A 57671-nucleotide genomic window follows, 5' to 3' on the forward strand; every position below is an offset into this window, starting at 1 on the left:
GTTCTTGGCGATACCAATTCATGTTTATGCGCCATCCCGGCTAAAAAAAGACATATTCCCATTTTTCACATGGAAGCAGGAAACCGATGCTTTGATCAGCGGGTTCCGGAAGAAACGAATCGAAAAATTGTAGATCACATTTCTGACATCAACCTGACCTACAGTGATATCGCCAGAGAATATTTATTAAGAGAGGGTTTGCCTGCAGATCGCATTATCAAAACCGGCTCGCCCATGTTTGAAGTACTGAATAAATATCTGCCAAGTATTGAGGCTTCTGACATTTTGAAAAGGTTAAATCTTGAAAAACATAAATACTTTGTTGTTTCTTCACATCGTGAGGAAAATATCAATAGCGAAAAGAATTTTATGGGTTTGATGGAAAGCCTGAACCAGATCGCAGAAAAATTTGGTTTCCCAATTATAGTAAGCACTCATCCGCGTACGCGAAAAATGATCGAATCGAAAAATATTGAGATGCGCCCCGAAATTCAATTTTTAAAACCAATGGGATTTAACGATTACAATGCATTACAAATGAGATCTTACGCGGTGCTTTCAGACAGCGGAACAATCTCTGAGGAATCGTCCATTTTAAATTTTCCTGCCCTGAATATCCGTGATGCGCATGAGAGGCCTGAAGCAATGGAAGAAGCGTCTGTAATGATGGTTGGAATGAATCCGGAGCGTATTATGCAGGGTTTACTACAACTCTCAAACCTAAACCGGGATGAAAGAGCTTTTAGAAAAGTAAATGATTACAGCATGCCAAATGTATCGGGTAAAATGCTGCGCATTATTATCAGTTATGTTGATTATGTGAAAAGAGTAGTGTGGTCTGAAAACAGGTAATTATGACGCAAAAGCTTTGGGTGCTATCAGAACTCTTCTACCCTGATCAAACCTCCACGGGCTATATCATGACTGAGATTGCAGGCAGTCTGGCATCGGATAGACCAGTTCATGTCATTTGCGGGCCCGAAGGTTATGTAAGTGCTAATATTGATTCGGAAACCCGATTATCTGAAAATATTTTTATTGAAAGAGTAAGTATTGGTAACTGGGATAAGAATAAAGTATTTTCCAGAATCGTCAGAATGATTTTACTCACCCTGAAAATGTCTTTAAAGATTTATCGGCAAGCTAAACCGGGAGATAAAGTTTTGATGGTAACTAATCCGGCTCCTTTGCTTTTGCTGGTATCCGGAATCTGTAAATGGAAAAAAGTTAAATTGATCATCATCGTTCATGATGTTTTTCCGGAAAATTTACGTGCCGCAAAAATGGTTAACGACAGTAGTTTGATATATAAATTACTGCAGAGGCTATTTAATTCTGCCTACAAATCGGCGAATCTCCTAATTGTATTAGGGCGTGATATGCAAAAAATAATGATTGAAAAAACCGCTTTGCCTGCTCAAAGCATTCGTGTTATTGAGAACTGGGCGGATACAGAAAAAGTGTACCCCTTAATAGCAGAATCTGCTGGTCCACTTAAACTTCAGTTTGCAGGTAATTTTGGTCGTGTTCAGGGATTAATTCCTTTGTTAGAAGCACTTAATGAGGCTCAAAATGACCAGATAAAAATGGATTTTATAGGTGATGGTGCGATGCTGGAAAGCATGCAGGACTATTTACTACATCATAAATTGATGAATGTGAGTATTCTTCCTCCCTTTAATCGATCTGAGCAATTATCGGTATTAAATAACTGCGATATCAGTGTAGTTTCTTTAGCTGACGGAATGGTTGGTCTTGGTGTTCCTTCAAAAGCTTACAATATTTTAGCGGCAGGTAAGCCTATTTTGTTCATTGGTGACTCTAATTCAGAAATTGGGATAATGGTTCGGGAGCATCATATTGGTTGGGTTTTTCCGGAGTTTGGTGCAGATCTTATCTCATTCTTAAAAACATTGCGACCTGAGTTTCGGCCTGATATAAAACATATGGGAATAGCGGCCAGAAAACTCGCGGAAGTAAAATACAACAAATCTATTATTTTATATTCCTATAAAAACGCTATAGAAGCCGCATGAACTATTTGCTTACAGGGGCCAGAGGCTTTTTAGGGAAAATTATTTTAAATACCTTACCCGATATTGAATTTATAACTTTAGGAAGAACTGCATGCGATGTTATTGCAGATCTTTCTGTTGAAATTCCCGTACTTCCTTATTGTGAGCATGTATTACATGCTGCAGGGAAAGCCCACTCATTACCCCAAACCGAAGCTGAAAGAGAAGAATTTTTTAATGTTAATGTTAAGGGAACTTCCAATTTGTTGAAAGGACTTGAAAATGCCGGAATTCCCAAATCATTCATTTTTATAAGCTCTGTTTCTGTTTATGGCAGAGAAAGCGGAATCTTAATAAATGAAAATGAAAGTCTGTCGGCTAAAGATCCTTATGGCTTAAGTAAAATCGAGGCAGAGGAAATGATTCAGGCATGGTGTAAAAAGCATAAAGTTATCTGCTCCATTTTAAGATTGCCGCTGATTGCAGGACCTAATCCGCCAGGTAATCTTGGACAAATGATAAAAGCTATTAAAAAGGGATATTACTTTAACATCGGCGGAGGCAGAGCAAGAAAAAGTATCGTGCTTGCCGAAGATGTAGCACGAATTATTCCAATGGCTTCAGAAACTGAGGGGATTTACAATTTAACCGATGGTTATCATCCATCTTTTAAAGAACTGAGCGTAGTCATGGCCGAACAGCTTAATAAAAAAAATCCTCTGAATATTCCTGTTTTTTTAGCAAAAGCGATGGCTATGGCCGGAGATATTATTGGAAACCGTGCTCCGATTAATTCCAGCAAACTAAAAAAAATTACATCAGATCTTACTTTTGATGATTCAAAAGCCCGCAAATTATTAAGCTGGAGACCAAAGCCTGTTTTACAAAGTTTTAGAACATAAAATCGAAACTCAGAAATTAAATCAAGAAGCAGTTCTATTGTAATTGCTTAAAATATTTAGCAAGCTATAAAAAAGCAATTACCTTTATCCGTCCACACAGAATTTTAATAACCCGAAGTCTTAAGAATGCATGATTATTTAATATATTTTATTTTTGCTTTAATTCTGCTTGGAGTGGCTTTGCTTTATTTCCGCATTGCAGATAATTATAATATTATTGATCATCCCAATGAGCGGAGTTCGCATTCAGAAGTTACCCTTCGCGGCGGCGGAATTCTTTTCCCGATAGCAGCCCTTTTATTTTTTGTCAGTTTTGGGTTTCAGTATCCATATTTCCTGCTCGGACTCGTACTAATAGCCCTGATAAGTTTCTTAGATGACCTGCTTACCTTAAATAATAAGATTCGATTGCTGATTCATTTTATTGCTGTGATATTATTATTTTATCAATGGGATTTGTTTGCTCTTCCTTTTTACTGGCTTATTGCGGCGGCAATATTTGTAATTGGTACAATCAATGCCTATAATTTTATGGATGGCATTAATGGTATTACAGGATTATACAGTTTAGGAACTATTGCTACTATGATCTTTCTGAATTCTGATTCCGAATTTATCGATCAGAATTTTCTGATTATAACACTTATCTCTCTTCTGATATTTTTATATTTTAATTTCCGAATAAAAGCCCGGTGCTTTGCCGGGGACGTAGGCAGCATATCCATAGCTTTTATCATTCTGTTTGCTTTAGGCAGTTTAATATTACAAAGCCAGCATGTTATCTATATTCTGTTTCTTGCCGTATACGGAACCGACACGGTATTAACTATTGCAGTTCGATTATATAACAGAGAAAATATTTTTCAGCCTCATCGCAGTCATGTTTATCAATTATTGAGTAATGAAAGTGGATTTTCTCAAAGATTGGTTGCGTTTTTGTATACGATGCTACAGATTTTTTTAAATGGTTTAATTATATGGTCGGCTGACCAGAGTACTCAGGTAAAGGTGATTGTGACTACGTTAATAGTAGTGATATTAATTTCAAGCTATTTTATTATCAGAAACCGTATTGGTGAAAAAATAAATTATTTAAAAGTTTAGAATTCCGTAATTAAAGGAGAATAGTTATAAATTTATATAAGATTTTTTGAATGTTTTCAAGATTAAACATAGTACCCCGCTGGATCATTTTTACTTTAGATATACTCTGCTGTATCTTATCGCTTTGTTACGCGTACTTTATTAAGTATAATTTTGATATCACTCAAATTGATATTCCGCAGCTAAGCCGTAATCTGTTAATATTTATAGTAATTAATTCTATAGTTTTTTACAGCATAAAAACGTATTCGGGTATCATCAGATATACCAGTGCACAGGATTCATTCCGGATTTTATTCGCAATTATTTTAAGTAATTCTGTATTCTTTCTGGCTAATTTGTTTTTATTCTCCTTTGAGCAGCAACCTGTTATTTCAAATTCAATATTAATTATTAATGGCTTAAGCAGTTTTCTCTTTCTGATTACGTACAGGGTTCTGGTTAAATACTTCTTTCTCTATATTAAAAATCTGAATATTGATAAAAGAAGGATCATAATTTACGGTGCAGGAGAGGTAGGAATCGCCGCAAAGCGGACTCTTGACCATGATCCGAAAGTAAATATGAGCCTGGTTGCTTTTATTGACGATGATTTACGGAAAGCCAACAAGGTAATTGACGGGATTAAAATTTATCCTACAAGCGAACTTTCTTCTTTGATTGTGCAGTATGAAATTGATGATTTATTAATTGCCAGTCAAAATATACCTCCAGACAGGAAAAATCAGGTTGTTGATTTTTGTCTCGAAAACGATATAAAGGTCCTTACTTTACCTCCGGTAGAAACCTGGATAAACGGGCAGATAAGCAGTAAGCAAATTCAGAATATAAAAATTGAAGATTTGCTGGAACGTGAACCTATTGTCATTCATAATGATGAAATAAATGAACAGCTGTCGGGCAAGCGTGTGCTGATTACAGGAGCAGCAGGATCAATCGGCAGTGAGATTGTGCGCCAGGTTTCAAAATTCTCTCCTCAAATGATCATTTTAAGTGATCAGTCTGAAACCCCTTTATATGATATCCAGCTGGAGCTTCAGGAAAATGACCTCAATAATAATTTTCATGCATTTATTGGTGATGTACGGGATAGTTGCCGGATGGAATTGCTGTTTCAAACCTTTAAACCACATTATGTGTATCATGCGGCAGCTTACAAGCATGTGCCCTTAATTGAACATAATCCTGCCGAAGGGGTTCGAACCAATGTAATGGGTACCAAAATAATTGCAGATTTATCGGTTAAATATGGTGTTCAGAAATTTGTTATGATTTCAACGGATAAGGCCGTGAACCCAACCAATGTAATGGGTGCATCTAAAAGAATTGCCGAAATTTATGTACAATCTTTATTTGCGTATAATCAGCAAAAAGAAACTTCTCAAAACGGTGAAGCCAGGGTGATGACTAAATTTATTACCACCAGATTTGGAAACGTATTGGGTTCTAACGGTTCGGTAATTCCAAGATTTAAAGCTCAAATTCAGAAGGGAGGACCTATTACAGTTACTCATCCCGAAATCACACGCTACTTTATGACCATCCCCGAAGCCTGTCGTTTGGTCCTTGAAGCGGGCTGTATGGGTAAAGGAGGTGAGATTTTCATCTTTGATATGGGCAAAAGCGTGAAAATTGTAGAACTTGCTAAAAAAATGATTCGTCTTTCGGGATTAATTCCAAACGAGGATATAGCTATTGAATACAGCGGTTTAAGGCCGGGTGAGAAATTATACGAAGAACTATTAAATGATCTTGAAAATACAATCCCCACTCACCATGAAAAAATTATGGTTGCCAAGGTTCGTGAATACAATTTTCAAACAATTAATAATCATATTGAAGAATTGATTGGTTTAAGTTGTGAATATAAAGACCGTCAGGTGGTTGTTAAAATGAAGCAAATCGTTCCGGAATTTAAAAGCAATAATTCCATATACGAAGAGCTGGATGCGAAAATTGCCGAGAAGCTTTAAATACAATCTTTCTTAGGCTTTACAGCCCGCTGATTCATTTAATGATTTGGCTTTTTTAATGAATCATTTTATCCCTTAGCAATTAATGTATCGATATATATTTTATGAAAAAAATTCTACTCCTTCTCTCCATTTCCTTTTTCGGTATATTTTCAGCATTTTCTCAATCACAAACCTTCCCGTATTCCTATCAATATTATCAGCGGATAAACCATATTCTCTATAATACCGATACCCGAATTCATACTTCCATCCGGCCTATTCAGTTTAATGATTCCCTTTCTTACAGAGGATTGGATTCTTTATCAAATTTGAATATCGACAGTTCAAAAAGATCATGGATTATGCGGAAAATTTTTTCAGAACATCTTGTGGAGATAGAGAAAGAAGATTTTAACGTGTATATAGATTTTCTTCCGGACTTTCAGATAGGCAGGGATATCAATAAAGGAACCACATGGCTAAATACACGCGGTTACCAGGTGCAGGGAAACATTGGTAAAAAATTTAGTTTTTACACAAGCGGATATGAAAATCAAAGTGTATTTCCGCAATATCTCACCCAATTCATAGATTCCAATAAGATCATACCCGGTTTTGTAAATGATAAATTTGGCTCTTCCCGAAATACAAAGGACTGGGCATATGCGTCTGCTATTTTAAATTATAAAGCCAGTAAGCATTTCTCGTTTACCCTTGGACAGGACAAAAATTTTATTGGTGATGGTTATCGCTCCATGCTCATGAGTGATGGAGCTGCAAACTACCCTTTTTTTAAAATTGAAACCACATTGGGAAATGTAAAGTATTTAAATATCTGGGCTCAATTTCAGGATCTGAAATCACCTCCTCTATCTTATAATAATGGATTTAGAAAGAAATGGGGCGTATTCCATTATCTTGACTGGAATGTAAATAAGCGTTTATCATTAGGCTTTTTCGATGCCGTGATCTGGCAGGGAGGAGATGAAACCGGCAGGAGAGGTTTTGACGTAACGTATCTAAACCCCATTATTTTTCTAAGAACTATTGAAGGCTCTAATGGCTCTCCTGATAATGCGCTGATAGGCTTTAACGGGAAATACAAAGCCGCAAAAAACCTCACTGTATACGGACAGTTTTTACTGGATGAATTTACAGCCAAAGAATTTTTTGCGGGAGATGGATATTGGGCTAATAAATTTGGTATCCAGGCTGGTATAAAAGGATTTAATGCATTTAAAGTTCAGAATTTAAATTTTCTCGCAGAATTTAATACCGCAAGACCTTATACCTATAGTCAGCGGCAATCTCTTCTTAACTTCGGACATTATAACCAGCCTTTGGCGCATCCGTTCGGAGCCAATTTTCGTGAGTTTTTAAGCATCTGGGATTATTCATTTAAGAAATGGCAGATCTATGCACAGGGAAATGTAGCTCAATATGGCCTTGATGAAGCTAATGTAAGTTCCGGAAAAGATATATTCAGATCATATGATGATCGAGGTTCCAATTACGGGAACAATACTACTCAGGGAATTCTTACAGATTTTCTTTATCTGGACGGTAGAATTTCTTATATGATCAATCCTAAAATAAATTTGCGGATGGAAGCAGGAGCCGTGCATCGCAAGGAGAGCAACAGACTGGGAATTAATTCTACTAACTGGTTAACTTTCGGCTTAAGAAGTTCATTACGAAATATTTATCAGGATTTTTAAAGCAGATCAGGATTTTGTAGCTAACTTCGCCGCGTCTAATTTTTCACATTTTCTGCCGCTGCCGAATGATCAGAATACTTTTTGTTTTATTATTTTTTTCTCCGTTTTGTTTAATTGCTCAATCTCTTCCTGTTGGAACTCCGGCATTGGAAGATGCTTATAGAAGAGCTCAGTTATTGGGGCAAATAGATTCTTCTATTTCATTTGTTTCAAAGCCTTTTTATCCTGTCCAGTCTTTAGGTGTAAGAAATGCTTTTGATCCCGATAGTAGCCTCGCGGCAAGTCGCAATAATTCGGGAGGGATTCTTCGCTTCGCGAAGGGGCTGGGAAAATTTCAAGTACTGCCGATAAACTGGCAGCAGCAAATCAATACGCATCATCCGGAAGGTATCAATGATGGTGCGATGATTCCATCAAAGGGTTATCAGACCCTATTCAGCGCAGGGGTATTTGCATCTTACGGCCCTTTAAGCATTCAGCTACAGCCTGAAGCAGTTTATGCTGCAAATAAAACTTATGATGGTTTTCCAACCGAATTCAGCGATAAAAGGTGGGCGGATTATTATAATATAGTACTAAATAAAATTGATCTGCCGGAGCAATTTGGTCCGGATTCATATAAAAAAGTATTTTGGGGTCAAAGCAGTGTGCGGATAAATTTTGGCGCTTTATCCGCAGGCGTATCTTCCGAAAATTTATGGTGGGGTCCCGGGATGCGTAATTCTCTCCTGATGAGCAATAATGCTCCGGGATTCAAACATCTTACGTTCAATACCCGGAAACCTGTAAAAACTTTTATAGGTTCCTTTGAAGGGCAGATCATAGCCGGAAAGCTTGATGGATCCGGATTTAATCCTCCTTCATCAGAAAGAACATATTTGGGCACCAATATATATAAACCCAAATCAGAGAGCTGGAGATATTTAAACGGTATGGTATTAAGTTATCAGCCTAAATGGGTTCCGGGATTATTTCTTGGCCTGACCCGCAGTTTCCAGGTTTATCGTGAAGACATGGGGAATGGATTTACGGATTACTTTCCCTTACTCTCTGCATTTGAAAAGAAAAATACGGGCGAAGTTTTAGAAGACAGTAAAAAGAGAGATCAGCTTGCCTCAGTTTTTATGCGCTGGGTTTGGCCGGAAGCTCATGGAGAAATATATTTTGAATATGGGCGCAATGATCATTCTTATGATCTCCGGGATGTATTCCTGGAACCTGAACATTCCAGAGCGTATATCCTTGGTCTAAGAAAGCTTTTTCCTTTAACCCTGGCAAAAGATCATTCTGTGATGGTTAATTTGGAAATGACACAACTGGAGTTGACAAATACTTCACAAACAAGGCCTGTAGAATTGTGGTATGCTCATTATCAAGTACGCCACGGCTATACCCATAAGGGACAGGTTTTGGGTGCGGGAATCGGGCCAGGGAGTAATCTTCAAAGTTTACAGGTGAGTTATGTGAATCAGTTAAATTCACTTGGATTTACTATAGAGCGTTACGTTCATAATAATGATTTTCATTATGGTGCAGTAAAGGATCTCCGCAGTCATTGGGTGGATTTGAAGGCCGGCTTACAGGGAACCTGGAACCTCGGAAATTTTATGCTGAATGCACGGACAGATTTAGTACGGTCTTTCAACTACCAGCACCAATATGATCCCATACCCTCCAACCCTCCGGCCTACTGGGATCCGGGAAAAACTGTCTTTAACTTTTCAGGGGCGGCGGGCTTTATTTACCGCTTTTGATTTTAGATATTAACGAAACCTTCTCATTTACAATTCGTAAGGTAAGATGATTGGATTCGTATTCTGTTCAGATTTTTATACTTTTGCAGAATTATTGTATAAGTAAAAATAATTGAGAATTCTGATAGGGGAATCAGAATTTAGAAAAATTAATTAACTCATCACCTATGCCCTCATTTCATAACCGGATCGATACCCTAATTTTATGGGCCGACCTGTTTATTGTCAGTATTTGTTTCTTTCTAACCGTATTAGTATTTAAACTTGCTGGTTCGCCTGTTTATTTAGCTCTTGATATTTTGCTATGGGGCTTCCTGCTGGTGGGCTGGTTCTTCACTGCGAAGAATTATGATCTTTACGTAGAAGCTTCCCGCAGAGGCCTTATAAATGATCTGTTTAAAATCGGTAAAAATATTGCTTTTCAGGGAGTATTTATTTCTCTATTCCTTTTCCTTGCTAAACAACCCGGATACAGCAGACGATTTGTTGCGGTGTATATATTGTTATTATGCGTTCTTATACCTCTTCAAAAGATTTTTTATAAAAAAGTCCTTGTTTTTTTAATAGATAAACGGATTAAAAAAAGAAGGGTCCTAATCATTGGAGCTGGTAACGTAGGGATGAATTTCCGGAAAGCTTTAAATGAAAATCCTCAGTTAGGATATCATGTAGTGGGATTTCTGGATGATACACATAAGGCCTCATTAAATGGTCAGTATTTAGGGAAAATTGAGGATGTTGAGGAGGTGTTAAATAGGTATGAGGATATAGATGAAATAGTTGTGGCTTTGCCTAACAGTGCTTCAAAAGGATTAAAAACTATTATTAATGCAGCACAGCAGGAAGCTGTCAGATTACGTATTATACCTGATTATTTTCATTATTTCTCTTCAAAATACGGTATCAGTATGTTCGAGGGATTGCCTATGATCACCTTGCGTCGTGAACCGCTTGAAGAATTTCACTGGAGAGTAGTTAAACGCTTATTTGATACGGTTTTCAGCATTCTGGTGCTGGTTTTTATCTGTTCATGGCTGTTTCCCATTATTGCAATTTTAATTAAACTGGAGTCAAAGGGTCCCGTGTTTTTTACGCAGTTACGTACCGGAAGAAATAAAATTCCCTTTAAATGCATTAAATTCAGGAGCATGCAGGTAAACGATGATGCAAATTCTAAACAGGCACAGAAAAATGATTCGAGATTAACACGTGTAGGAAAATTCTTAAGAAAAAGTAATCTGGATGAATTTCCCCAGTTTATAAATGTACTGTTTGGAGAAATGTCCATAGTAGGCCCGAGGCCGCATATGATCAAACACACTGAAGAATATGCTCAATTGGTTGACCGTTATCTGGTAAGACATCTGCTAAAAGCCGGAATCACCGGCTGGGCGCAGGTAAATGGACACAGAGGCGAAACCCGTCATCCCCGTGAGATGCTGGCCCGTGTTGAACACGATGTTTGGTATTTGGAAAACTGGTCCTTAATTTTTGATATAAAGATTATATTTCTTACAGTATGGAATACTATTAAAGGAGAGCAGAAGGCATATTAAGGTTTGGGCGTAGTGTCCACTGACTCAGGTAAAGATTGCTTGGTTCCTCGTACTGACGGGGGTAAATTTTCACCAATAAAAAAACCCTCCTGATTTTTTCAGGAGGGTTTTAAATTTTAGGTGAATCTTAATTCACTCCAATTGATTTTACTTTAAATCCAATTGCACGTAATTTTTCGGCATCTAAAATATTCCGGCCATCGAATATCTTGGCTGGTTTAAGCATATTATCATAGATGCGTTGCCAGTCATATTCTTTAAATTCATCCCACTCGGTCAAAATGGCAATCGCATGAGTGTCTTTGCAAGCTTCATAGGGATCGTTGAAAACAGTTAAAACTTCTCTGTTTACCTGAGGTTCCCGAGTTTTCAAATAGTCAAGATCAGCATAAATCTGCTTATCTTTTACTTTAGGATCATATACATTAATATTAGCCTGCTCATTTAACAGTTCATCAGCAACATAAATGCCTGCAGATTCACGGGTATCATTGGTGTCTTTCTTAAAGGCCCAGCCAAGAAAAGCTATTTTTTTACCCGAAACCGTATTGTACAGGTCGCGGACAATATTAGTAGCAAATCTCTTTTTCTGATGATCGTTCATGATAATGACCTGTTCCCAGTAATCTGCAACTTCATTCAGGCCAAAAGAACGGGAAATATAAACAAGGTTTAAAATATCTTTCTGAAAGCAGGAGCCTCCAAATCCAACAGAGGCTTTTAAAAACTTAGATCCAATGCGGCTGTCGGTACCAATTGCTCTGGCAACTTCATTTACATCGGCTTCCGTTTTTTCACAAAGCTCAGAAATTGCGTTAATAGATGATATTCTTTGGGCAAGAAATGCATTAGCTACTAATTTTGATAGTTCTGAGGACCATACATTGGTAGTAAGTATCCGCTCACGGGGAATCCACTGGGCGTAAATATTGACCAGTGCTTCTACAGCTTCCTTACCATCTTCTGTTGAATCTCCGCCAATTAATACACGATCCGGATTTAACAGATCTGATACAGCAGTTCCCTCTGCTAAAAACTCCGGATTAGAAAGAATCTGGAATTTAACGCCGTTGCCGGTATTGTGTAAAATATCACGCAGTGCTTCGGCGGTCCGTACCGGTAGGGTTGATTTCTCAACAATAATTTTATCTGATTTGGCAACCCTTGATATCTGACGGGCACAAAGTTCTATAAATTTTAAATCCGCGGCCATGCCTTTACCGGCGCCATAAGTTTTTGTAGGTGTATTTACAGATATGAAAATGATATCCGCCTCATCAATTGCTTTATCTACATCCGTAGAAAAAAACAAATTTCTTCCCCTCGCTTCTGCAACTACTTCGCTTAACCCCGGTTCGTAAATCGGAATATTGTTGCTGTCTTCATCATTCCAGGCGGTAATACGGGCTTCGTTTAAATCGACCACAGTAACTTTAATACCCGGACATTGTTTGGCAATAACCGCCATAGTTGGACCGCCTACGTAGCCGGCTCCGATACAACATATGTTGCGAATGTTCTTCATGTAATAAGATGTTTAATTTGATCATGAATCCGGATTACTCAGATTCTGATTATTTACTTTCCATTATTTGCTGAAGATAGATTTTTTCTAAATTCATATGCAGAGTCAATTAAAATTGTGCCAAACATAATGAATTTTTTCTTTCTCAATATTTAGTCCGTCTGCTCTTAATTCATAAATTCTGAAATGGATTTTAATTTTCCAGGTATAACTATATAAAAGTCCTTTTCCCTTTAAGAATAAGCATATCTAAAGATTTTTTTAATAGAAGAATTGATAATAATTAATAATTTGCCAGTCCAAAAAAAATCTGAATTAAAGATTTCTTAAAATAAGCCACTCGACAGGTAATTACAATACTTAAATATGAAAAAAGCACTTATAACAGGAATTACCGGTCAGGATGGCGCTTATCTCGCAGATCTGCTCTTAAAAAAAGGATACGAAGTACACGGCATTAAACGCCGTAGTTCTCTATTCAATACAGACCGCATCGATCACCTCTATCAGGATCCTCATGAGGAAAATGTTCGTTTTCATTTACATTATGGGGATCTTAGTGATTCCACTAATATTATCCGGATTGTACAACAGATTCAGCCGGATGAGATTTACAATTTGGGGGCCATGAGTCATGTTCAGGTAAGCTTTGAAACTCCTGAGTATACAGCCAATGCCGATGGTATCGGAACATTACGTATCCTGGAAGCTGTCCGTATTTTAGGTTTAACCAAAAAAACAAAAATATACCAGGCTTCAACTTCCGAATTATATGGTTTGGTGCAGGCTGTGCCGCAATCAGAAACGACACCTTTCTACCCGCGTTCACCTTATGCAGTTGCTAAAATGTATGCATATTGGATTACGGTCAATTATCGCGAAGCTTATAATATGTATGCTTGTAATGGGATTCTGTTCAATCATGAGAGTCCGCTGCGGGGCGAAACCTTTGTAACCCGTAAGATAACCCGGGGAGCTTCAAAAATTGCCTTGGGATTACAGGATAAACTTTTCCTGGGAAATCTGGATGCCCGCCGCGACTGGGGACATGCTAAAGATTATGTGGAGGCTATGTACCTGATTTTACAGCAGGATACGCCAACAGATTATGTAATTGCTACCGGGGTTACTACCACTGTTCGTGACTTTATTCGTATGGCTTTCGCCGAAGCAGGTATTACACTTGAATTTAACGGTGAAGGCGCTGAAGAGCGGGCTACTGTGGTTTCCTGCTCCAACCCTGATTACCAGCTTGAAGCGGGTAAAGAAGTAGTGGCAGTTGATCCGCGTTATTTCCGACCTACTGAAGTAGATCTCCTGATAGGCGATCCTACAAAATCAAACACCCTTCTTGGCTGGAAACCAAAATATGATCTTGCTGCTCTAATTAAAGAAATGATGCATGCGGATATGGAACATTTTGTGAAAGAAAAAATACTGCATGATGCAGGTTATAAGGTGAAGAATCAATACGAATAATCCTTGAGAATTATATTTTAGAAGTCCCGGTCTTGACCGGGACTTCTTATTTTACTTCTTTAATTACTTACTGAGATAAGTAGATAGAATAAAAAAACAGATTTATGTTAGTGTAGGAGAATTAAGAAATAATTTTTGCGTCCTTAATAAATAAATATACTAAATGCTCAACAATTTTGGCAGCTGTTTTACCATCCCAGAATTTAGGTATAGCACCCTTTTTCCATTCTCCATTAAACAGAATTTCCATATATGGTTTTAATGCTTTTGGATCTGTACCTAATAATTCATTCGTCCCAGTGGTAATAGTTTCAGGTCGTTCAGTATTGTTTCTTAGGGTCATACATGGAACGCCCATTACTGTGGTCTCTTCGGTGATACCCCCTGAATCAGTAATAACTGCTTTAGCATATTTTACCAAATAATTAAATTCCAGATAGCTGAGAGGTTCGATCATATGCAGGTTGGGTGCTTCGATACCTATATTAGATAACATTTGCGCTGTTCGGGGATGTACTGGAAAGATGATGGGTAATTCACGGCTTAAAGCAACAATCTCGTCAATGAGCGTTTTTAAATCCTGTTCCTGGTCTACATTTGCGGGACGGTGGAGAGTAATTACCAGGTATTCTTTGTCCTTCAGATCTGCCTGATCCCAAACCGGTGGTTTTTTAAAGTTCGGCATCTGTTTCAAAAGAGTGTCAATCATCGTATTTCCTACATAAAATATGCTGCCTTCATCTACACCATTTTTCCGAAGGTTGGTATTGGCTATTTCAGAGGTTGTGAAAAAATAATCAGTTATGGCATCGGTTACCATACGGTTAATTTCTTCAGGCATACTTAAATCACCTGACCGGATTCCGGCTTCTACATGGGCTACTTTGGTATTTAATTTTTTGGCTACAATGGAACAGGCCATGGTCGAAGTCACATCGCCAACTACTAAGACCAGATCTGCCGGATTTTTGATCAACTCTTTTTCAAAGCCAACCATAATATTTGCAGTTTGTTCGGCCTGAGTTCCGCCACCGGCTCCCAGATTGGCATCCGGCTCAGGTATGCCCAACTGCTCAAAAAAATCATGGCTCATTTTTTTATCGTAGTGCTGACCGGTATGTACCAGACGGTAATTGATGTCTGACCCTTTTTTTGCCTCTTTCTGAATGGCTTCGATTATTGGGGCAATCTTCATGAAGTTTGGACGGGCCCCGGCAATAATGGTAATTTTCATATGTATATTTACTTGTCGGATAAATCCGCTGATTGTTTAATGTATTATTTACTAGGAAACCTTTTTAAATTTCTCTTTCATCACCAGGTAAATAAATCCGGTATTGGTATACAAATATCGTTTCCACATTCTGCCAGGTTCCTGCATGGTTCTGTAAAGCCACTCTAAGCCGGCTTTCTGCATCCATTTTGGTGCCCGTTTAACCATACCTGAAACTACGTCAAAACTTCCACCCACACCCATAATAAAGGAGGTTTTAATCAAATGTTTGTATGTATCCAGGAAAATCTCTTTTTTAGGCGAACTCATAGCAACAAAAAGAATGTCTGCATGGGAATCAGCAATTTGTTTTGCAATTTGAATTTCTTCATCCTTATTAAAGTACCCATTTCGGTAACCTGCGATGATACCAGAACCAAAGCTACTGGTATATTTTTCAACTACTTTCTTTACCACTTCCTCTTTAGCCCCGAGGAAAAATATCTTATACCCTTTTGCAGCTGCAGAAATTACTAAATTATCCATCAAATCTATGCCGGCTACACGCTCGGGCAGGGGCGTATTTAAGAAACGGGATGCCCAAACAACAGCCTGTCCATCCGCATTGATAATATCGCAATTAACAATAGAATCCCTTAATTCACTATCTTTTTGTGCATTCACCATTTTAGCAGCATTTACAACCACATGATGAACAGGTTTTTTTCCGGCAATGGACTGGTGAATCAGGTCCAAGGTTTGCTGCATTGTTAATGCATCAACAGGGATGTTACAAATATTTATTCTGTTCATGGGTATTGCTGTTTAATAAATAAGTGGATAATGCGTAAAACATCCAGGCCTGGGCCCAGCGCATGTACGGAACTTTAGAAGAAAAATATTTATTTATCTGGTAGTAAAAATAACCTTCTTTTGACTGCATATTTTGGATAGTCCAGTTCAGTACTTTATCCAGAAGATTTTTATCAACTTGAAATTTGTTGAGCTTTGCGAGTGTGATAACTAATTGAGCGGGGGCATGAATATCAATGGGATAAACGGAATTATTATAATACTTCGGAATTCCATCTTCAGTAAAGAACGTTTTTATATAATAGTCAAAACCTTTACTAACCCGATGTTCAAAGGACCGGTCTCCAGAATACTTCATGTAATCTGCTATGCATTCTAAATTATAGGCGGTATGAAAATTATCCACCCATTGATGAAAATCATAAGTTCCATAACCCCAGGACCCATCTGTTCGCTGATGATCACAACAGAACTTAACTGATTTCCTTGCGGCTTCAATTAGCTCAGTTTCCTGTGTAAAACTATATACTCTTGATAAAATACGACTGCCAAGTAATGAAGCATTAAATACAACGCTTTGATCCAGGGGAGAATATGAAAAGGAAAAATTCTCCTGATCGTCATAAGTGCGGTTGAGATCTTTTAAGATAAAATCGCAGGTGCTTCGGGCCGTCTCAAGGAGCTTTTTTTTGCCGGTTATTTCATATGCATCTAGTAACGCATTCGCAATAAAGGTGGAAGCAACTACTGTTGGTGTGTTTTTAGGCTGAAAAAAAGCTCGTGCCTGCCAGTCAAAATTATATCCCCAGCATGAACCACTCCAATCTTTATTCTGCAGTTCTAAAAGTTTAGCAACAAAGAATTCGATCTTATTAAGATATTCAGGATCCGGGGACTTCTTATATAGGTTGCAATAGCCAGAAAGAAATAAACCTAAGGCTTTTGGATTGTAATCTTCTTTAATTCCTGTAAGGCCTCGCATATTCAAGGGCGATCGCTTAAATGCCTGAATCCAGATTAACCTAGCTATGCGATTTTTGGAAATAAAGGGGAGGGACTGGAATAAACTACTGTTTAAGCCATCGTAAGGATCATACCCTTTAAACTCTTTCTTGATACAGTAATCTTCAAGTTTGTTAAATGAACGTTGAATTTCTTTATACATCTAAGCTAATCTCCTGAGGCAGTCCTGTATATAAACTATCCAATATTTTAAAAGTAGTAATAGTAGTCAAACAAATTGATCTGAAGTTGATAGGACTTTCTTTACCGTCCCGAACTGCATCTATAAATGCCTTCACTTCTTCTTTATGTCCCTTGCCTGAAGATTTGAGTTTGGTTGTTTTACCATCTTTATAAAATATACCATCTCTGAAGTCATTTATTACACCTATTTTTCCGGCGCAAAATACTTCAATGTTTTCTTTAGGCATAGCTTTGTCACCGTTAGATAGGTAAGTAAGATTTCCAACTGAACCATCACTGAATTTAATAATAATGGCTATGTTGTCTTCAGGGGAGATCTTATCATTTCCCGTACTTATAGATTCAGCATAAACCTTTACCGGCTCCGCTTCGGTAAAATATTGCATCAAATCAATAAAATGGCACATTTCTCCGATTATCCGACCACCGCCTACTTCCGGCTGTTGAGTCCAGTGATCTTTGGGTATGAAGCCTGCATTTACCCGTATGTTTATTACAAATGGCTCTGTTGCATTCTTAAATTCTTTCTTTATAAACTCACAGATAGGTGCAAACCGCCTGTTAAAGCCAACCAGTAAAGGCAGGTTAAATTTGCTTTTGGCTTCAATAACCGATTGAAGCTGCTCAGGGTTCATGGCTAAAGGTTTTTCAACGAATACTGATTTACCAGCCTCTAAAGACTTAATAACCAAATCGGCATGCGAAGAATGAGGTGTGGCAATAAAAACAGTATTAATTGTTTTATTGTCAACAATATCCTTTGAATCAGATGAACAAAAGTTGAATTTAAATTTATCCGCTACATTTTTTGAGGTTATTCCCTTAGAAGTTACCACACCATCTAATGAAGCCCCGCAGGCTTTGACATTCGGTATTAAATAACTTTGGGCAAAGCTGCCAGCTCCTATAAAACCTATATTGATATTAGCTAATGGCGAGTTTTTAACCTGCACCATAGTATTTCGATTGTTGGTTATGTTGCTATACTTTAGTAGAATCCCAATGTGAGGTTCAATGGTTTTACCCAATACAATGTCGTATGCCTTTTCAGCATCGGTGATATCAAAAACATGGGTAATTAAAGGTTTAATATCAATTGCTTTACGTGAAAGAAGATCAAGAAAAGCCTCCATATTTCTTTGTTCTGTCCATCTGACGTAAGCATAAGGATAATCATGTCCGTTGTCTTCATAATCTGTATCATATCTTCCCGGTCCGTATGAACAGGACATCCGGAGATCTAACTCTTTCCGGAAGAAATGAGGGTCACGGGGAATATCCATTTTTACTGCCCCAACCACTATGATTTTTCCTTTCTTCCGGGATATTTCAGCAGAAAGTTCTATTGGGTCATTGGATGGTGCTGCGGCGGTAATAATAATTGCATCAAATCCATGACCATTTGTGAAATTATCGCATGCGGCTATCAGGTTGGGATCGTTCCGGTTTAATGCCTGGTTTGCTGATCCTTCATTGGCCAGCTTTACCAGTCCTTCATTCAGGTCGATTCCAAAAACAGCGCAGCCGTTGGCTTTCAAAAGTTGTGCAGTGATCTGACCCAGTAAACCCAAACCAATGACACATATTTTTTCTCCTAGCCGTGGTTCAGCCTGACGGACACCCTGCATGGCGATTGCACCCAAGGTAGTAAATGCTGCCTCTTCAGAACTAACATTTTCAGGTATTTTAACAACCAGGTTTTGAGGTATTGAAACGACTTCCGCATGTGAGGCGTAGTCCTGGCCAGCACAGGCGACCCTGTCACCTGGTTTGAACAGACTATTGCTGTCCAAAGAAGATATAACAGTTCCCGAAGTACTGTAACCTAAGGCTTTTAGTGAATCCAGTTTGGTTCTAACTTTATCAATTGTAGCTGATAAACCTTCCTTTTTTATGTTTTGCATTACTTGAGCAACCAGATCCGGGCGCTGTTTTGCTTTACCTAATAAACTTGCCTGGGCTACTTTAACAGTACCTCGTTCTGTTCCGGCACTTATGAGAGAGAATTCATTTTCAACCAGAACCATCCCTTTTGAGATAGAAGGCATGGGAATTTCGTCAACGTATAAATCGCCGGTTTTAAAATTTTGAATCAGTTGCTTCATGTTTTTTATTTTACTAAAAGTGGGATTTTACCCAAAGGAGTTTTAAATGGTTCTTTTATCTGAACGAATGATATATCTATATTGACATTGGCTGAATCGAATAGATCAGATGGGTTTAATAAAGTGTCAGAGCCCGAGTAAAATAATATCATTTCACCTTTTTTTTCCTGTTTAACCTGAATAAAGTCAACTACATCAAACAGTGGATGATGCCTTCCGAATATTAGTCCGGTAAGAGAGATACGAATATTTTCTTTGTCGGTTACAAATTCTCCTAATCTTCCTTCTTTAATCTCAAAGCTATCCATAAATCCCGCATTATTGAAATTAGGATTTATCAAATCTTCTGTATCATACCTTATGAACGGTGTTGCTTTGTTCCTAAAAGATGTTCCTACTAAATGATACATATCATCAACTTTTACGGCTTCTGCATAACCATAAGAAAGTAAGGGAGTATATTCGTATTTTTGATTTAACTCTCCAGCTAATATTACAGCTTCAGTATGCCCATACCAGGAAATTGTGTTTGTAGTTAGCAAATCTTCAATATAATTCCTGTACTGAGGTGAAGGATATTCTGAACCGAACATAATTCCCTTAATATTTTTCTTTAAAAAGTCAATTAGAAAGGGAGCTTTTTCAGATGCATCTTTCAGGAAATTATAAATGGAACTTGGATAACCATGAATAAATTCAGTGTTGTATTTTTTAAAAACTTTTAATACTTCCTTGTAGTCATTTTCATTGAATGCATGATAAGAATTTATTAAAAATTCATTTTGGTTGAAATTGTATTTATATAATTGACTTAAATTTTTTCCCCGGATTGTAATTTTAGTTTTTCCAGGATGGTATCCAATTTTCCCCCACATAAAGTGCATATGAGCCCATTCTCGTGAAAAAACCCCTTTTTCTAAATAGAATGATAAAGGACTACCGGAGGTGCCACCCGTATTATATAATTTTAAAGCAAATTCCTTATTAGTTCTGTCAAAAATTGGTGATTCCTTTAATAAATTTTTATTAAGAATGGGAACCTTTTTAAGATCATCAATTGAAGTAATAGTATCCGATTCGAATGAGCGGCCAGGTAAAAAGTTTTTATAAAAATTATTTGTTGTTTTGAAGTGCTTGAAAACCTGATTAAAATTTTTTATTATAAATTCTTCTTTAACTTCAGTGGTTGAAACCAAGAGTTTTTTGCATAATTCAAAATTTTCTATATAACCAGTTCCCAATCTGTATTTAAACGGGATAGTATTTAACAAAATTCCTGCTTCCGGCGGAATTCTCTCGGCCAAAGATTTCAATTTGCTTGTTATGTTCATCTTCTGGAATCTAAATCTAAGACTTGTTCGAATACAGATGTGAGTTGGTTGGAGAAATTATCTAAAGAAAACTTCTGAGTTAATTTGAGATAACCTTTTTCGCCCATTGATTTTCTTCTCTCAGGATCTACAATTAGAATTTCCAATTTCTCTGATATAACATTAGCATCTTCAGGGTTAGTAATAAATCCATTTACCCCGTCATCAATAATTTCGGGTATCGAACCAATGTTTGTTGCTATAACAGGTAATTTATAATTGAAAGCTTCTAAAACTACCAAACCAAACGATTCCCAAACTGTGGGAAATACAAATACGTCTGATGTCTTAAATAATTCATTTTTCTCGTCCCCCCAAATTGCTCCTGTAAAATTTACATTCTTCTCAATTCCATTTTTATTGCAATATTCTATAAGAGTATTATAATACTTCTGATTACTAATCTGCCCGGCAATCTGACAATGAACATTAGAATAGCCTTTATCCTTTAAAAGTTTAACCGCTTTTAACAAAACTAACTGTCTTTTTAGTGGAGTAATTGTCGAAAGACATAAAATATTAAATGCTTCGTGATTCTTTTGGACTTGGTGATTCAAATTTATCTCAATACCATTATTTACTACATAAACCTTCTTAACAACTTTTTTAATTTTCTCAATATCCCAACAAATAGATTTAGATAGGGTAATTACATTTACATGTTTAAAAACAAGCTTGTAAAATTGCAATTTTAATTTGCTATTTATTTCCCTATTTATTCCGATTCCATGTATATGAAGTATTATTTTCAATCTAAAAACTTTTGAAATAAAAACAAAAATTGAGTCTCTATAAAAACCTTTACCGCAAGGTGTGATTGAAAAATAAATTGCTTTAGGTCTTTCTATTAGTATTTTAGAAATAAAATTATAAACCAGAGAAAAGAATGAAATTAATTTTGTGAAAGAAAAGGACCCAATTTGGGTAATTTCAGTTGAATAGTTTATCGGCAAAAGGTGTAGTTGAAAAATTTCGCTTTTAGTATTCTTAATCACTAAACTATTAACATAACTCACTCCGTGCAATGGTGGTGGCATGTGCAGAAGGCATAATATTTTTTCTTTTTGCATAAATTTTCTTTTTAATCTGGAGACTTTGATAAAACATTCCGGTAACTACCCAAAAAATTCCACCGTAAACCGGAGATTCCATTATTACATTGAACAACATTGCAACGCCAATAAAGAGAAACATGTTAAAACAAACGTTTTGCAATCCAAAGTTTTTATTCCAGAAATAATCTTTTAATAGCTTTCCAAATAGGATTAATATTGGTAAAAGTCCTACAATTCCTAATCTTACCAGGATAAATATGAGTGAATTATGAGTTCCTAAAGTATATGGAGTCATTCTGGATCCATCATCTGAAGTGATAAATAGAGGTATTCTACTTAAATCGAAAAGCGGAGTTCCAAATCCTATTCCGAATATTGGATTATTATATATATTGATTTTAAATTCATACACCCAGAACATAAATCTCCAGATTGTATTGTTATCTACGATATTCTGAAATACTTCGTAATTACTATTTACAAGAAAAGTACCATAAGTCTTTTGCACATACCAAACAAGAGCAGTAAATCCTGCCAGAATAACTGTTATCGTAAACTTGGAGGTTAAAAACCTCATAAATTTTTTATTTTTTATAATTGAGACGACTAGCAGAACTGCTAAACTTACATAGGAGGTTGCCCCCCCTTTATACACAAAAAACAGGGTTGAGATTAGTAAGAAATATTTTGCGGTTTTAGAATTAACTAAAGATATAGGTAATAAAATCTGGTTGGTTAATCGGCCTGGAGCTATAAATGTTAAGGCAATCAAAAAAATGTTAGCTCTTAAGCCTCCAAACCATTTTTTAAAATCAATTCTATTGATAAATTCAATACCCAGGAAGAAAGCGAAAGATGAATACCATATGGGTAAGGTCCTTATAAATTCATAATTTGTACTTACTTTGAGAAATAAAAAGGAGATCAGAGAATATATCAAGCCATAAAGAATATAGAAAAGTATTGCATTTAAAGCTATTTCAGTTTTTTTATAATATGTCTTGTAATTTCTTACCAGAAGCATAAGGCCCATTAATACAAATATTTCATTAATAAAAACTATTCTCTCGATATTAGGATAGAGAATAAATATTATTAATATTCCGAAAAGTATATTATATGCCTTTTTCATTGCAGTTGATATATAACAGAAGTCAATCCTTAACTTATTGTATTGCTGTAATTATTCAGATTAAGGAAAAATTTATCATAGGTATCTTTTTTTAAACATTTACTTTGTTGAAGTATTTTTAAATATTCCTTATTAGCATGCTCGTTATTCAAAAGCTCACGAATAGTTGTAATAACTTGCTCACTATTTATTTCGTTAATATCAAAAAGATAGGTTGCTAATCCAAGATCCTGAATTAACGCGGATACCTTTTTTTGCCAGGATAAAGCTACTACCGGCACATTATACGATAGGCTAAAAATAGCTGAGTGCATTCGGGTACTTGTTATTAATCGGCACGATTGTGTTACCTCTATCAATTCATTAATAGTTTTAGGTAGGCGAAAATCTACATTTGACTGATCGATTTTTGAATAGATTGTGGCAAGAGTACTTCCGTCAGCTTTTTCATCGGTTGTAAAAAGCAGAACGGATTTATTGATAGATAGCTGATTTACAAAGTCGACAAAATTGTTTATAAATAATTGATAGTTATGTTCACTTCCTTCTGGAAATATTTTTGGGTCTAAATATGCCAGGACCGAAATTCCAATGTCATATGTTGGTTTAACTTCAATAGTATCCTTAAGTTTTAAGTCAGAAAGAAATAGGACAGGATCACAAATGATTTCTGAATTATTAAATTCTTTACTTTGTTTAAAAGTTAAAGAATCCCTGAATATCACTTTATGGCTTAATTTTATAGAACGGTCAATTAAGGCCTTAGATAACTTATTATTAAACGGACCATATCCAACAAAGATAATTTGTACTTTTTTACCTAATAAACGGCTCAGAACAGTATATATAAATATCTGAATTGGAAATACCAGATCTAATCCCATTAACAGGTTCCCTCCACCAATTAATACACAATCAACTTTCTTGACTTTTGTGAGAAAGGCTAAAATGGATTTGTAATTTTTTAAAGGGATGAAGAACAAATCATAAAGCGCTTTTATAAATCGGGTTCTTTTTAGAAAGGAATAAACCGGTGCTGTTTTAAACGATGAACTGAACTTTGTGCCTGAGTCACAAAAATTAAAAGAGTGCGTTAAAAACTCAACTCCGTAATTTTTTAGATTTTCTCTTATACAGAATGTTATTGCCTCATCTCCAATATTCGAAGTGTTTTCAATTCCTATGTGTAAATACTTCATTTTAATGTTGAAAATATTGCGTTAATAAACTTGTATAAAGGCTTGTATTTGAATTCCTCTTTTTCGAAAAAAAGACTAAAAATTTTTTCGCTGGTTTGTTTTTTTTCTGCTTTTGACTTACTTCCAAAAATATTTGTTTCATGTATTCGGTAATAAGACAAAACTTCATTTTGATATCTAACAGGACCCATTAATCCCAGTTTAAAAAATAAGAATGACTCACCGAAGTTGCGCATATGTTCAGAATATCCACCTGCTTTAACAACAGCATCCAATTTGAATATGGCCGAATTAGAGTTATACCATACTCTGCAGCAATACAAAAAAAATGAGTTGTTAAATGAATTAAATAGAAATGATTTTAAAGTTTCTTTGTTAATTATTTTACGATTAGTTTTCTCGTTGTTAATAATATAATAAGAATTGCCAAATGATCCCAAGGCATCAGGATTTTGCTCCATGAAATGAACTTGTTTTTCAATCCTGTCATTTATCATCATATCATCCTGACCTAAAACTATAACGAAATCGCCAGTGCAATGGGAAAAACAATTATTTACAGATTTTATAAGACCAAGGTTAACTTTATTTGAAACGAATTTGACGAAATTTAAATAGTTTGCCTGAATAATTTCACGAGTATTATCTTTCGAATCATCATCAACAACAATAACTTCAATATTTTTATAAGTTTGATTCAAAACACTATTTAAACAATCCTGAATATAAACTTCGCCATTATAGGTTGGAATAATCACAGATACTTTTTTATTCATCGTCTTTGGTGTTAATATATACTGTTATTACAAATAAAAGATATATAAAACAGTTGATTGCATAAGCTATAGTAACACCTTCAACTGAAAATATTGAAATTAAATAATAAGATAGTATTGCAAATATTGCATTGCTTACTACAGCAGAAATTACAACCAGTTTAGTCATTGTACGTGCTAACATATGATAACCGAAAACCCAACTCGTTATTTGAAAGAAATCACCCAGAAGTTGGTAGGTAAAAAAATTTGCGGCTGGCAAAAACTCTTTGGAGAATAATATTTGAATGATATAATCTTTTAAAAAATAGGTAGAACTAATTGCGACTAATGATACCGGAATAACAGCTTTAAGTACTGATAAGAGTTCCTTGTTGTATGCATCCTTATTTTTTAGATTACTGCTTAACCGAGGGAATAAATAAACTTTTAAAAACATGGTTATAAAACCGAGGTAAACTTCAGAAATCCGCCATACAGCCTGCCAGTAACCGGTATATTCTTCTCCAACCTGTTTTATTAAATAAGATCTGATAAAGATCATCGTGACAGCAACAGAAATCGCGTTCGCAAGGGTTATAAAAAAGAAAGAGAACAAGACTTTAGTTATCTTTTTGTCAAGAATGAGCTTAAAGTCTTTGAAATTAAAGATCTTCTTTTTGCTGATAACAAAATAATTAACAGCTAATTGAATTACTTGCCCTGCCACTACTACCAATAATGCGCCATCCAATTTAAAAAAGTACATAAAAATAACAGACAATACCAATACGTCTATGCTTTGCAGCATATTGACTTTTGTGTAAGATTTTATATCTGCATATCCATTAAAAAAAGCGTAGAAATATTCATTCAGGCTGAAGAAAATTACACTTAAAGATGTCAACCTCAATAGCCAAACATAATCCCTCGTATCAAATAAATATTGATTTAAATATTTAGCGAATATTAAAATCAGAAGAGATATACTTATTGAGATAATTATTCCAAGAGTTATAGTCGAATTTTTTATTCTTCCGGCATACTCTTCATCTTCTTTTTTTTCTGATAGTAATCTCACTACTCCATTACCTGTACCTAGAGTAGAAAGCGGTTTTAAAAGATTAATAAAGTTTTGAAATTGTCCCAGAATAGCTACTCCGTTAGGCCCGGTATAAATTGCTATCAATTTGCTAACCAGCAGACCTGCCAGCATGCGTACACCATAAGCACCGGCAATATTTACAGAAGCCTTTTTTATAGACATTTTATAAATTTACATGGATTGCCGGCAGCAATAACATCTGATTCGATGTTAGAAGTTACAACAGAATTACTTCCAATAACTGAATTGTTACCTATAGTAACGCCTTTAAGAATACTGACGTTGTTTCCAATAAAAACATTGTTTCCGATTGTGACATCTTTGTTTTGCAGCTCTTCTGATTTATTTTTCCTGTTCAACACATGAAAATCCGAATCCACCACACTAAAGCTATGTCCTATTAAACAGTTTTTCCCAAATACAATCGAAGCCCCATTTGAAATTATTGTAGCGTTATTATTAAAATGGCAATTGTCACCAATTTCTACACAACTTGTAACATTTCTAACGTTTATATATGAATAGCCACTGTAATAAAATGGAGAATATATTACACCAAATTTAACTTTAGTTCCAAATTTTATTTTCCCAAGTCCATCAATTAATAAGGGTTGATAAACATTTGCACCACGGCTTGAAATATTAGAAACAACCTTATAGAATGCTATTCTTAAAAGCTGAAAAGAATATCCAATTATTTTTTCAATTATTTTTAGATGTAGTTTTTTTGCTGATATCATTAATATTCATTGATCATTTCAATCACTTTGCCAACTTCTTCATTGCTCATAACCGGACTGATCGGTAAACTCAGAACTTCGTTGTGAATTTTTTCAGTAATAGGAAATGAAAGATGATTTAAGTCCTTGTATGCTTCTTGTTTATGAGGTGGTATTGGGTAGTGTATTAAGGTTTGGATACCTTTATTTAATAAATATTCCTGCAATTTTGAACGATCATCAGTCCTGATTACAAATAAATGCCATACGTGCCCGTCTTGGTCATTTACAGAAGGGATTATAATCTTTGAATTTTTAATTTCTTTGAGGTATCTATTGGCTATTTGTTTTCTGAAATTTGTATACTCTTTTAAATATTTCAATTTTACTGATAAAACAGCTGCCTGCAATTCGTCAAGCCTGCTATTTAAACCCACAAAATTATTTACATACTTAACGTTAGAGCCATAATTTGCTAAAGCTCTAATTACTGCTGACAGTTCAGTATCATTAGTAGTAACTGCACCCGCATCTCCAAATGCTCCCAGATTTTTTCCAGGGTAAAAACTCGTGCCGGATGCATCGCCTAATGAGCCAGTAGGTTTACCATTAAACGTAGCTCCCTGCGCCTGGGCATTATCTTCAATTAACTTTAAGCTATACTTATTGCAAATCTGCTGAATATCTTCATTGTAGGCGCACTGCCCATATAAATGAACAATCATAATTGCTTTTGTCCTGGGAGTTATCGCTTCTTCAATTTTAGCAGAATCAATATTATATGTAGTTAAGTCCGGTTCTACCAAAACGGGGATTAGCCTATTGTCAGTTATTGCCAGTATTGAAGCTATATAGGTATTAGCCGGGACAATCACTTCATCACCTTCCTGCATGATTCCCATTTCTATATAAGCACGAAAAATCAGTCGCAGTGCATCTAAGCCGTTTGCAACACCTATTGTGTGATCTACCTTGGAAAAGGATGAATAATTTTTCTCGAATTCCTTAACTTCACTACCAAGTAAATACCAGCCTGAATCAATTACCCTATTAACAGCAGCTTTAATTTCATCTGCATTTTTCTGGGTTATTTTTTGAAGGTCTAAAAATTTTATCATTTAATTACCAATAAGTTATTTTCAAATACATATTCATCTCCCTTTTTGCTCCTTAAAGATTTGTCGAGCAAAATACCTTCTGCTGTTATATAACCTCTGTGTTTTGCGGGATTTCCATAATAAACGGAATAGGGAGGAATATCTTTAGTAACTACACTTCCGGCACCAATCAATGAATATTCTCCGATGGTGATTCCGGCAATAATTGTTGAATTAGCCCCTATAGAACTTCCTTTTTTAAGATATGTCTTTTCAAAGTTCTGAGGATACACTTTAGAACGGGGTAAAAGATCATTTGTAAAGGTAACATTGGGACCTATAAATACATTATCTTCAATCCGAAGTCCGTCCCATAATTGCACGCCGGATTTAATAGTAACATTATCCCCAACAAGCACATCATTTTCAATAAATACATTAAAATTTATATTGCAATTTTTGCCGATAATTGCACCGGAAAGAATAACACAATATTGCCAAATGGTTGTGCTTTCACCAATATTCTGGCTTTGTACATCAGAGGTCGGGTGGATGTTCATTTTTTATCTCTCTGAGAATTCTTCGTAATTTCTTATATAATCATCCTCATTGTAACCATGTGAAGTCATTACGAGGCATATCGAACCCGAAGAAAAATTGATTTCGGAGGCCCATATTCCCGGAGGAATATGCAAACCATAATAAGGACGATTGAGTTGAACTATCCTCTGAGTCTTACCGTCATCCAGCAAAACTTCAAAACTTCCACTGGCTGCAATTAAGAATTGGTGACATTCTTTATGCGCATGAGCTCCACGTGACTCTCCGCCCGGAATATCGTATAAATAAAAAACCCGTTTAATATGAAAAGGCAATTCTATATTCGAGGTTATAGGCGTAATATTGCCTGCCCTGTTTTTAATCTGGGGAAGCTTTATGATACTGCAATCGTAAACTGTCATGATTTTTTTACTCCCTCTTTCTTTAATTGACTGAAATTCTCAAAATCACGTAAGTAATCTTTTTCATCATAAATGGTTGATGAAAGAACCAGTGCCAGGGAATTAGTCGAAAAATTTTCGACACTTCTCCATAACATATTGGGGACATATAAACCGTAATATGACCTGTTTAGAGAGTACTTCTGTTCATTGATACCGTCATGCAGTACAACGTCGAAACTTCCTGATAAGGCAATAATAAATTCGCAGTTTTCCTTGTAAGCGTGTCCACCTCTTATTTCCCCACCCGGAACATCATAGATCCAGTAAGTACGTTCAATATTAAAGGGAACATGTTTATTCTCTTCAATAAATGACAGGTTTCCCCTGGGGTCAAGGATTTTGGGGAGATCTATAATTTTAACATCCTGAAGGGTCATATTATTTTATTTTCTCTTTTTTAAATCCATTAAGAGTACTTGTCAGCAGGTTGGGACTTTCCTTTTCCTGCTCATAATAACCGTATCCATACCCATATCCGTACCCATATTTTCCACCCTCTTTAACGGCATTAAATACCAAGCTGAGGTTTTTAAATTTATTTTCACGGTACAGGTTATCAACCATTTTCAATCGTTCTTTCGGGGTATAGTCATGGCGCAATACAAATAGGGTTGCATCTGCCTGTTGTTCCAGAATCTGGGCATCAGTTACTATACCTACAGGAGGTGCATCAATAATGATATAATCAAAAGCTGCCCGCAGCTCGCTGAAAAGTTCCTGTAACCGACCATTTAATAAAAGTTCAGCCGGGTTAGGAGGGATCGGGCCGCAGGTGATGATGAAATAATTCTCCTGCCCCGGAACCGGACGGATGATATCTTTTAATTCCGAACTACCCACCAGGTAATTACTTAATCCCGCAGGATTGGACATTCCCAATGAACTGTGCAATTTAGGTTTGCGCATATCCAGTTCCAGAATAACGGTTTTTTTATCCGTCATGGCCAGACTGGCGCCCAGATTCAGTGAAATAAATGACTTCCCTTCACCGCTCATGCTGGATGTAAACAAAATGCTTTGAACCCCTTTACCGGGATTTAAAAAGGAAATATTGGTTCTTAAAGCACGAATTTGTTCGGCCATTACGGTACGTCCCAACTTACTCACTACCAATGCTTCCTCATGGTCAGCATAAGAGATATCTGCAAGAATAGGTGCATTAGTGGCTTTTTCTATTTCTTTTCTATTTTTTATTTTATCATTCAGAAGGTCGATTAAATAAATAATTGCGAATGGAATAGCTAAGCCTATTAGTGCAAATAATAAGTAAATATTACGTTTAACAGGTTTCACCGGCGTATTGCTACCACGGGCTTTATCTACTGTACGACTGTCGGAAACAGCTGAGGCATAAGAAAGCGCTGTTTCTTCGCGTTTTTGCAGAAGAAACACGTAAAGATTATTTTTAATTCCCTGCTGGCGGGTAATATCTACCAGTGCCCGTTCTTTTCCGGGTACTGTTCTGATCATGCCTTCCATCTGCTGGTTGCGGCTTTCCAGTTGCCGACGGGTTATAGCCAGACTATTCCTCAGACTTTGCAGGTTTTCTCCTAAATTACTTTTAATACTGCTAATCTGATCATCTAAAGCGGTCACAATTGGGTTATCTGCTTTTACAATAGTTATTGCCTGTGCTCGTTTGGATTCTAATTCAGAAAGAGAATTTATTAAGCCCAATAAGGTAGGGTCGCTGATGCCAAGAGTAGCAGGTACCGTACCGCTGGTATTGCCTTTGTTGCGTACATACTGATCGATATTATTCAACACACTTTGCTGAATTTTGATTTGGCTCAACTGGTTGTCATTCTCCTGTACACTCTCCAGGAATAAACCAGATTCAGCGCTTATATCGGTTATACCTTCCCTTGATTTAAAATCTTCTACCGATTTCTCTACATCGGTCAGATCTTTGGAAATCAAAACCAGGCGGTCTTCAATAAAACGCAGGGTATTGGCAGCTACCTCATTTTTATCTTCCAGTCCGGCCATGTTATACACTTCAACCAGTTTGTTCAGTACATCTTTCGCACGGTTGGGTTTGGTGTCTTCTATACTCAATAAAAGTACGGATGACATTTTGCTGCTTGGTTGTATCTGAATGCGTGCGATCAGGTTGTCGGTTACTGCCTCCGCGGGCGATATATAAATAAAAAGCTCTTTCACACCAATATTTATACCTGTTAGTTGTATGGAAAGCGTTCCCCAGGGAGTTTTCACCTCTCTGTTTAAAGGGATTTTTTGACCATTAAGTTCTCCAATCTTGCTGTTGATTAGCTTAAATTTTAAAGGTTCTTCAAAAGCCAGATCATTTATTTCTTTAAATTGAATTTTTACAGGACTCCGAGCATACAACTCTTCGTCCTTAAAATTTTGTTTGGCAAAGTAGCTTACCTGTAAATTCAGGGCAGTTACTACTTTTTCCATTAAAGTAAAAGATTTCAGAATTTCAATTTCATTATCCACTACCTTATTAGCCGAAAACATATCCAGCTGCTTTAGCATATCATCCTGTCCGAGACCTTTCTTTTCATCCTTGATAAGGATGCTGGTTTGTACATTATAAACGGGGGTTTGATATTTTAAATAGATAAATGCGGCAAGAAGTGCTATTACCAGTGAGACCACAAACCATTTCCAGTAAGCCAGGTATTTAAAAAGGAGTTCCTTGAGGTTAAAATCAGTTTCTTCTTCCTGCTGAAAGAAAAATGGATCGGATGGTGTTTGTGACATTTAAAAATTAGTATTTAGTATTTAGTACTTAGTACTTAGTAATTAGTATTTTTATTAGTGTGGTTCATGCTGTTTACCAACTTGAAACCTTTTATTTAATAAGACTTTATTGTTCTTGCGGACCTTTTTCTCTGGCATTGCAGGTTTTCTTTTCTGTCATTGCGAACCTTCTTTTTTCTGTCATTGCGGGCTCGACCCGCAATCTCTCGTTAGAATGCTCATCGTCCTGTATTTGAGATCCCGGATTGAGTTCGGGATAACAAGATGTATCGGGATGACAATGATGTTAGATGACATGCCTTTACCTAATCACATTTAAAATGATGAGAGTAATAAAACTTAAACCACTTAGAACGATCGGAGCAAGTTGCACAGCTCTATCGCTTGATGTAATTCTCCCTTTTGTAGGTTCTACATATACTACATCATTTGCATGAAGGTAATAATACGGGGAAGTAAAAAAATCACGTTTACTGATATCTATTCTGGCAAATTCTCTTTTACCTTCGCTTTCGCGGATAACCATTATATTATTACGCTTACCATAAATCGTCAGGTCGCCAGCTAAGCTCAACGCTTCGGGCAGGGTAATCTTTTCATTGGGAATTGTATATACTGAAGGGCGGTTTACCTCACCCATAACCGATACCTTAAAGTTTAAGATGCGGATATTAACCGTGGGCTGCTGCAGGTATTTGTCCAGGTTTTGTGTAATAAGGCTGGTAGCTTCTGTAGTACTTAAGCCGGCAATTTTTAATTTACCGATTAAAGGAAGGGTTAAGGAGCCATCTTCATCAATTAGATAACCATTTGCCGGAGCGAATGCAGCCTGTTGACTTTGGTTTTGTACACCTATATTCATGCTTTGATACGGATTAAACATAGCGCTGGCTTCAGGACTTAAACTGCTAACCATTACTGATAAAATATCACCTTTCTGGATTTTAGCTATATAAGGTGTAATTACATTTGATAAAGCCGGATCAGCCAATGAATCTGACTGGAAGTATGTAACTTCTTTCTGACTGACGCAGGAAGTTCCTAAAATACTGGCCGCTAACAGTATAAAAAGTAATTTGTAATTAAAAATTGTTGGAATCATTTAGTACTTTTTGGGAGGGCAAAGGTAAGTAAAATACTTAAACCCAGCCTAATTAGTTTAAAAGTCAGTTAAAGAATAAGGTAGGGGCTATCTGAACGAGAATCAGGATTTATTGATTCTGTATGTATCTGCATGTAAACAGGTTGCTATACGGCAGATTGTTTAAAAAGGTTGTAGTTATTTTAATTTAATCATGGTTTTCCCATGAATAAGGTAAAGCAACTTTGCTGAAGTTAGATGGAATCATGATATGTTGTGTTAAAATACATTTGACTAACACATGCAAATTTAACTCACCTCAAATGGAGTAAAGCAGATTGTTTTTGGCTAAACAATAATCAGAAGAAAATGATAAAGAAGCCCGGAAAGTAATAAAACAAACAAAACGCTGATACCTACAGCTAAAAATTCTCCGGTTGAATTGCTATGAGCTTTGTTCATTTTTTGGTCTGATTTGAAATTATAAGTTAGCAAAAAATAATTTCTAATTAAATTTATTTTAATAATTTTTAAAGAAAATAAAAATGGTTTCACAAAGATTTTCTTCTGGAAATAATATTGCCTTAATTTTAAATAATACGCTCAAATAAATTTAAAGTTTCGTTTAAAGAAAATATTATTTATTCAATGCTTCTGAATTTACGATTGATGCATATTTCTCAACCACTCAGGACTTTGTAGAAGTATATGTTTGACAGATTACAAATTAAGATGGATGAGTTGGTAAAATTTACATCTTAAAATTACTCCTGAAAAAATCTATACTTTAAATATGAATTTGTTTCATTCATTCTGTATGTTTAAATTTTATATTTTGCTCAATAAAGTTATAAGTGAAAGAACAAAACTTTAAAGTGATTGTCATTAAAGCCTAATACATAACTCAATAAATTCTATCAAAAAAATGAATAAGATTTTTCAGATTAACCGTGTATGCTATTTGCTTATATTTCTGTTATTTGCTGCAAATGCGAGTGCCCAAATTAATAAACCAGGATTTTCAGCTTCTGTAAACCTGGGTGGTAACCAGGCCTTTACCGATGTGGATGGTTCAGATTTAAATATAACTTTTGGGGCCGGTCTTAACTATTATGTTACCCCATTTTTAGGAATAAAAACAGAGGTTAGTCATGGTAATTTATCACGTAAATTATTGGACAGAAACTACAAGAATTTTAATAACACGTATAATTACCTTAATTCAACTGTGAACGTAGCATTAGGACAGTTTTTAAAACCTTCTGAAAAGGTAGCGCATTACATGCTGTATAATTTATATATGGGAACAGGCTTAGGATTGATTTCCAGTAATATTAAAGAGCCAAATAATGTGACGCCTGATAATCAGGGTGGAGTTACCTACAAAGGAACAGACATTACAGTTCCTGTAAATATTGGTGTAGACTTTAAATTCTTAGGATTTTATTATACAAAAAGTCCCCTGAGCTTTAATCTGAATTATCAGCATAGCTTTGCTTTCACCGAAATGCTGGATGGATATGATCCGCCAACAGGCAACAACTCTAAAGATTCCTTTGGGAATTTTACGGCAGGAGTTAAATATCAGTTTTCTGCCAAAAAATAAACGCATTCAGCGGGGATCTTTCAGGAAATTTATTGACAGCCGAAAGGCTATTAAAAATCCTGAAAGATTTAATTTTTGAAAATTATTTTGAAAGAGCGGTTGATTTAAATCCAATTATTTAAGATGCCATAACTTTTGTAGTTCTGCCAACAGCAATTTTGCGTACTGTTTCAATAATAGCATTAGCATCAAACCCGCATTCCGACCAAAGTTCAGGCTGTTCGCCATGTTCAATGATTTTATCCGGAATTCCTAATCTTACTATTTTGGAGGTATAGTTATGGTCGGCCATGAATTCGATGACTGCACTTCCAAATCCGCCCTGCAAACAACCGTCTTCTACGGTCACTACATTTTTAAATTTGCTGAAAACGGTATGAAGCATTTCTTCATCCAAAGGTTTTACAAAACGCATATCGTAATGTGCCGGATGAATTCCTTCAGAGTTTAATTCTAAACAGGCTTTTAATGCTTCATTGCCAATATGCCCCAAGGTTAAAATCGCCACGTCTTCACCATCACAAATTTTGCGACCCTTGCCAATAGGAATGGCTTTCATAGGGCGCCTCCAATCCGGCATAACACCGTTTCCGCGGGGATAACGAATGCTGAAAGGTCCCATATTTTCCTGCTGTGCAGTGAACATCAGGTTGCGAAGCTCTTCTTCATTCATTGGTGCAGAAACGATCATGTTAGGAATGCATCGCATATAAGCAAGATCGTACGCACCGTGATGCGTTGGTCCGTCGGCACCAGCAAAACCGGCCCTGTCCAGACAAAAAACGACATTCAATTTCTGTATGGCTACATCATGGATTACCTGGTCAAACGCTCTCTGCATAAAGCTGGAATAGATATTACAGAAAGGAACCATTCCCTGTGTGGCCAGACCGGCCGAAAAGGTAACGGCATGCTGTTCAGCGATACCTACATCAAAAGCACGCTCGGGCATCGCTTTCATCATGATGTTTAAAGAGCATCCGGAAGGCATAGCAGGGGTGATACCCATAATTTTCGGATTACTTTCTGCTAATTCAACAATTGTATGCCCAAATACATCCTGATATTTTGGGGCCTGCGGCTTTTCTGAAACGGTTTTCTGAATCTCTCCGGTAATTTTGTCAAATAATCCGGGAGAATGCCATTTAGTTTGATCTTTTTCGGCAATAGCATAACCTTTCCCTTTAACAGTTACGCAGTGAAGCAATTTTGGACCGGGGATATCACGCAGATCTGCGAGAACTTTTGCCAAGTGCTTTACATCATGTCCGTCGATAGGACCGAAATAACGGAAGTTTAAAGCTTCGAAAAAATTGCTCTTTTTCAGCAAGCTTCCTTTGATACTTTTTTCTATTTTTTTTGCGATTTCTAAAGCATTAGGTCCTAATTCTGATATTTTGCCTAATACATGAGCGATATCATCGCGAAAGCGATTGTAAGATTTAGATGTGGTTATGTCGGTTAAATATTCTTTAAGGGCGCCTACGTTGGGGTCAATAGACATACAATTATCATTGAGGATAACCAGCAGGTTTGAGTTTTCGATCCCTGCATGATTTAAACCTTCAAAAGCAAGACCGGCAGTCATCGCTCCATCGCCAATAACAGCAACGTGTTGTTTATCTTTCTCTCCTTTAAAGCGGGAAGCTACGGCCATGCCTAAAGCTGCAGAAATAGATGTGGATGAATGACCGACTCCAAACGTATCGTACTCACTTTCACTGCGCTTTGGAAAGCCGCTGATCCCCTTATATAATCGGTTTGTATGAAAATCGAGTCTTCGTCCGGTCAGAATTTTATGCCCGTAAGCCTGATGGCCCACATCCCAAACCAACTGGTCATATGGAGTATTTAATACGTAATGAAGGGCAACCGTCAGTTCTACCACCCCAAGGCTAGAGCCGAAATGACCGCCGTTAACTGATACAGTATCAATAATATACTGTCTTAATTCTGTGCATATCTGAACCAGATCCTCTTCCTTAAATTTCTTTAAATCTGAAGGATAGTTTATCTGATCCAGTAATTCGCCCGCCTTAACTTCCATGGAGATGTGTAAAAAATGAAGATACAAAATTAACTTATTTGCCTAAATATTTATCGCCTTTTTAAACGATGATATACTCTTGACTCTAAATGATGTATTTTTACAAATACGTATGGCAACCGGAGAAAGTTTTGCAATAAAATTACCCCAGTTTGAAGGCCCTTTTGACCTGCTTCTTTTTTTTATCGAAAGAGATGAACTCGATATTCATGACGTACCTATTTCCCGCATAACTGATGAGTTTCTGGATTACATTCATCATTTAAATGCCCTGAATGTGGAGCTTGCCAGCGAATTTATTTTTGTTGCTGCCACGCTCATGCGTATAAAAGCGAAGACGCTTTTACCCAGGCCGATGCAGGATGAAGAAGGAAATGAAATTGACCTGAAAGAAGAGCTGGTTCAGAAACTCATTGAATATAAAAAGTTTAAGCTGATTTCTGAAAAATTGCGTGTACTGGAAGAAGAAAGGTTTAAGCAGGAAAAAAGAGGAAATATTGAAGCCGACATGGAACAGGTAATTGCCGGGGCTGATAATGCCGATGAGCTGATCTCTTTAAATTTCTATAAGCTGATGCAGGTTTATGACCGAATTTGTAAGCGGTATCAGGAATTGGATAAGCCTTTAGTTCATACCATGATTCAATATCCGTATACGATTGAAAATCAGAAAAAAGTGATTGCAGATCTGATCGGGATTAATGAAAAGCTGGACTTCAAAAAATTGCTGAGTCATTCAGAAAACAAAGTTCATTTTGTATACAATTTTCTGGCTTTGCTGGAAATGCTGCAACAGCAGCTTGTAATTATCCAAACCGGAACAGGTTTTAATAATTTTTCAGTTGAATCTAAACTAGTTTCAAATGGCTGATATTATGTATGTTTACGACCAATAGTATGAAGGATATAATCCCTTTAACATCCTGATTTTAAGATAAAATAATTGACAATGAAAAGAGATAAACTTGTATTCAACCTGATTGAAGAAGAATTAGAACGCCAGGAAACAGGTATTGAGTTAATAGCCTCAGAAAATTTTGTAAGCCGGCAGGTTATGGAAGCTGCCGGCTCTGTACTTACTAATAAATATGCAGAAGGCTTACCGGGAAAACGTTATTATGGTGGCTGTGAAGTTGTAGATGAAATAGAAACCATTGCTATTGAGCGGGCAAAACAATTGTTTAATGCTTCATGGGCCAATGTTCAGCCACATTCAGGTGCTCAGGCTAATGCCGCTGTATTTTTAGCCATTCTTAAACCCGGCGATAAAATTCTGGGATTTGACCTGTCTCATGGCGGGCATTTAACGCATGGTTCTCCGGTTAACTTTTCAGGAAAATTATACGATCCTTATTTTTATGGTGTAGATCGCGAAAGCGGATTAATTGATTATAAAAAATTAGAAGAAGTTGCCCTCCTGGAGAAACCAAAAGTGATCATTTGCGGCGCTTCTGCATACTCCCGCGATTGGGATTATAAATTTATCCGCGATGTTGCTGACCGCGTTGGGGCATTGGTTGTTGCGGATATTTCACATCCGGCAGGTTTAATTGCCCGCGGTTTATTGAGTGATCCGTTGCCGCATTGCCATGTGGTTACTACTACTACTCATAAAACTCTCCGCGGTCCGCGTGGAGGAATGATTATGATGGGACAGGATTTTGAGAATCCGTTCGGGTTAAAAACACCAAAAGGAGAACTGCGAATGATGTCGGCCTTGCTGGACAGCGGCGTATTTCCCGGTACCCAGGGTGGCCCATTGGAGCATATTATTGCTGCTAAAGCTGTTGCCTTTGGCGAAGCTTTAAGCGAAGATTTTATGAAATATATTATCCAGGTGAAAAAAAATGCGGAGGCCATGGCTGCAGCATTTGTAGATCGCGGATATCAGATTATTTCCGGAGGTACAGATAACCACCTCATGCTGATTGATTTGCGTAACAAGAATATTACCGGAAAGCTTGCAGAAAATGTACTTGAAGAAGCCGGCATTACGGTTAATAAAAATATGGTTCCTTTCGATGATAAATCTCCGTTTGTAACCTCAGGCATCAGGGTGGGAACTGCGGCAATAAGCAGCCGCGGTTTAAAAGAGAAACATATGGATAAAATTGTCGACCTGATTGATGAAGTAATTTCTAAGCCGGCAGACGAACAAAATCTTAGAAAAGTACGTAAGAGCGTGGAGGATATGATGGGTAAACACCCTTTGTATAAATAAAATATATCGTTTTACCGGAGTATAGAACATTGCCGAAGCAGAATTGGATAAAATAGAAAAAAAACGTCTTAAGGAACTTGCCACTTACCAGATTCTAGACACCGTTTCAGAGAAGGAATACGATGCAATAACACGTTTGGCTACTTATTTATGCCAGGTTCCTGTTGCATTTATCTCCTTTATAGATGAAAACCGGGTTTGGTTTAAATCAAAAATTGGGCTGGATATTGACGAGGCTCCACGCAAGAACTCTTTTTGTCAGCATGTTTTTTTTAATGAAGGAGTTCTGGAAATTTATGATTCTTTAAAAGATGATCGCCTGATCACTTCCCGTGAGGTACATAAGGCTTTTAATTATCGATTTTTTGCCGGTGTGCCGATTATAAATGCAAAGGGTTACAAGCTCGGCACCCTTTGCATTATTGATTATAAACCCAGAAAGCTAAATAAAGAGCAGCAGGATGGATTAAAAATTCTGGCCGATGAGATTCTTACTCATCTGGAAATGCGCCGTAAAAATATTGAAGTTCAGGAAACTCTTTTAAAATATCAGGAGGTATCAAATATGTTTGATACTTCTGCCGAATTGCATTGTGTAATGGACCGGGAATCCAATCTCACAATGATCAACCGCTCTGCCGAAAAGCTTCTAGGATATTCTGCTGAAGAGTCTATCGGGCATCCCATCTGGAAATTTCTACTCGAGGAGGATATGTATACAATTCTTCCGGCTTTAGAGGAAGGATTACGCAGTAAGCAAAAATACTTTGAACTTGAAACCCGGGTTAAAAGTAAATCGGGTGAAATTAAATGGGTAGGTTGGTCTATAGCAGTAAACGAGGGAAAATGGTATGCCAATGGCCGGGATATTACGTTCCATAAAAAAGTAGGTGAGGAACTGGAGCAGCTTTCTCTGGTTGCCAGTAAAGTTAATAATGGCGTTATCATCAGCACAGCCGGAAATAATATTACCTGGGTAAATGATGCTTTTGAAAAAATCACCGGTTACAATATCAATGATTTACAGGGGTATAAACTGGGTGATATTTTAAAAGGGGAAAAAACTGATATTAATGTAATTGATAAGGCCCGCGAACAAACCCGTAATAAAAAATCTTTTTCAATTGATTTTCTTGCTTACCGAAAGGATGGCCAGCCTATCTGGCTTTCCGTAAACAATTCGGTTATCTTAAATTCTCAGGGTGAAATTGAAAAGGAAATTGAAGTTATTATTGACATAACTGACCGTAAAAACGCGGAACAGGAATTACAAACATTATCACTTGTAGCAAGTAAATCATCCACAGGAGTGGTTATCCGAGATTCAAAGGGAAAAGTTACCTGGGTGAATCAAGCTTTAGAAAAAATTATTGGATACAAACTTGATGACCTGTTTGGCAAACGTTTGGGGGAAGTAATTACGGGCGAGGCAACTGATAAAGAAGTTCTTAAAAGTACATACGACAATATCAGTAAAAAGCAACCTTACAGTGTTGAGTTACAAGTTTATAAAAAAGACAAGTCCCCGATCTGGATTTTTGCTTCTACCACACCTATACTTAATGAAAAGGGTGATATAGAACGCCAGGTGGAAATGGTGGTAGATATTACCGAGCGAAAAAATGCGGAGGAACAACTAACCTTATTGTCATTAGTGGCAAGCAGGACAGTCAACGGGGTTATTATCTGTGATAGCGAAGGAAGAACGAATTGGTTAAATGATGCCTTTGAGAAGATAACCGGATATTCATTTAAAGAGCTCAAAGGAAAACGGCCGGGAGATGTTTTATGCGGTAAGGATTCTGATATGGATTTGCTTAAGGCAGCCAGACAAAGAGTTTTAAATCTTAAATCTTCAGAAATTGAACTGTTGTGTTACAAAAAAGATGGCAGTCCTATCTGGCTATCTATTTCAAATACCCCAATTTTTAACAAATCGGGTGCAATTGACAGGCAGGTAGAAATTATTAATGATATATCTGAACGTAAGCAAGCCGAACGCGAATTAATTAAAACCCGGGAAGATGCTTTGCAATTAAGTAAGGCCAAAGAAACTTTCCTTTCGGTGATGAGTCATGAGATCCGAACGCCTTTAAATGCGATTATTGGAATGTCTCATATTTTAATGGACGATAATCCGACGGAATCGCAGATAGAAAATTTAAAAATTCTGGGTTTCTCAGCACAAAACCTGCTTTCTCTGATTAATGATATTTTGGATTTCACCAAAATCGAAACCGGTAACATGCAGCTTGAAAAAGCAAATGTTAACCTGAAGGAACTGGTTTCTCAAACGTTAAATACACTCCAGTTTAAAACTGTTGAAAAAGGTGTGATTCTCAAATCTGAAATAGATCACCGGATTGCCGCCTTCGTTAAAGGCGACAAAACCCGCCTGTACCAGATATTGATCAACTTATTAGGGAATGCAGTTAAATTTACCGAAGAAGGAGAAATTAAATTAAAGCTTGATCTGGTTAAAGAAAATGCAGATTCTTTAATAGTTCGCTTCGAAATATCTGATACCGGAATTGGGATTGAAAGCAGTAAAATAGAATACATATTTGATAGCTATACCCAGGCAAGCGAAGATACTACCCGCAAATACGGCGGTACCGGTTTAGGTCTTGCTATCACCAAGCGGCTTGTAGAATTACATAATTCTTCCATTTTTGTGTCGAGTGAAGTTGGGGTGGGAACCACCTTTAGCTTTAGTATTGAGTTTGAACGCTCAGAACAAATTCAGCCAAGTAAATCCGCAGCTTTTGCGGGTGCTAATTTAAATTCATCCATTTTGGTTGTGGATGATAATGAAATCAACAGGTTACTTGCGGGTAAAGTGCTTAGTAAGTGGGGCGTAAAAGTCGATTTTGCTGAGAATGGACAAGTTGCTCTGAACAAAGTTCAGCAATTGCCTTATGATCTTGTATTAATGGATTTATATATGCCGGTTATGGGCGGCCTGGATGCAACCAGAGCCATTAGAAAATTGAGCGGTGATTATTTTCGCTCCCTTCCCATCATTGCGCTGACAGCTTCCATTTTAAACAATGAGCTGGATAAAGTTTATGAAGCAGGAATGAATGATTATATTATGAAACCTTTTGTTCCGGCTGAACTATTCAATAAAATTCAGTCCTTCCTCAAAAAGTCATTCGTCTAAAAAGCTTTCAATGCTTTAAATTCATAGAATTGCCAATTCGGGTCTTAAAAACCTCTAAAATCAGAAAAAGCTGGAGCCTAATGGCTGCCAGCTCTTTCATCTAAATTAACGCTCTCGAGATATTATACCACAGCAAAGCCTAAATAGTTTCAATTTTTTTAAAACTCTTTCACTTTATCTCGTAACATCCTTGCTCTGAAGGGAATGTTCTTGATATTGCTGATAAATCTTGAAACAGGTAGGAGTGGAAATAAGGATCTCCAGTTAAACTGATTCCTTTATTTATTGCCGGACTTAAAACTTTAAGATGATAGTTTTCCTTTCGCGGATCTTCAAATTGAGGATCTGTATTTAACAGATTTCCATTTTCTGTGAAAGAAGCGTTATTTGATTTAATCAGGTTGTTTTGTAACCGGATGTTTAAAGGCAATGTGTTTTTCTTATCAATTTGAAGTTCATTATCTAAACTTCCCCAAACGATATTGTTTACCAGTTCTATTTTCAACTCAGCAGACTGAGATGAACTTTCAGTTTGATAATTGTCTGAAAAATAAACCGCCGGGCTTTGTCGCGGAAAATTAAAGTTTAATCCCGCAAGGGTATTTTGTTTAAAATCATAATTGCCTCCCAAAACAGCGTAAATTAAATATTGACCGCAATTGTAAATCAGATTGTTAAATGCTTTTATATCGGCATTGTAAAGCATTAATCCGCTTACTTCCATGTTTTTTAATATGCTGTTTGCCAGAATCAGTTTCGGCTCATTGTTTTCTGACAGTGAATCAACCCGTATGCCGGTAAGAGCATTTTTGATGCTTGTAAATTCGATGGAGTTACTTTTACTGCTTTTAAGGAAATGCAAACCTCCCCATTGTCCGGGTTCATCTCTGTAAATTTGTTCTGTGCGGTCAGAAGAAAATGTAACGCTGTCACCCACACTGCCTTTTACCTTTAAAGTACCCGCAATAAATAATTTAGAATCCTTATGAAAATAAATCCTTGCTCCCTTGGTAATATTTAATGTAATGTCCTTTTCAACCAATGCTGAATTATAAATTACATATGGTAGACTATCATCCCAGGTGCTATTTTGTGAAATGGTTTGAGCATCCAGAAAATTTGCATTTTGCCCGTAGGCAGCTAACTGAACTACCTGATGATTGCCATTTGTTGAAAATAAGAGTGAATCGCTAACGATAAAAGGGAGCATTGCAGAGCCGGGATTAATAGAAACTTTAATGAAAATATTTATAGAGTCTTTGCCCGAAATTTCAAGGTCATTTAGCTGGTTTGTTGCCTGTCCGTTAATATTGATTTGGTAAGGTGATGATGCTCCGCCCGAAAGCTTTATGCTGCTGATTCGTATCGCATTTTTATTGGGATTGTATACTTTCAAGCGACGTGTTGTAGATCCAATACTTGTAAATACGGTATCAAAGAGTATTGTATCAGACGAGAAGCTGAGTTTTGCAGAAGAATTTCTGGTAATTATTTCCTCCTTACGGCAGGCCGAAATTATTAAAACCATCAGAAATATTGCAAGAGGTAGGCGCATCTATACAAAGATGTTCAAAATAATCATTCTGCAAAAGCGATGGTTGCAATGCTGATCCGGATCTTTTGCAGTTTTAATAATACCAGGCTGCATGCTTCAAGGGTGGCGCCTGTAGTGATCACATCATCAACAAGCAAAATGTGTTTATCAATCAGCAGTTCCGGATGAGATATTGAAAAGGCTTCCTGCATGTTTTCAAATCTCGAAAAACGTGATTTTTTTGTTTGAGTTGCAGTATCAGATGCTCTTATTAAAGTATTTGCAGAAACAGGAACTTCTAAAACAGAAGATAGTCCATTTGCGATGAATTCACTTTGATTATATCCTCTCTTTATTTTCTTTTTAGGATGCAGTGGAACTGGAATAATTAAATCAGGTATTTGCCACTGGTCCGTTCTTTTCAAATCATGAGCATATAGCTCTCCTAACCTGAATCCGGTTTCGGGGCGTTTATTGTATTTTAGCTGATGCATCATGTTTTGTACTTTATTTCCTTTTTGAAAATAAACAAAAGCCGAAGCCTGTACAAAGGAGAAACGACCCCATAATTGCTTAGCAACCCGGTTTTCGGAATCCTGATGAAAATTTGTATAAGGCAAATGATAAATGCAGTCGGTACAAATTACCCTTTCGTGTTTAAAAAGATTTTTTCCGCAGGCTGTACACAAGTCAGGGAAAAATAAAGCAGTAAAATCCTGAAGATACTCCCTCACTAATTGCATTATTTAAGATAAGCTTTTGTTTTCGCTTTTCTATAATACGAATAGTCGTGAAAGAAATTTTTTTGGAGAATCAGTTTATGAGATTCTGCAAAATCATAAATCCACTTCACCAAAAATCTTAAAAGATGAGGATGTCAAATTCAGGCTTTCTCTTTAACAGCAAGCTGTCCGCAGGCAGCGTCGATATCTTTACCTCTGCTTCTTCTGATGTTTGTATTGATTCCCTGTTTGCGTAGATAATCGGCAAAAGCATCAATTTTATCAACTGCAGCATTCTGGTAATCGGCAAGCGAAATTGGATTGTATTCAATGATATTTACTTTGCAGGGTAAATGCCGGCAAAATCTGGCAAGTTCCATAGCATCTTCAATTTCATCATTAAAATTATCAAATACTATGTATTCATAAGTAACCGGATTTTTGGTTTTTGCATAGTAATATTTTAAAGCCTCGGCCAGCGCTTCGAGAGAATTTTGCTCGTTTATGGGCATAATTTCATTTCTCTTAATATCATTGGCCGCATGCAGGGATAAAGCCAGATTAAACCGAACCTGGTCATCGCCCAGCTTCTTTATCATCTTTGCAATGCCGGCGGTAGAAACAGTAATTCTTTTTGCAGCCATGTTTAGTCCGTCTTCGGAAGTAATCCGTTCGATGGATTTCATCACATTAGCGTAGTTAAGCAGGGGCTCACCCATGCCCATATAAACAATATTGCTAAGCGGAATCTGATAGTTTTCTTTTGATTGTTTATCGATGAGTACTACCTGATCATAAATTTCGTCTGGATTTAGATTTCGTTTACGATCCATATAGCCCGTGGCACAAAATTTACAGCTTAAACTGCATCCTACCTGCGAACTTACACAAGCTGTCATTCTTTCTGTAGCAGGAATTAATACTCCCTCAATAATATTTCCATCGTATAAACGGAACGTATTTTTAATAGTTCTGTCAGAGCTGAGCTGAGTTTGATCAACCACAATGTGATTAATTAAATAACCTTCTTTCAGCTTTTCACGTAATGATTTCGGAAGATTGCTCATTTCATCAAAACTGATGCATGATTTTGACCATAACCAGTCGTAAACTTGCTTTGCTCTGAAAACCGGTTCGCCAAGATTTGTAAAATGTTGTTTTAGCGTATCGATTGATAAACTGCGAATGTCAGTTTTCTTTAAAATGTTCATCGCGACAAAGTTACCTATTCTTGTTAGTTGTTAGGATAATAAATCAACTAATTAAATGTTAAAAATGCTTAAATGATATTGGGAACATATTATTTACCTTTTATTTATTCTAACTTTGCAGCTTGGTGAGTAAATTGATAGTAATAGTCTTTTCATAAGTTGATAATTTACTTTAAAAGATGATAAGAAATTTTTCTGCAGATTATATAATAACAGTTGCCGGAGAGCCATTGAAAAATGGTGTTGTATCGGTTAACGACGAGGGGGAGATCGTAAATATTTATAATGCCGATGATTTCGACACTAATTCTGGTGAGGTTGAAAAACATTCCGGAGTAATTGTGCCGGGTTTTGTAAATTCTCACTGCCATCTTGAACTTTCGCATTTAGAAGGAGTAATTCCTAAGGGTTTAAAACTGATTGCGTTTATCCGCGAAGTTTTAAAAAACCGGAAGGCGGATGAAAGCAGGATTATAGAATGCATGGAAAAAGCTGACAAGTTGATGTACCAGAATGGTATTGTGGCTGTTGGTGATATTTCGAGTACAAACCTCTCAAAAAATATTAAAGAAAAGAGCAGCATATATTACCACACCTATGTAGAAGTTTTGGGGTTTGATCCCGAAAAGGCAGAAGATGTGTTTAACAAAGGTTTAGAATTAAAAAATGAATTCTATCCGCTGAGCACTTCATTAACCATGCACGCTCCTTATTCAGTTTCCAAAGAACTTTTTAAGCTCTTTAAAAATTACTATGCCGATCAGACAAATCTGCTAAGTTTACATAATCAGGAAAGTGAAGAGGAAAATAAGCTTTATCGTTATAAAACAGGCGAATTCATCGATTTTTATGAATCTATGGATATTTCTATTGATTACTTTAAACCTCAGGCACGTAATTCTTTGCAGTCAGTAATTCCTTTACTGGCAAAAGATCAAAAAATTCTGATGGTTCACAATACGTTTACCAGTCTTAAAGATTTGTATTTTGTCGGCCGTTTCGGACGGGATGTTTCCTGGTGCTTTTGCCCCAATGCAAACCTTCATATTGAAGGTAGATTGCCGAAAATTCCAATGTTCATGTCGCATGATTTCAATATTACCTTAGGAACAGACAGCTTCGCATCCAACGATCAGCTGGATATACTGGCCGAGATGAAGGCTGTTGCAACTGGTTTTCCTACAATTCCTTTAGAAACGCTAATTCAATGGTCTACCTTAAACGGAGCCAAGTTTCTGGGCATTGATCAGGATTTTGGTTCTATAGAAAAAGGGAAAAAGCCGGGACTGAATCTGATCAGCAATGTAAAGGCAATGAAGTTGTCACCTCAATCAGGGGTTCAAAAACTTATTTAGTATCTGTAAAAATCCTATTTTGCAGCAATGAATCCTATTCTAAATTTATTTGGGATTAAATACCCGATTATTCAGGCAGGCATGATTTGGTGCAGTGGCTGGAAACTGGCCTCTGCGGTATCTAATGCCGGCGGATTAGGTTTGCTTGGTGCAGGCTCTATGTATCCGGATGTTTTACGGGATCATATCCGCAAATGTAAAGCAGCAACTACCAACCCTTTTGGTGTAAACGTTCCTTTACTTTATCCTGATATTTACCTGATAATGCAAATTATTGTGGAGGAAGGCGTTGAAATTGTGTTTACATCTGCCGGCAATCCTGCAAACTGGACTGGTTTCTTAAAAGAGAAAGGAATTCGGGTTGTACATGTTGTATCTAACATAAAATTTGCCAGAAAAGCAGAAGAATGTGGTGTTGATGCAATTGTAGCCGAAGGGTTTGAGGCTGGTGGTCATAATGGGCGTGAAGAAACCACTACACTGTGTTTAATTCCTATGATTCGCGAAAGCGTAAAAATACCATTGATTGCCGCAGGTGGAATTGGTGGAGGTAAATCTATGCTTGCTGCGATAGCTCTTGGAGCCGATGCCGTTCAGATAGGTTCGTTATTTGCTGCTTCGGAAGAATCGTCGGCTCATCCTGATTTTAAAAATGTTATTATCAACGCTGCAGAAGGAGATACAAAGCTGAGCATGAAATCTGTAATTCCTGTTAGACTGGTTAAAAATGATTTTTTTGAACAGGTTGAAAATGCAGAAGCAAGAGGCGCAACTAAGGAGGAACTTGTTAGCTTACTGGGGCGTGGCCGTGCCAAGCGGGGAATGTTTGAAGGAGACCTGGTAGAAGGCGAGCTGGAAATAGGTCAGGTTTCGGCATTAATTCATCATATAAAACCTGCTGCTCAAATATTAAATGAAACCTGGACTGAATTTATTAACCGCAGGGAGCAAATCTGCAAATTGAATTTTTAAGCCCGAAATTTCCTGAGTATATGAAAATCAGAATGGAATCGCTTAATAACTTTTATTTTACGTCATACTGCATATATCTATTTTAATGAAGCATTTAAATATTCGAATTTTTGGCAAAGTGCAAGGTGTTTTTTATCGTGCTACTTCCAAAATTGTTGCAGATCAGCTGGGTGTAAAAGGTTTTGTTAAAAATGAACCCGACGGATCGGTTTATATGGAAGCAGAAGCTGATGATTTTGAAATGGAACTTTTTCTTGAATTTTGTAATAAAGGTTCTGATAAGGCAATAGTTGATAAAATAGAAACCAGCGAAGCTCCTGTAAAAAACTATCGTAATTTTGAAGTGGTCAAAAAAAATCTTTCTTAATAAGATTTATGATCTTATCTAAAATCCCTTGATAATTTGTCGACATTAAGAAAATTTGCAGGTCAGACCATCATTTATGGTGCAAGTACCATTATAGCCAGGCTGCTGAATTTTATCCTGACTCCCATTTTTACCCGAATTTACCCCGCTAAAGTGTACGGGATCTTTACGTACATGTACAGCTGGGCATCTATGCTAAATGCAGTTTTGGCCTTTGGTATGGAAACTACTTTTTTCCGGTATCTTAATAAACATGAGGATGAGAAAGACAAAGTTTACAACAATACCTTTCTGACCATTGTAATTACCTCATTCTTATTTCTTCTGTTTACATTTCTTTTTGTAGATGATATTGCAGCATGGATGCAGCGGGGTAAAGAGGTAAATAAAGATTATGCACTTTATGTAAAATATTTTGTTTACATCCTGCTGGCAGATGCTTTGGCAGTAATTCCATTTGCTAAAATACGGGCCGATGGACGGCCTTTAAGATATGGCCTTATCAAACTCGTTAATATTTTAACATTTATAGGATTCAATTTCCTCTTCATATTTATTATTCCCTACATAATTAAAACGCAGGGCTTCGGTGCAGATTTTTTAGCTGTATGGTTCAAACCTCAGTGGGTTGGCTATGTTTTTTTATCCAATTTAATTGCCAGTATTGTTACTTTGATCTTGTTGCTGCCTGAGCTGTTACAACTTCGGTTAAAATTTGAGCCGCGTATTGTAAAAGAAATGCTCATTTACAGTTTTCCGGTACTTGTAGCCAACATCTCTTTTATAATTAATGAGAATGTTGATAAAATATTTTTAGGCATGCTGTTGCCGGCTGAAATAAGCGAAACAGAAGTTGGAATTTATGGAGCCTGTGCTAAACTGGCTATTTTTCTGAGTATTTTTGTGCAGGCATTCCGTCTTGGTGCCGAGCCTTTTTTCTTCGGTCATGCCAAAGAGAAAAATTCGGGAGAGACTTATGCACGTATCATGACCTGGTTTGTTATAGCAGTTTCTTTAATATTTGTAGCACTATCGGCGAACATAGAGATATTGAAATATTTTATAGGAGGAGGAGATGAACAACAGCAGTCATTGTACTGGTCGGGTTTAAAAATTGTACCGGTTCTGCTATTTGGTTATGCCAGTTTGGGGATATATATGAACTTATCTATCTGGTACAAATTATCTGATCAAACACGATTTGGATTATACATTTCTTTAATCGCAGCCGTTTTAACTATTGTATTAAACCTGATATTTATTCCAAAATACAGCTATGTGGCGTCGGCCTGGATATCTTTGACCGCTTATGCAAGTATGATGATTATGTCTTATTATTTGGGACAAAAAAATTATCCAATACCATATAATGTTAAAAAGAATATATCCTACCTGCTCGTTTCTGCAGTTCTGGTGTATATATCTTTCAGTATTTTTAATCGCGATCTGATCATTGGAAACAGTATATTTCTGTTGTTTGCAGTCGCCACATTTTATTTAGAACGCAAAGAAGTCAAACTATTATTACGCTCATAATGAATATCAGAATCATCAATAAATCTTCAAATAGGCTTCCTGCATACGAAACAGAATCATCGGCCGGTATGGATCTTCGCTCAGAGCTTGCAGAGCAAGTTATACTAAAACCGATGCAACGATTATTAATTCCTACAGGTTTGTTTATCGAATTGCCTAAAGGATACGAAGCACAGATTCGTCCCAGAAGCGGACTGGCTCTAAAACACGGAATTACAATATTAAATTCACCCGGAACAATTGATGCGGATTACCGGGGCGAAATAAAAGTTTTATTAATAAATCTGTCTGATACAGATTTCGAAGTTAATCACGGCGATCGCATTGCACAGATGATCATTGCCAGTCACGAGCAAGTAAACTGGAATGAGGTCGAACTTCTTTCAGAAACTGTAAGAGGTGCTGGCGGGTATGGTCATACAGGATTATAAAAATGATTAAAGGATTTATTCTAATATTTTTATTAGGCGCTTCAGCAACTTACTGTATTGCACAGCATAATAAGGCAAAGTCGGCAGCTATTATTGTGACAGGAAAAGTTCTAAGTCAGGCAGACAGCAATTTGGTTAAAGAGCTATTTTTTGACGGATTGCATGAAAAAATTGTGAACAATTTTCAGAGAGCAAGCACTAATTTCAATAAGGTTTTAGAAATTGATCCCGCCAACGATGCAGCAATGTATGAACTGGCAAATATTTATCACACCCAAAATCAGGAGGCGGATGCCGAGCGCCTCATTCGTATGGCCGTAACCGTTCAGCCCGAAAACAACTGGTACTGGCTTTTGCTTGCCGATATTTATAAGCAAACCCAAAACATGGCTCAGCTGGTTCCCGTGTTTGATGAGCTGATCCGACTTTCTCCGGCCAACGAAGACAATTATTTTGATAAGGCGAATGCTTTGTTGATGCAAAACAAAGTGAATGAAGCCACAGCGGTTTACAATAGCATCGAAAAGTTGTATGGTTCGTCAGAAGATCTTTCGAATGCTCGCCAGAGAATTCTTATACAGCAGGGGAAACCCGGTAAAGCAGCTGCTGAACTGGAAAAATTAGTGATTTCTAATCCCAGCGATTTGGGTAATTATCTGAGCCTTTCAGAAATTTATGCAAAGTCAGGAAAACGTGATCAGGCAATTGCCGTTTTACAAAAGGCCGCTCTTGCAGATCCGGCTAATGCATTAGTAAGGCTTAGCCTGGCAGATCATTACCGTGCTTTGAATAAGCCGGACGATGCTTTTATAGAATTAAAAGTGGCATTTGCAGATCCCAACCTAAATATTGATGATAAAGTACGGATAATTTTATCCTTCTTTCCGCAATTTGCAGACTATAAAGCACGGGCTTATGCCGATGAATTAGCATCGATAACGGCAAAAACTCATCCGGATGATCCGAAAGCATTTTCGGTTTACGGTGATGTACTTTATCAGGAGCAAAAATATTCTGAAGCGAAAGAAGAATATAAAAAAGCACTGGTTTTAAACGATCAGGTTTATCAAATCTGGGAACAGGTACTTCGTATAGATATTACAGAAAGTAAATTTAAAGACGCAATTACTGATGGAGAAGCGGCTCTGGCTATTTTTCCTAATCAGGCTCCTTTGTATTTATTCAGCAGCATTGCTTATGCGCAATCAGGAAATCATGAAAAGGCAATTGCATATCTTAAAAATGCTGCTGACTTAGAAACTGAAAATAAAGACGTTATTTCCCAAATATTTTCGGGAATGGGCGATTCATATAATGCCTTAAAGCGTTACAGCGAATCGGATCAGGCCTATGAAAAAGCACTTGCAGCAGATCCTGATAATAGTTACACCCTCAACAATTATGCATATTATTTATCGTTAAGGGGAGAAAATCTTGAGAAAGCAGCTAAAATGTCTAAAAGATCAATAGAGCTTGATCCGGGCAATTCATCTTCTGAAGATACCTATGCCTGGATATTATTCAGACTTAAAAAATATGCGGATGCATTGATTTGGATAGAGAAAGCTATGATTAGTGGGAAAGTTGTTAATGCTGTTCAATTGGAACATTATGGAGATATTTTGTTCTTTCTGGGAAATAAGGAACAGGCTTTGCTGCAATGGACTAAAGCCAGACAAGCTGGCTCCGCATCGGAGAAGTTAAATCAGAAAATTAATGAAAAGAAATATATCGAATAGTTTATTGTTTATCCTCACTCTTTCGGTGATGCTGAGCTGTAAATCTAAAAAGGAAATAGTTAAGGCTGTAGATAAGCCTGTACCCGCAGCCGAGAATTCTTCTAAAAGAGATAAACTGGCGGCTATTAATAACAGTCAGACAGATTTTAATTCAATTTCCATACGCTCTAAAGCTAATTTAAGTATTAACAACAACAGCAATGATGTAAGTATGAATATCCGCATCCGCAAAGATCAGGCGATATGGGTTTCTGTTACGGCGCTGGCCGGCCTTGAAGTGGCTAGAGCCTTAATTACACCAGACAGTATTAAAATTATAAATCGTTGGGAAAGTACATACATTCAAAAGCCTTTCAGCTATATGTATGAGTTTACCAATGAGCAGCTCAATTTTGGAACCTTGCAATCCATCCTGGTAGGAAATACGATTAAAGAATTTGTAACAGATAGTTCCAGAATCGATTTAAATGGCGGACAAACAAAGTTAAGCGGCATTATCAGATCTCTGGCTTACAGCATGCTGATTAATGAAAATAATAAAATTTTTCAAACCTCATTGCAGGATGATCAGGCAGGGCAATCTCTACAGATCGGCTATGCTGATTTTGCAATTGTTTCGGGTCAGCAGATGCCTCAGTCTGTAAATATCAACTCTAAAGCAGACCGTAAAAATATACAGCTGGAGATGAAATACAGCAAAGTAGAAATTGATCAGAACTTTGAAATTCCCTTTACTGTGCCGAAAAGATTTTCTGTGAAAGATTAAATTAGATACATTTGCTTCAATGAGGTTGCTTAAATTTATTATATTTCTTGTCATTTTAGGGTTTTCGGGCCAGGTTTTCGGTCAAAGCAGTTCAGAGCTTAAAAGGCGAAAAGAGGCGTTGTCACGCGAAATTGAAACGCTTAACCGCAGCTTACGTAAAACATCCAGCAATAAAAGTTTATCCTTAAAACAGATTAAAACATTAACGGCGCAAATAAGATTGCGGGAGGAAAAAATCAATACCATTAACTCCGAAGTTAGGCTGCTTGATAATCAGATATCTGATAACACCAGTACTGTTCGCTCACTTCAGTCGCAGTTAAATCAGCTAAAGAAGGAATATGCAGCCATGGTTTTATTTGCATTCAGAAACCAGAGTTCATACAGCAAGCTGATGTTTATCTTTGCTTCCGCGGATTTTAATCAGGCGTACAAGCGGATGAAATATCTGCAGCAATTCAGTACATACCGTAAAAAGCAGGCTCAATATATCGAGGGAACTAAAAAAGATCTCAACTCAAAAATTGTTGAGCTAGATCACAACAAGCGTGAGAAATTTAGTCTTCTAAATGATCAGGAAAAAGAGAAAGAAACGCTGGGTAGCGAGAAAAACAAAAAATCTAAGGTTTTAAGCGGGCTTAGCAAGCAGGAGAAAAAATTAAAGCAGGAGCTTACTCAGAAACAGAGAGAATCTGCCAGATTGAATCGTGCTATTCAGAATGCGATCAACAAGGAAATTGAAGATGCCCGCCGTCGTGCAGAAGCCGCAGCCCGTGCCGCAGCAGCAAAAGCAAAAGAAGAAAATAAGGATGCACCTACAGCAAAACCTATTGCCAAAGGATCAAGTGTATTGGCGTCAACTCCTGAGGCCGCAAAATTGTCTTCAGACTTTTTAGGGAACAGAGGAAGATTGCCATGGCCGGTTGCAAGCGGAATTATTACAGAAGGTTTTGGTATTCATAAATACGGAGCTAACGTAACCACAGAAAATAACGGAGTAGATATAAAAACCGCTGAAGGTGCCAGTGTTCGGGCGGTGTTTTCCGGAGAAATTGCAGCCGTACAAAACTTTGCAGGCTCATATGCCGTATTGATAAGACACGGGGAATATTTTACGGTTTATTCTAATTTAAAATCAGTAAGTGTATCCCGGGGACAAAAAGTTTCAATTAAGCAGGCTATAGGTACAGTTATAACAGATCCGAATGATGGAACAACGGAAGTGCATTTTGAAATTAGAAAAGGCGCTAATCCAATGAATCCGTCAAGCTGGCTTGCTAACTAATTGAAAATATGAATTTAGAAAATGTCTATATTTGTAAACTGATTTAAATTTAATAATATGTATAGTTCAACATTATTATTTATGAACATGGGTACACCGGAAATTCTGGTAATCATGTTTGTGGTGTTACTTTTATTCGGAGGTAAAAAGCTGCCTGAATTAGCCAGAGGCTTGGGTAAAGGTATTCGTGAATTTAAAGATGCCTCTGATGGTGTTAAAAGAGAAATCCATAATAATATAAATAGCGTAAATAGCGGTATTGATTTGAATGGTCCGGCTAAGAAAGATGACACTATTTTTCCTGAAGACGATCAATCAACTACAGAAACCCTAAAACCGCAAATTAAATAAAATATCATGTTCAATTCAATCTTGTTAATCGGTTTCGGCGCTACAGAGATCATCCTGATTATAGTAGTTGTTTTACTATTATTCGGAGGTAAAAAAATTCCTGAATTAATGCGTGGAATGGGAAAAGGCATTAAAGAATTTAAAAGTGCTCAGAGCGGAGATGAAAATACTCCTGCTGATGAGGATCGGAAAGCTCATTAAGCTTATTGTTAACTAATTATAACGCCTTCTGGAAACTTGCTAATAGTAATTTTTCAGAAGGCTTTTTTATGCAGAATAATTATCAATTTGAGATTGTAATAAAATCAAGTTTGTATATTCTATGTAATATTTCTGTTAATAATCCGTTACGTTTAGAGTTTCATTTTTTACGCAAAGGCATTTCCTTTTAGATAAGAAACTTTCAAAAGTTATAAATACTTAGTAGCTTAGGTTTTGTAATCTTAAAAATTTAGTGAAGGGGGAACCCAAATGGGTTAAAAATTAAATATTATGATGAAAAAAACAATGGCTTTTGCCTTGTTTATATTCTCTGCTGCCAGTGTTTTTGCAGCTCCGGAATTCAACAACGTGCAAGACTCTATTCACCGGTCAGAAGAAAGATCTCCCGGGCAAAAAGATACCTTATTTGTATCTGCCCTTCCTCAAAATCCTCTTTTATCCTATCAAAGTTTAATTTATAAAAAGCGTCTTGATTCATTGAAAATGTCTGTGCCAATGGACTATAATGAGCATGTTCAGAATTACATTGATTTATATGTATTCAACCGTAAGGATCAGATTGCTAAAATGCTTGGTTTGTCTAAATATTATTTCCCGATTTTTGAAAAATCGCTTATGGAAATTGGAGTGCCCGATGAAATAAAGTTTATTTCGGTTATAGAATCAGCATTAAATCCCAATGCAGTCTCCAGATCAGGAGCGGTAGGTCCCTGGCAATTTATGTATACTACAGCTAAAGGTTATGGATTAGTAATGGATAGTTATGTAGATGAGCGCAAAGATCCTGTGCAGGCAAGTTATGCTGCTGCACGCTATCTTAAAGATTCATATAATCGTTTTGGAGATTGGCTGCTGGCAATAGCTGCTTATAATTGCGGCTCCGGAGCTGTAGGCCGTGCTATTACAAAAGCAGGAGGAAAGGCAGACTTTTGGGCTATTCGTCCATATTTGCCTCGTGAAACGCAAAACTATGTTCCGGCATTTATCGCTACCGCATATGCCATGAACTATTATGCAAAGCATGATATTAATCCGGCTATGGCATCTTTTAATATTTTTACAGATGCAGTTGATGTAACAAAATTTATTTCCCTCTCCAACATAGCTCGTGCGGTTGAAGTGGATATTAAAGAGCTACGTCTTCTCAATCCTTCATATAAAAAAGATATTGTAAACGGATCTGTAAAATCACCCAAAACATTGATAATACCTTCTATAGATAAACAGCTTTATTCTTCACTCTATAATTTGCTTAATCCGGAAACGGACAACGAACCGGCAATTATCGCCGCAAGCTTAAATTCGCCATCAGGTTCCCCTGCTTCCGTAAATACTTTCCATCGCGTTACAGAAGGTCAAACTTTGGCTATGGTGGCTAATCAGTATGGTGTCGAAGTTCAGGATTTGAAAGTTTGGAATAATTTAAAAATAATGCAGATTGTTCCCGGTCAGCAAATTCGGGTCAAGGCTTTTAAATCAACTGTTACAGCTCAAAAGTCAGATCCTCTTTACAAAATTTACATTGTTAAAGCGGGAGATACCTTGGCAGAAATTGCCAACCGCTTTAATGGAACCAGTGTTTCCAAGTTAAAAGCTCTAAACGGATTAAAATCTTCTGCGCTTCAGCCGGGCATGCGCTTAAAGGTTAATCAAAGTTTGTAATTCTGTAAAAATGCAGTTTTGCCAGACCTGATTTTTTTTTAATTAGGGCAATTGGCCTGCGGTATTTTTATTGCGGAAGCTGCAGCTGCTTTTTTCATAACCCAATCCCGAAAAGAATTGTAATTTTGCGCCTCTCACCAATTTCTCAATTAATGAGTAAGACTAATCGAAAACAAGACGCACTGGACTATCACTCACAAGGACGTCCCGGAAAAATTCAAGTTGTATCTACAAAACCTACTAATTCTCAGCGTGACCTGGCCCTGGCTTATTCGCCCGGTGTTGCAGAGCCCTGCTTAAGAATTGCCGAAAATAAAGAGGATGTTTATAAATATACTGCCAAAGGAAACCTTGTTGCAGTAATCAGTAATGGTACTGCTGTTTTAGGCTTAGGGGATATTGGTCCGGAAGCAGGCAAGCCGGTAATGGAAGGAAAAGGGATCCTGTTTAAAATATTTGCCGATATAGACGTTTTTGACCTTGAATTGGATGTTAAAAATATTGATGAATTTGTCAAAATTGTAAAGGCCTTGGAGCCCACTTTTGGCGGAATTAATCTGGAAGACATAAAAGCACCGGAATGTTTTGAAATTGAGCGGCGTTTAAAAGAGGAAATGAGTATTCCGGTAATGCATGATGATCAGCACGGCACGGCAATTATTTCTTCAGCAGCCTTGATTAATGCCTGCGAAATTCAAAAGAAAAAGCTCGACAAAGTTAAAATCGTAATTAATGGTGCAGGCGCTGCAGCCATTTCTTGTACCCGCCTCTATGTAAGTTTGGGTGCAAGGTTAGAAAATATTGTTATGCTAGATCGTAGCGGTGTTATCCGTTCGGATCGGGCAAATCTGGAAGGTACCAAAAAAGAGTTTGCTACCCTTCGCAAAATAAATACGCTTGAAGAAGCTGTAAAAGATGCAGATGTATTTATTGGTCTGTCATCACCGGATGTTTTAACTGCTAACATGTTAAAGACAATGGCTAAAAACCCGATTGTATTTGCTATGGCAAATCCGGATCCGGAGATTAGTTACGAACTGGCAGTGAAAACCCGTAAGGATATTATTATGGCCACAGGCCGTTCTGACTATCCAAACCAGGTGAATAATGTGTTGGGCTTCCCGTACATTTTCAGAGGGGCTTTGGATGTAAGAGCTACCGCGATAAATGAAGAAATGAAAATTGCCGCGGTTAAGGCAATTGCCGAACTGGCTAAAAAGCCCGTTCCTGAAGCAGTAAACCTGGCATATAATACCAAAAACCTGAAGTTTGGAAAAGATTATATTATTCCTAAGCCGATCGATTTCCGGTTAATTACCACAGTTTCTCCGGCTGTTGCAAAAGCCGCGATAGATTCGGGCGTTTCCCGCAAAATCATTACCAATTGGGATGCTTACAGAGATGAATTAAAAACACGTCTCGGTGTTGATGATGCACTATTACGGGCAGTTACCAATAAAGCCAAGTCGGCTCCTAAACGCATCGTCTTTGCTGAAGCAGATAACTATAAAATTTTAAAAGCTGCGCAGATTGTAAGAGAAGAAGGAATTGCTGTTCCGATTTTATTGGGAGATAAGGAGAAGATTAAACAGATCATTCGCGAAAACGAATTAGAACTCGAAGGAGTGGAGATAATAAATCCCCATGAGGAAATTGAAAAAACAGCAAAGTATGCTGAGTATCTTTTTCTTAAGCGCCAGCGCCGCGGATTAACGCTTTTTGAAGCTAAAAAATTAATGCGTGACCGTAATTATTACGGATCTTCCATGGTTCAGTTTGGCGAAGCCGATGCTTTAATTTCGGGTCTGACCAAAAATTACGCAACCACCATTAAGCCTGCCCTGCAAATTATTGGTACAGAAGAAGGAGTTAAACGGGTTGCCGGTATG

The 57671-nt window shown here is 36.9% G+C and carries 47 protein-coding genes (2 of these 47 cut by a window edge); 25 read left to right on the forward strand and 22 right to left on the reverse strand.

What is annotated here, in order from left to right; translation table 11 throughout:
• The 8 genes from wecB (G521_RS0105995) to G521_RS0106030 form a co-directional block, all read left to right on the forward strand.
• A protein-coding gene (gene wecB / locus G521_RS0105995) for a non-hydrolyzing UDP-N-acetylglucosamine 2-epimerase (RefSeq protein ID WP_026897737.1) crosses the window boundary here: on the forward strand, positions 1–852 show its 3' portion. 285 nt of this gene lie to the left of the window's left edge; only the last 852 of its 1137 coding nucleotides appear in the window; the start codon falls outside the window, past its left edge; the stop codon is at positions 850–852.
• A 2-nt stretch (positions 853–854) separates the two neighbouring features.
• On the forward strand, positions 855–2036 hold the full coding sequence (locus G521_RS16595) for a glycosyltransferase family 4 protein (RefSeq protein WP_036678224.1): 1182 nt from the start codon (positions 855–857) through the stop codon (positions 2034–2036).
• On the forward strand, positions 2033–2917 hold the full coding sequence (locus G521_RS0106005) for an NAD-dependent epimerase/dehydratase family protein (RefSeq protein WP_026897738.1): 885 nt from the start codon (positions 2033–2035) through the stop codon (positions 2915–2917). The genes G521_RS16595 and G521_RS0106005 overlap by 4 nt, the downstream gene beginning before the upstream one ends.
• Positions 2918–3043: 126 nt before the next feature.
• Positions 3044–4021 carry a UDP-GlcNAc--UDP-phosphate GlcNAc-1-phosphate transferase gene (locus tag G521_RS0106010; RefSeq protein WP_036678229.1) on the forward strand — a complete coding sequence of 326 codons (978 nt, stop codon included), beginning with the start codon at positions 3044–3046 and terminating at the stop codon, positions 4019–4021.
• A 50-nt stretch (positions 4022–4071) separates the two neighbouring features.
• Entirely contained in the window at positions 4072–5994 is a 1923-nt protein-coding gene (locus G521_RS0106015; protein ID WP_026897740.1) for a polysaccharide biosynthesis protein, read from the forward strand.
• A 104-nt stretch (positions 5995–6098) separates the two neighbouring features.
• Positions 6099–7694, forward strand: coding sequence for a gliding motility protein RemB (locus tag G521_RS0106020; RefSeq protein WP_026897741.1), 1596 nt, complete (start codon positions 6099–6101; stop codon positions 7692–7694).
• A gap of 65 nt (positions 7695–7759) precedes the next feature.
• Positions 7760–9448, forward strand: a complete 1689-nt coding sequence (locus G521_RS16600) for a capsule assembly Wzi family protein (RefSeq protein ID WP_051189510.1) — start codon at positions 7760–7762, stop codon at positions 9446–9448.
• A gap of 167 nt (positions 9449–9615) precedes the next feature.
• Entirely contained in the window at positions 9616–11004 is a 1389-nt protein-coding gene (locus G521_RS0106030) for an undecaprenyl-phosphate glucose phosphotransferase (protein WP_026897742.1), read from the forward strand.
• Between the two features lie 127 nt (positions 11005–11131).
• Here G521_RS0106030 and G521_RS0106035 read toward each other — a convergent pair whose 3' ends face one another.
• Positions 11132–12529 carry a UDP-glucose 6-dehydrogenase gene (locus tag G521_RS0106035; protein WP_026897743.1) on the reverse strand — a complete coding sequence of 466 codons (1398 nt, stop codon included), beginning with the start codon at positions 12527–12529 and terminating at the stop codon, positions 11132–11134.
• Positions 12530–12895: 366 nt separating this feature from the next.
• Between G521_RS0106035 and gmd the strand changes: the two genes are divergently transcribed.
• Positions 12896–14008 (forward strand): GDP-mannose 4,6-dehydratase, encoded by a 1113-nt coding sequence (gene gmd / locus G521_RS0106040; RefSeq protein WP_026897744.1) that lies wholly within the window; start codon positions 12896–12898, stop codon positions 14006–14008.
• A 121-nt stretch (positions 14009–14129) separates the two neighbouring features.
• On the opposite strand, the gene wecB (G521_RS0106045) is transcribed toward gmd, so the two are convergent.
• The 17 genes from wecB (G521_RS0106045) to G521_RS0106125 all read right to left on the reverse strand — a co-directional run bounded on the left by wecB (G521_RS0106045) (position 14130) and on the right by G521_RS0106125 (position 32613).
• Positions 14130–15242 carry a non-hydrolyzing UDP-N-acetylglucosamine 2-epimerase gene (wecB, locus tag G521_RS0106045; protein WP_026897745.1) on the reverse strand — a complete coding sequence of 371 codons (1113 nt, stop codon included), beginning with the start codon at positions 15240–15242 and terminating at the stop codon, positions 14130–14132.
• Positions 15243–15293: 51 nt separating this feature from the next.
• A complete protein-coding gene (locus G521_RS0106050; RefSeq protein WP_026897746.1) occupies positions 15294–16034 on the reverse strand; it encodes a WecB/TagA/CpsF family glycosyltransferase in 741 nt (246 codons plus the stop codon).
• On the reverse strand, positions 16012–17199 hold the full coding sequence (locus G521_RS0106055; protein WP_026897747.1) for a beta-L-arabinofuranosidase domain-containing protein: 1188 nt from the start codon (positions 17197–17199) through the stop codon (positions 16012–16014). Before G521_RS0106055 ends, G521_RS0106050 begins: the two co-directional genes overlap by 23 nt.
• Positions 17192–19345, reverse strand: coding sequence for a bi-domain-containing oxidoreductase (locus G521_RS0106060; RefSeq protein WP_026897748.1), 2154 nt, complete (start codon positions 19343–19345; stop codon positions 17192–17194). Before G521_RS0106060 ends, G521_RS0106055 begins: the two co-directional genes overlap by 8 nt.
• 5 nt (positions 19346–19350) lie before the next feature.
• A complete protein-coding gene (locus G521_RS0106065) occupies positions 19351–20676 on the reverse strand; it encodes a phenylacetate--CoA ligase family protein (protein ID WP_026897749.1) in 1326 nt (441 codons plus the stop codon).
• Positions 20673–21785, reverse strand: a complete 1113-nt coding sequence (locus tag G521_RS0106070; RefSeq protein WP_081675019.1) for a glycosyltransferase family 4 protein — start codon at positions 21783–21785, stop codon at positions 20673–20675. Before G521_RS0106070 ends, G521_RS0106065 begins: the two co-directional genes overlap by 4 nt.
• Positions 21718–22902 (reverse strand): O-antigen ligase family protein, encoded by a 1185-nt coding sequence (locus tag G521_RS0106075; protein ID WP_026897751.1) that lies wholly within the window; start codon positions 22900–22902, stop codon positions 21718–21720. The genes G521_RS0106070 and G521_RS0106075 overlap by 68 nt, the downstream gene beginning before the upstream one ends.
• Before the next feature lie 29 nt (positions 22903–22931).
• Entirely contained in the window at positions 22932–24101 is a 1170-nt protein-coding gene (locus G521_RS0106080) for a polysaccharide pyruvyl transferase family protein (RefSeq protein WP_026897752.1), read from the reverse strand.
• Complete coding sequence (locus G521_RS17705) at positions 24098–24877, reverse strand: glycosyltransferase family 2 protein (RefSeq protein ID WP_051189512.1); 780 nt, start codon at positions 24875–24877, stop codon at positions 24098–24100. Before G521_RS17705 ends, G521_RS0106080 begins: the two co-directional genes overlap by 4 nt.
• The gene (locus G521_RS0106090) at positions 24870–26123 is read right to left on the reverse strand and encodes an O-antigen translocase (protein ID WP_026897753.1); all 1254 of its coding nucleotides are present in this window, start codon (positions 26121–26123) and stop codon (positions 24870–24872) included. The genes G521_RS17705 and G521_RS0106090 overlap by 8 nt, the downstream gene beginning before the upstream one ends.
• On the reverse strand, positions 26114–26701 hold the full coding sequence (locus G521_RS16610; RefSeq protein ID WP_051189514.1) for an acyltransferase: 588 nt from the start codon (positions 26699–26701) through the stop codon (positions 26114–26116). Before G521_RS16610 ends, G521_RS0106090 begins: the two co-directional genes overlap by 10 nt.
• Complete coding sequence (locus G521_RS0106100) at positions 26701–27798, reverse strand: DegT/DnrJ/EryC1/StrS family aminotransferase (RefSeq protein ID WP_026897755.1); 1098 nt, start codon at positions 27796–27798, stop codon at positions 26701–26703. Before G521_RS0106100 ends, G521_RS16610 begins: the two co-directional genes overlap by 1 nt.
• On the reverse strand, positions 27795–28337 hold the full coding sequence (locus tag G521_RS0106105; RefSeq protein ID WP_026897756.1) for an acyltransferase: 543 nt from the start codon (positions 28335–28337) through the stop codon (positions 27795–27797). The genes G521_RS0106100 and G521_RS0106105 overlap by 4 nt, the downstream gene beginning before the upstream one ends.
• Before the next feature lie 3 nt (positions 28338–28340).
• Positions 28341–28739 (reverse strand): sugar 3,4-ketoisomerase, encoded by a 399-nt coding sequence (locus tag G521_RS0106110; protein WP_036678237.1) that lies wholly within the window; start codon positions 28737–28739, stop codon positions 28341–28343.
• Positions 28736–29158 carry a sugar 3,4-ketoisomerase gene (locus G521_RS0106115; RefSeq protein WP_026897758.1) on the reverse strand — a complete coding sequence of 141 codons (423 nt, stop codon included), beginning with the start codon at positions 29156–29158 and terminating at the stop codon, positions 28736–28738. Before G521_RS0106115 ends, G521_RS0106110 begins: the two co-directional genes overlap by 4 nt.
• A gap of 1 nt (position 29159) precedes the next feature.
• Positions 29160–31511, reverse strand: a complete 2352-nt coding sequence (locus G521_RS0106120; protein ID WP_026897759.1) for a GumC family protein — start codon at positions 31509–31511, stop codon at positions 29160–29162.
• A 301-nt stretch (positions 31512–31812) separates the two neighbouring features.
• Positions 31813–32613: a polysaccharide biosynthesis/export family protein gene (locus tag G521_RS0106125; RefSeq protein WP_036678240.1), complete on the reverse strand. Its 801-nt coding sequence runs from the start codon at positions 32611–32613 to the stop codon at positions 31813–31815.
• A gap of 904 nt (positions 32614–33517) precedes the next feature.
• On the opposite strand from G521_RS0106125, the gene G521_RS0106135 reads away from it, so the two are divergent.
• The gene (locus tag G521_RS0106135; RefSeq protein WP_026897762.1) at positions 33518–34198 is read left to right on the forward strand and encodes an outer membrane beta-barrel protein; all 681 of its coding nucleotides are present in this window, start codon (positions 33518–33520) and stop codon (positions 34196–34198) included.
• A gap of 118 nt (positions 34199–34316) precedes the next feature.
• Here G521_RS0106135 and dxs read toward each other — a convergent pair whose 3' ends face one another.
• Entirely contained in the window at positions 34317–36245 is a 1929-nt protein-coding gene (gene dxs / locus G521_RS0106145) for a 1-deoxy-D-xylulose-5-phosphate synthase (protein ID WP_026897763.1), read from the reverse strand.
• A 112-nt stretch (positions 36246–36357) separates the two neighbouring features.
• On the opposite strand from dxs, the gene G521_RS0106150 reads away from it, so the two are divergent.
• The 3 genes from G521_RS0106150 to G521_RS0106160 all read left to right on the forward strand — a co-directional run bounded on the left by G521_RS0106150 (position 36358) and on the right by G521_RS0106160 (position 41629).
• The gene (locus G521_RS0106150) at positions 36358–37116 is read left to right on the forward strand and encodes a segregation and condensation protein A (RefSeq protein WP_026897764.1); all 759 of its coding nucleotides are present in this window, start codon (positions 36358–36360) and stop codon (positions 37114–37116) included.
• A 78-nt stretch (positions 37117–37194) separates the two neighbouring features.
• Positions 37195–38466: a serine hydroxymethyltransferase gene (gene glyA / locus G521_RS0106155; RefSeq protein ID WP_026897765.1), complete on the forward strand. Its 1272-nt coding sequence runs from the start codon at positions 37195–37197 to the stop codon at positions 38464–38466.
• Between the two features lie 43 nt (positions 38467–38509).
• Positions 38510–41629 carry a PAS domain S-box protein gene (locus tag G521_RS0106160; protein ID WP_026897766.1) on the forward strand — a complete coding sequence of 1040 codons (3120 nt, stop codon included), beginning with the start codon at positions 38510–38512 and terminating at the stop codon, positions 41627–41629.
• A 169-nt stretch (positions 41630–41798) separates the two neighbouring features.
• On the opposite strand, the gene G521_RS16615 is transcribed toward G521_RS0106160, so the two are convergent.
• The 3 genes from G521_RS16615 to rlmN form a co-directional block, all read right to left on the reverse strand.
• The gene (locus G521_RS16615; RefSeq protein ID WP_155975677.1) at positions 41799–43157 is read right to left on the reverse strand and encodes a hypothetical protein; all 1359 of its coding nucleotides are present in this window, start codon (positions 43155–43157) and stop codon (positions 41799–41801) included.
• Positions 43158–43207: 50 nt separating this feature from the next.
• Positions 43208–43906, reverse strand: coding sequence for a ComF family protein (locus G521_RS0106175; protein WP_026897767.1), 699 nt, complete (start codon positions 43904–43906; stop codon positions 43208–43210).
• 140 nt (positions 43907–44046) lie between these two features.
• On the reverse strand, positions 44047–45096 hold the full coding sequence (gene rlmN, locus G521_RS0106180; RefSeq protein ID WP_026897768.1) for a 23S rRNA (adenine(2503)-C(2))-methyltransferase RlmN: 1050 nt from the start codon (positions 45094–45096) through the stop codon (positions 44047–44049).
• A 179-nt stretch (positions 45097–45275) separates the two neighbouring features.
• Between rlmN and G521_RS0106185 the strand changes: the two genes are divergently transcribed.
• The 12 genes from G521_RS0106185 to G521_RS0106240 form a co-directional block, all read left to right on the forward strand.
• On the forward strand, positions 45276–46451 hold the full coding sequence (locus G521_RS0106185) for an amidohydrolase family protein (RefSeq protein WP_026897769.1): 1176 nt from the start codon (positions 45276–45278) through the stop codon (positions 46449–46451).
• A 27-nt stretch (positions 46452–46478) separates the two neighbouring features.
• Positions 46479–47423 carry an NAD(P)H-dependent flavin oxidoreductase gene (locus G521_RS0106190; RefSeq protein WP_026897770.1) on the forward strand — a complete coding sequence of 315 codons (945 nt, stop codon included), beginning with the start codon at positions 46479–46481 and terminating at the stop codon, positions 47421–47423.
• An 85-nt stretch (positions 47424–47508) separates the two neighbouring features.
• On the forward strand, positions 47509–47790 hold the full coding sequence (locus G521_RS0106195; RefSeq protein WP_026897771.1) for an acylphosphatase: 282 nt from the start codon (positions 47509–47511) through the stop codon (positions 47788–47790).
• Positions 47791–47826: 36 nt separating this feature from the next.
• Positions 47827–49326 (forward strand): oligosaccharide flippase family protein, encoded by a 1500-nt coding sequence (locus tag G521_RS0106200; protein WP_026897772.1) that lies wholly within the window; start codon positions 47827–47829, stop codon positions 49324–49326.
• The gene (gene dut, locus G521_RS0106205) at positions 49326–49757 is read left to right on the forward strand and encodes a dUTP diphosphatase (protein ID WP_026897773.1); all 432 of its coding nucleotides are present in this window, start codon (positions 49326–49328) and stop codon (positions 49755–49757) included. Before G521_RS0106200 ends, dut begins: the two co-directional genes overlap by 1 nt.
• 2 nt (positions 49758–49759) lie before the next feature.
• The gene (locus tag G521_RS0106210) at positions 49760–51496 is read left to right on the forward strand and encodes a tetratricopeptide repeat protein (RefSeq protein WP_026897774.1); all 1737 of its coding nucleotides are present in this window, start codon (positions 49760–49762) and stop codon (positions 51494–51496) included.
• Positions 51474–52262 carry a DUF4292 domain-containing protein gene (locus G521_RS0106215; RefSeq protein WP_026897775.1) on the forward strand — a complete coding sequence of 263 codons (789 nt, stop codon included), beginning with the start codon at positions 51474–51476 and terminating at the stop codon, positions 52260–52262. Before G521_RS0106210 ends, G521_RS0106215 begins: the two co-directional genes overlap by 23 nt.
• A 19-nt stretch (positions 52263–52281) precedes the next feature.
• Positions 52282–53547 carry a murein hydrolase activator EnvC family protein gene (locus G521_RS0106220; RefSeq protein WP_026897776.1) on the forward strand — a complete coding sequence of 422 codons (1266 nt, stop codon included), beginning with the start codon at positions 52282–52284 and terminating at the stop codon, positions 53545–53547.
• Between the two features lie 57 nt (positions 53548–53604).
• A complete protein-coding gene (locus G521_RS16620) occupies positions 53605–53898 on the forward strand; it encodes a Sec-independent protein translocase subunit TatA/TatB (RefSeq protein WP_081675020.1) in 294 nt (97 codons plus the stop codon).
• Positions 53899–53904: 6 nt separating this feature from the next.
• On the forward strand, positions 53905–54099 hold the full coding sequence (locus tag G521_RS0106230) for a twin-arginine translocase TatA/TatE family subunit (protein WP_026897777.1): 195 nt from the start codon (positions 53905–53907) through the stop codon (positions 54097–54099).
• A 291-nt stretch (positions 54100–54390) separates the two neighbouring features.
• Complete coding sequence (locus tag G521_RS16625; protein ID WP_051189519.1) at positions 54391–55782, forward strand: lytic transglycosylase domain-containing protein; 1392 nt, start codon at positions 54391–54393, stop codon at positions 55780–55782.
• A 152-nt stretch (positions 55783–55934) separates the two neighbouring features.
• Positions 55935–57671: the 5' portion of an NADP-dependent malic enzyme gene (locus G521_RS0106240; protein WP_026897778.1), read on the forward strand. 591 nt of this gene lie beyond the right edge of the window; only the first 1737 of its 2328 coding nucleotides appear in the window; the start codon lies at positions 55935–55937; its stop codon lies beyond the right edge, outside the window.

Source organism: Daejeonella oryzae DSM 19973, from assembly GCF_000422945.1.
GTDB classification, from domain to species: domain Bacteria; phylum Bacteroidota; class Bacteroidia; order Sphingobacteriales; family Sphingobacteriaceae; genus Daejeonella; species Daejeonella oryzae.

Excerpts from the sequence above, each read along its gene's own strand:
- G521_RS0106100 (WP_026897755.1), bottom strand. The coding sequence starts at position 27,798 with ATGATAAAATTTTTAGACCTTCAAAAAATAACCCAGAAAAATGCAGAT.
- G521_RS0106035 (WP_026897743.1), bottom strand. The coding sequence starts at position 12,529 with ATGAAGAACATTCGCAACATATGTTGTATCGGAGCCGGCTACGTAGGC.
- G521_RS0106120 (WP_026897759.1), bottom strand. The coding sequence starts at position 31,511 with ATGTCACAAACACCATCCGATCCATTTTTCTTTCAGCAGGAAGAAGAA.
- dut (WP_026897773.1), top strand. The coding sequence starts at position 49,326 with ATGAATATCAGAATCATCAATAAATCTTCAAATAGGCTTCCTGCATAC.
- G521_RS0106110 (WP_036678237.1), bottom strand. The coding sequence starts at position 28,739 with ATGACAGTTTACGATTGCAGTATCATAAAGCTTCCCCAGATTAAAAAC.
- G521_RS0106105 (WP_026897756.1), bottom strand. The coding sequence starts at position 28,337 with ATGAACATCCACCCGACCTCTGATGTACAAAGCCAGAATATTGGTGAA.
- G521_RS0106135 (WP_026897762.1), top strand. The coding sequence starts at position 33,518 with ATGAATAAGATTTTTCAGATTAACCGTGTATGCTATTTGCTTATATTT.
- G521_RS0106115 (WP_026897758.1), bottom strand. The coding sequence starts at position 29,158 with ATGACCCTTCAGGATGTTAAAATTATAGATCTCCCCAAAATCCTTGAC.
- dxs (WP_026897763.1), bottom strand. The coding sequence starts at position 36,245 with ATGGAAGTTAAGGCGGGCGAATTACTGGATCAGATAAACTATCCTTCA.
- G521_RS0106150 (WP_026897764.1), top strand. The coding sequence starts at position 36,358 with ATGGCAACCGGAGAAAGTTTTGCAATAAAATTACCCCAGTTTGAAGGC.
- G521_RS0106210 (WP_026897774.1), top strand. The coding sequence starts at position 49,760 with ATGATTAAAGGATTTATTCTAATATTTTTATTAGGCGCTTCAGCAACT.
- G521_RS16625 (WP_051189519.1), top strand. The coding sequence starts at position 54,391 with ATGATGAAAAAAACAATGGCTTTTGCCTTGTTTATATTCTCTGCTGCC.
- G521_RS0106070 (WP_081675019.1), bottom strand. The coding sequence starts at position 21,785 with ATGCAAAAAGAAAAAATATTATGCCTTCTGCACATGCCACCACCATTG.
- G521_RS16610 (WP_051189514.1), bottom strand. The coding sequence starts at position 26,701 with ATGATATCAGCAAAAAAACTACATCTAAAAATAATTGAAAAAATAATT.
- G521_RS16620 (WP_081675020.1), top strand. The coding sequence starts at position 53,605 with ATGTATAGTTCAACATTATTATTTATGAACATGGGTACACCGGAAATT.
- rlmN (WP_026897768.1), bottom strand. The coding sequence starts at position 45,096 with ATGAACATTTTAAAGAAAACTGACATTCGCAGTTTATCAATCGATACG.
- G521_RS0106015 (WP_026897740.1), top strand. The coding sequence starts at position 4,072 with ATGTTTTCAAGATTAAACATAGTACCCCGCTGGATCATTTTTACTTTA.
- G521_RS16600 (WP_051189510.1), top strand. The coding sequence starts at position 7,760 with ATGATCAGAATACTTTTTGTTTTATTATTTTTTTCTCCGTTTTGTTTA.
- G521_RS0106090 (WP_026897753.1), bottom strand. The coding sequence starts at position 26,123 with ATGTCTATAAAAAAGGCTTCTGTAAATATTGCCGGTGCTTATGGTGTA.
- wecB (WP_026897745.1), bottom strand. The coding sequence starts at position 15,242 with ATGAAAATTACCATTATTGCCGGGGCCCGTCCAAACTTCATGAAGATT.
- G521_RS0106010 (WP_036678229.1), top strand. The coding sequence starts at position 3,044 with ATGCATGATTATTTAATATATTTTATTTTTGCTTTAATTCTGCTTGGA.
- G521_RS0106220 (WP_026897776.1), top strand. The coding sequence starts at position 52,282 with ATGAGGTTGCTTAAATTTATTATATTTCTTGTCATTTTAGGGTTTTCG.
- G521_RS0106185 (WP_026897769.1), top strand. The coding sequence starts at position 45,276 with ATGATAAGAAATTTTTCTGCAGATTATATAATAACAGTTGCCGGAGAG.
- G521_RS0106005 (WP_026897738.1), top strand. The coding sequence starts at position 2,033 with ATGAACTATTTGCTTACAGGGGCCAGAGGCTTTTTAGGGAAAATTATT.
- G521_RS0106125 (WP_036678240.1), bottom strand. The coding sequence starts at position 32,613 with ATGATTCCAACAATTTTTAATTACAAATTACTTTTTATACTGTTAGCG.
- G521_RS0106215 (WP_026897775.1), top strand. The coding sequence starts at position 51,474 with ATGAAAAGAAATATATCGAATAGTTTATTGTTTATCCTCACTCTTTCG.
- G521_RS0106230 (WP_026897777.1), top strand. The coding sequence starts at position 53,905 with ATGTTCAATTCAATCTTGTTAATCGGTTTCGGCGCTACAGAGATCATC.
- G521_RS16595 (WP_036678224.1), top strand. The coding sequence starts at position 855 with ATGACGCAAAAGCTTTGGGTGCTATCAGAACTCTTCTACCCTGATCAA.
- G521_RS0106075 (WP_026897751.1), bottom strand. The coding sequence starts at position 22,902 with ATGAAAAAGGCATATAATATACTTTTCGGAATATTAATAATATTTATT.
- G521_RS0106190 (WP_026897770.1), top strand. The coding sequence starts at position 46,479 with ATGAATCCTATTCTAAATTTATTTGGGATTAAATACCCGATTATTCAG.
- G521_RS16615 (WP_155975677.1), bottom strand. The coding sequence starts at position 43,157 with ATGGTTTTAATAATTTCGGCCTGCCGTAAGGAGGAAATAATTACCAGA.
- G521_RS0106175 (WP_026897767.1), bottom strand. The coding sequence starts at position 43,906 with ATGCAATTAGTGAGGGAGTATCTTCAGGATTTTACTGCTTTATTTTTC.
- G521_RS0106050 (WP_026897746.1), bottom strand. The coding sequence starts at position 16,034 with ATGAACAGAATAAATATTTGTAACATCCCTGTTGATGCATTAACAATG.
- G521_RS0106030 (WP_026897742.1), top strand. The coding sequence starts at position 9,616 with ATGCCCTCATTTCATAACCGGATCGATACCCTAATTTTATGGGCCGAC.
- G521_RS0106020 (WP_026897741.1), top strand. The coding sequence starts at position 6,099 with ATGAAAAAAATTCTACTCCTTCTCTCCATTTCCTTTTTCGGTATATTT.
- G521_RS17705 (WP_051189512.1), bottom strand. The coding sequence starts at position 24,877 with ATGAATAAAAAAGTATCTGTGATTATTCCAACCTATAATGGCGAAGTT.
- G521_RS0106195 (WP_026897771.1), top strand. The coding sequence starts at position 47,509 with ATGAAGCATTTAAATATTCGAATTTTTGGCAAAGTGCAAGGTGTTTTT.
- glyA (WP_026897765.1), top strand. The coding sequence starts at position 37,195 with ATGAAAAGAGATAAACTTGTATTCAACCTGATTGAAGAAGAATTAGAA.
- G521_RS0106080 (WP_026897752.1), bottom strand. The coding sequence starts at position 24,101 with ATGAAGTATTTACACATAGGAATTGAAAACACTTCGAATATTGGAGAT.
- G521_RS0106055 (WP_026897747.1), bottom strand. The coding sequence starts at position 17,199 with ATGTATAAAGAAATTCAACGTTCATTTAACAAACTTGAAGATTACTGT.
- G521_RS0106060 (WP_026897748.1), bottom strand. The coding sequence starts at position 19,345 with ATGAAGCAACTGATTCAAAATTTTAAAACCGGCGATTTATACGTTGAC.
- G521_RS0106065 (WP_026897749.1), bottom strand. The coding sequence starts at position 20,676 with ATGAACATAACAAGCAAATTGAAATCTTTGGCCGAGAGAATTCCGCCG.
- gmd (WP_026897744.1), top strand. The coding sequence starts at position 12,896 with ATGAAAAAAGCACTTATAACAGGAATTACCGGTCAGGATGGCGCTTAT.